Here is a 50,441-nt window from a genome sequence, read left to right on the forward strand (position 1 = left end):
CCACGGAAGCATCGACAACCGTTCCGGCACCGAGCAGCGTCTGCCGCTGGTCGTGGTCGACGTCAGGAGCAATGGCCGGAAGGTGACGGCAACGCGTTTGATGCCCGACGGCGCGCCGATCGCACCCGGCGAGAGCCGTCATTTCGCTGCGCGCCTTCCTTACGCGGGCGGGAAAATGCCGGACGTGACGGTTTCTTTCGCCGAAACCAGTGTTTCTCGGCTCTGATTGTGCTAAGCGGCGCCTGAAAGGGAAGGCGCTCCTGTCTTCCGCAATTAAGCGCTGGAGAGCCCCGCATGCCCGTCGTTCGCGGTAAGAACATCGAAGTCCTTTACAGCGCCGAGACGATCGCTGCCCGCAATCACGAACTGGCCGACGCGATCGTTCGCGGTCCGCACAAGGATCTGCTGGTCATTTCGATATTGAAAGGTTCGTTCATCTTCGCGGCCGATCTGATCCGCTCCATGCACGACGCCGGTCTTGCGCCGGAGGTCGAATTTATCACGCTGTCGAGCTACGGCGCGGGCACCGAATCCAAGGGCGTAAAGATCACCAAGGATATCGACAGCGACGTGCACGATCGCGATGTCTTGCTGATCGACGACATTCTGGAGTCCGGCCGGACATTGCGCTTCGCGAAGGATCTGCTTCTGGAGCGCGGCGCGCGCAACGTCACGGTCGCCGTTCTCCTGGACAAGCGGATGAAGCGGCGAGTCGATCTGGAGGCGGATTATGTCGGCTTCGAGTGCCCGGACCATTTCGTCGTGGGTTACGGCATGGACGTCGCCTACGCCTTCCGCGAACTGCCGTTCGTCGGCGTCGTCACCGGCGACGCTGAGTGATAGCGAGGCTCTGACGCGCAATGTCGTTGCGGTCGTTTGAACCGATCCAACGACCCAATGCCTGGCCTTTTCTGAAAATCGACGTTCCGGCGTTTACCGAAAGCAAACGAAAAGCTGTTTGTTTGAAGGAGCGTCACGGCTTCGGCCACTCTGAAGCGCGACGTCGGCATATGCTCGAAATCGGAAGCGATTTTCGGAAGGCATGATGCTCGAGTTCAAACGATGAGCGTCCTTTGCATTCCAGGGGGCGCATGGCGCTCTATGGGAGCGAAGACGGGAGGCCATGATGGCGAGAATCCTGATTACCGAGGATGAGGATGCCTTGCGCTCATTTGTGGCGCGCGCATTGCGACTCGATGGGCATGAAACTGTCGAGGCCGGGGATGGAGCCGACGGGCTCGCCTGCCTTCAAAGCCAGGCCTTTGACCTGCTCTTGTCCGACATCCGCATGCCGGTGATGGACGGCATTGAATTGGCCCATCAGGCATCTGCCGCGTTTCCCGCGCTCAAGATCCTGCTGATGACCGGCTATGCGGAACAGCGCGAACGTGCGGACGATCTCTCCGGCAAGGTTGTCGATGTGATTTCCAAGCCGTTCTCGCTGCCCGATATCCGCAAGGCGGTCGCCCTGGCACTCGTCGCCTGAGGCCATCCGCTTTCCGGCCTTCGCCGCCTCGGCGAGGGCCGACTCCTGCTTAAATCGAATCCGGTTTAAGGAAATCACGCAGTCGTCAACGCATGTCGAGCAGGCGTTCGAGGTATTGCCGCTCGGCTTCCGGAGACAGGCTGTCGCCGAGCTTGCGGCGGATCGCGTCGAGGATTTCGCGGGCGCGCTGCGTGTCGATTTCGTCCGGAACCTTGACCTGATCGCCGAAGTCGGGGCCGACGTTCTGCTGGCGACGGCCGAGCGGGTCACGACCGTTCTGGCCATATTGCGGAATGCCCTGTCCGGGACCTTGTCCCTGTCCCTGGGCCTGCATCTGGTTCATCATGTCCTGTGCGCCCTCGCGCAGCGCCTGCAGCGCCCGGCCCTGGTTGCCGACAGCCTGTTCCCCTTGGCCTTCGCCCAAAGCGTCGGCGGCGCCTTTCATTTCACGCTGTGCCTGGCCGAAGCCCTTGCCGGGTTTGATGCCAAGGTCTTCAAGGCCTTTCTGCAGCTCACCAAGTTGCTTGCCAAGCGCCTCCTGCTGCTGCCTCAACTGTTTCAAAGCTTCCTTCAACTGTTCGGCGGTCATATCGTCAAGCGGGCTGGGCTGAGCGTTGGGATCGTTCCGCTGCCCGGGATCTTGAGGCATGTCCTGACCGAAAAGTTCGTTGTCTTCGCCCTGCAGCGGGTCGCCACGTTGCATGCGGTCGCGCAACGCCTGGTCCAGTTTGAAGGTCTCGTCCATCAATTGTTGCTGCTGCTGCATCAACTGGCCAAGCTTGTCCATCTGCTGGCGCATGGCGTTGTTCTGCTCGCCCATCTGCGGCATCCGCCCGGCCTGCAGGTTGTTCATCATTCTTTGCAGTTCGGACAGGAGTTGGCGCGCCTGATCGCGCGCACCCGACCGGGCCAGATTTTCGATCTGGTCCATCATCTTCTGCAGATCCTGCTGGCGCAGCACGTTGTTCTGGTCGGGGTTGGCCGCCGTGCGCGGATTTTTCGCGGCTTCCTGGGCAAGTGCCTGCATGTATTCCTGCATCGCCTGGCGCAACTCCTGCATCAACTTGGCGATTTCCTCATCGGAAGCATTGCGTTCGAGTGCGTCCGAAAGCGCCTGCTGAGCGTCGCGCAGCCGCCGTTCGGCAAGCGACAGGTCTCCGTCCTCGATGCCGAGCGCAATTTCCCACAGATGGTCGGCCGCGTCCCGCAGCATGTCGTCATTGCGCGCGAGCGCCATGCGCGTACGTGCCGATTGGATCAGAAGGAAATGCGTGAGGTTCGGGATCGTCTCCTCCGCATAGAGCGTCAGCGCGTCATTGAGATCGATCGCGCGTGGCAGGTCATTGACATTGAGCGCGAAGACCTGGCGTTGCTCCGCAACGGCAGCAGCGAGCGGTTCGAAGAACTGGCGTGCGGGGAGGATTGTTTCCTGAGGCACGCTTCGGCCTTCCTGACCGGCGGCATCGCGGGCGACCAAGGTGATACGCACACGCTCTCCGGCGAGCGGATGCTCGCTGAGGTTCCGGCTCGTGGTTCCCTTGGCCTCACGGGCATTGCGACGCGGCAAGTCGAGGCGGTACTCAGGAGGAGGGTAGAGCGACCGGGCGCCGGCAGGCGGCTCATCGACCGGCTTGATCTCCGCCCAGGCCTGCGCGATGCCGTAGTCGTCATGCGCGAGGAAGCTTATTTCGAGCGCCGCATTCACGGTCGGGCGCGGTGCGCCATCGAAAGCGATGTCTGGGACGCTGTCGGGCGTGATCTTGAAGTCCCAGCTTTGCCCACCGACCGAAAGCGTTCCGTCCTTGGTTATTTTGTAGAGATGGTTGCGGACGCCGTTTCGCGGTGCCTGAGCTGTGTCCTGCGTTTCCTTCTTCGGCTCCGATTCCGCCTTGTCGTCGGAAGTCGGAACGACGATCGGCTCCGATCCGCCAGCTTCGGCATAGCTGACGCGTGCCTCCGGTCCGGCACCGGTTATCCTGACGGTCAAATCGCTGAACTGCGGCACGGTGATGAGAGCTTTTTCTTGAGCCGGGGGCTGCTCCTGAGCCGGCCCCGTATCCTGTCGGCCAGTCAGGAAAATCGGCGCGCGGCCCGTGTAGGCCGGCGGCGTCACCCAGGCATCGATGCGGATGTCCGCCGCGACGACCTGTTGCTGAGGAAGCCGGAAAGCGTCCGTTACCAGCCCAGCGCGGTTCGAATAGGAGTAGGCGAAGGCCAGGCAGGCAAGCAGCACGGGGACCGCCCTCAGCGCCAGGGGATCGTGACGCGCGATGTCGGGACGCGGCAGGCCGGTGTCCAGACCGCGGACCAGTCGCGCCATGCGCGCCTGGTGCTCGCGCCACAGCGCCGCCCCGAAAGCTCCATCCGTCGCCGGCGTGTCATCCTGAACGCGGATCGCCTGGTGGGGCAAATAGTTCCGCTCCTCAAGCATCCGGTCCGCATCGGCGTTTTCCGGCCAGCGGATCCGCGTCAGCGGCAGGAGCGAAAAGAACAGTCCGGCGAAGAAGGCGAGAAGCATCGCGGCATGCAGCCACAGCGGCGCTACACGGAAGAAGCCGAGCCAGCCTGCGGAAAGGAACAAGAGGACAAGCGAGGCCGGCATCAGAGTGCGAGGCAGCACCTGCTCCGCCAAAAGGACCGAACGAGCGAAAAACCTCTTGGTTGCCAGCATTCTGGCAAACGGCTTCGGTTGTGGCGTGTTATCCCGCCCGAATTGCGTCATCCGCCCAAGTTCCCTTTCGGTCGCTCATGATCACTCTCCTGCATGTTTCCTTAAACCGCAGTCGATTTAAGGATAAAAACATGCAGCAATTCCAAGTGCTACAGCGTCCTTTCCGCGTTTGATAAGACGCGCGGCCTGTAGTCGATCCTCGCACCGCAGGATAGCACCGTTTGTGGCGAAGACGAGGGCGACAACAAAAACGTGATCGCCACACGGTTTTGCGCGGTGAGGATCAGAAACCGAATGAGATTGGCTCAGTCGAGCCAGTCCGGCACGGAGTCGAGGCCTATCAGGCTGTCGTAATCCGTGCGCGGACGGACGACATGGAAGCGGTCGCCCTTGACGAGCACTTCCGGCACGAGCAGGCGGCTGTTGTAGGTCCCCGCCTGTACGGCGCCGTAGGCACCGGCCGAGCCGATCGCGAACAGATCGCCCGGTTTCGGCATCGCCATTTCGCGATCAAGCGCCAGATAGTCGCCGGTTTCGCAAACGGGGCCAACCACGTCGGCCTTGATGCGCGGCGCGTTGGCGGCGGAAATCCTTACCGGCCGGATTTCGTGGTAGGCCTCATAGAGGGTCGGGCGGATCAGGTCGTTCATCGCGCCGTCGACGATGACGAAGGTCTTGTCGCCGCCGTCCTTCACGTAGATCACTTCGGTGACGAGAATGCCGGCATTGCCCACGATCAGCCGGCCGGGTTCCGTCACGATCCGGCAGTCGAGGCCCTTGAGCTGGCTCTTGACGATCTCGGCATAGGCATCGGGCAGCGGCGGCGGATTGTTGTCGTCCTTGTAGGGAATGCCGAGACCGCCGCCGATATCGACATGATCGATCACGTGACCATCGGACCTGAGGGTATCGACGAGTTCACGCAGCAGCTTGAAGGCATCGTCGAAGGGCTGCAGCTCGGTGATCTGGCTGCCGATATGCATGTCGATGCCGGTAACCTTGATGCCGGGCAGGGTGGCGGCATGGGCATAGACGCCGCGCGCCCGCTCCCAGGAGATGCCGAACTTGTTTTCCTTCTTGCCGGTCGAAATCTTGGCATGGGTGCGCGCATCGACGTCGGGGTTGATGCGGAAGGAAACATGTGCCTGCTTGCCAGCGCGCAGCGCCCGCTGGTTCAGGATCTCCAGTTCCGGTTCGGACTCGACGTTGAAGCAATAGATGCCCACTTCGATCGCGAGATCCATTTCGCGCGCGGTCTTGCCGACGCCGGAAAACATGATCCGGTTTGCCGGAACGCCTGCGGCAAGCGCGCGACGGAGTTCGCCTTCGGAAACCACGTCGATACCCGCGCCAAGTCGGGCCAGCGTCTTCAGCACGGCCTGGTTCGAATTGGCCTTCATGGCATAGCAGACCATGGCGTCAACGTCGGCAAAGGCTTGCGCGAAAACCCGGTAATGCCGCTCCAGCGTCGCGGTTGAATAGCAATAGAAGGGTGTTCCGACGGCTCTTGCGATGTCGGTTACGGGGACGTCTTCGGCGTAGAGAATTCCGTCACGGTATTCGAAATGGTTCACGGCGTTTGCTCGGGTCAGAGGAGGGGATCAAGCAGGAAGGGTCGGTCCGCTACCGTAGCCTTCTCTTCGACGGTTCCGGCCGGCGCTTTCGTGTTGAGCGTCGTGGCGCCGGGTCTGTCGAGATCGCCCTTACGCCCACAACCGATGAGAACCAGCCCGGGGATAGCGAGCACAAGCGCAAGCCGGGCTGCCTTCGTCAATGTCATCGTCATTTTCCTTTGCCGGAACGGGAGCCGATTGAGTTGGAGCGGGCGGATTTCCCACGCCGCTCTGGTGCGATGTCTTATCGATTTTTCAGGGCCTTGTGCACCCTTTTTCTGCGCTACCCAAAGCGCGTCGCATTCAATGGGAGCCAGGCGGCGCGCTTTAAGTCTTTGCTTGCATGCATGTCGTTGTCCCGAACCGCTGCACACTTTCGGGCGACATGCATTAGTTGCGGGCGCGCCACCAGGCGATCTGCTTGCGCACCTCGGCCGGCGCGGTGCCGCCGAAGCTGGTGCGGCTTGCGACCGAGGCCTCGACGGTGAGCACGTCGAAGACCTTCTCGGTGATCGCCGGGTTGATCGACTGCAGGTCGGCGAGCGAGAGATCGGCGAGATCGCAGCCCTTCTGCTCGGCAAGCGCGACGGCGCGGCCGGTCACGTGATGGGCGTCGCGGAAGGGGAGGCCGGCTTCCCGCACCAGCCAGTCGGCAAGATCGGTCGCAGTCGAATAGCCGGAGCCGGCGGCGGCCTTCATCCGGTCGGCACGCACGGTCATGTCGCGCACCATGCCGGTCATCGCCGCGATCGCCAGTTCGAGGCTCTCGGCGGCGTCGAAGACTTGCTCCTTGTCCTCCTGCATGTCCTTCGAATAGGCGAGCGGCAGGCCCTTCATCACCGTCAGCAGCGCGACCAGCGAGCCGTTGATGCGTCCGGTCTTTGCACGCACGAGCTCGGCGGCGTCGGGGTTCTTCTTCTGCGGCATGATCGACGATCCCGTCGAAAAAGCGTCCGACAGACGGATGAAGCCGAATTGGGGCGTCGACCAGATGACGATCTCTTCCGCCAGGCGCGACAGGTGGGTCGCCGCGATCGAGGCGATCGAAAGGAACTCCAGCGCGAAGTCGCGGTCGGAGACGGTGTCGATCGAATTGCGGGTCGGCTCGCGGAAGCCGAGCGCCTTTGCGGTCATGTGCCGGTCGATCGGGAAGCCGGTGCCCGCGAGGGCGGCAGCGCCGATCGGGCTCTCATCCATGTGCTCGATCGCGTGGCGAACGCGCGAGCGATCGCGGCCGAACATTTCGACATAGGCCATGCAATGGTGGCCGAATGTGACCGGCTGCGCCGTCTGCAGATGGGTAAAACCGGGCATTACCGTATCGGCATGCTCGTCCGCGCGATCCAGGAAAGCGGCAATGAGCGCCGTCAGTGCCTTTTCGGTCTTCTGCAGTTCCTCTTTCACCCAGAGGCGAAAATCGAGGGCCACCTGGTCATTGCGCGAGCGTGCCGTGTGCAGCCGGCCGGCAGCAGGGCCGATCAGGGTTGCCAATCGCGCCTCGACGTTCATGTGGATGTCTTCGAGACGCCGCGAGAATTCGAATGCGCCGCTTTCGATCTCTGACAGGATTGTGTTGAGCCCGTGAACGATCTTGTCTTTGTCGTCCGCTGAAATGATGCCTTGATGCGCCAGCATGGTCGCATGCGCTATTGAGCCGCGGATATCCTGGGCATAGAGCTTCTTGTCGAAGCTGATCGAGGCGTTTATCTCCTCCATGATCGCATCCGGGCCCGAGGCGAAGCGCCCGCCCCACATCTGGTTGGAGGATTTCGTCTCGGAACTGCCGTCAGCCATGAGGATGCCCGCCTTTGGAGAATGAAATGCCAGACCAGAAGAAAAGTCCGCTGGCCATCAGGTTGTTCGCGCTTGCCGCCCTTTTCGGCGTGATCGTCGGCGCGGCTGCGGTATACGTGAAGGAGACGGGGTCTGGCAATGCCGTAGGGCCTGGCAATGGCGCTGCGCCGCAAACGGCTCAAGGCGGGAGCTGCCCGCAAGCCAAACAGAAGATCGCCTCGCTGACTCCCTTCATGAAAGGGCAGGTTGCGGCCATGACGCCGGCGGCCGACCCGCGCCCAATCGGCGGCCTCGAGTTCAAGGGGCCGGATGGTAAACCGCTGACGCTCGCGGCCTTCGCCGGCAAGACGATCCTCGTCAATCTTTGGGCAACCTGGTGCGTGCCCTGCAGGGAAGAGATGCCGGCCCTGAACGGGCTGCAGAAGGCGCTCGGCGGCGACCGCTTCGAGGTCGTTGCGGTCAACATCGATACTGGCGACGACGACAAGCCGAAGGCCTTCCTCGACGAGATCGGCGTTCGCGAACTCCGCTACTATCGTGACGCGTCGATGGGCGTCTTCAACGCGCTCAAGAAGGAGGGCCTCGCCTTCGGCCTTCCGGCAACAGTGCTTCTCGACGAGAAGGGGTGCTTGATCGGTTCGATGAACGGCCCCGCCGCCTGGGAGAGCGAGGATGCCAAGCGGCTCATCGAGCAAGCGCTCGGCTCGATGGCCGGGAGTTGACCGTCAGCGCGTCGGAACGGGAACGTCGCCGCGATAGTCGTAGAAGCCGCGGCCTGACTTGCGACCGAGCCAACCAGCCTCGACATATTTGACCAGCAGCGGGCAGGGGCGGTACTTCGAGTCCGCCAAGCCATCGTGCAGCACCTGCATGATCGAAAGGCAGGTATCGAGACCGATGAAGTCGGCCAATTGCAGTGGTCCCATCGGATGGTTTGCACCGAGCTTCATCGCCGTGTCGATGGCTTCGACGGTGCCGACACCCTCGTAAAGCGTATAGATCGCCTCATTGATCATCGGCAGCAGGATGCGGTTGACGATGAAGGCGGGGAAGTCTTCCGCGACGGTGACTGTCTTGTCGAGATGGGCGACGAATTCCTTCGCGGCCTTGAACGTTTCTTCCTCGGTCGCGATGCCGCGCACCAATTCGACCAGCTTCATCACCGGCACCGGATTCATGAAGTGGATGCCCATGAAGCGCTCCGGACGATCGGTCGCGGAAGCGAGCCGCGTGATCGACAGCGAAGAGGTGTTGGTCGCGAGGATCGCTTCCGCTTTCATAAGCGGACAAACCTGCCCGTAGATCTTGCGTTTGACCGTTTCGTCTTCCGTCACCGCCTCAATGACGAGATCGGCCTGCGAGAGATCGTTCATGTCGGCGGAACCCTTGATCAGGGAAAGCGCCTTCTTGCGGTCCTCGTCGGTCATCTTGCCGGAGGAAACCTGACGGGCGAGATTGCCGTTGATGGTGGCAAGCCCGGCCTCGATGCGGTCCGCAGCAAGATCATAGAGCTGTACCTTGTATCCGGCCGCTGCTGAAACATGGGCAATACCGCAGCCCATCTGCCCAGCGCCAATAATTCCGACAGTCTTGATCATCGAAGCGAACATCCATCTTCAAGAGATTTCGGCGGCTTTGCTGCCGCAGATATAAAAATACCGGGCCGATTGGGTCGGCCCGGTACGATTGTTAATGCCAAGCCCGCGCTTTTTCCAGCCTTTTTCATGCCGGAGGTAAACGCGTTTTACGCGTGGTTACAGCGCCTTTTCGAGTTCCGGCAGCGCATCGAAAAGATCGGCGACGAGGCCGTAGTCGGCGACCTGGAAAATCGGCGCCTCCTCGTCCTTGTTGATCGCGACGATCACCTTGGAATCCTTCATGCCGGCAAGATGCTGGATCGCGCCGGAAATGCCGCAGGCGATGTAGAGGTCGGGGGCGACCACCTTGCCGGTCTGGCCGACCTGCCAGTCGTTCGGGGCATAGCCGGCATCGACGGCGGCGCGGGATGCGCCGACGGCCGCACCGAGCTTGTCGGCGACCGGCAGGATCACTTCCTTGAACTTTTCCGACGAGCCGAGCGCCCGGCCGCCGGAGATGATGATCTTCGCCGAGGTCAGTTCCGGCCGGTCAGAGGACGACAGCGCATCGGAAACGTGGCTGGAAAGGCCGGGATTGGCGGCGGCCGCAACCGTCTCGATCGGCGCCGAGCCGCCTTCTGGAGCGGCGGCGAAAGAGGCGGTGCGGACGGTGATCACTTTCTTCGCTTCGGTCGTCTGCACCGTCTGGATGGCGTTGCCGGCATAGATCGGCCGCTTGAAGGTGTCACTGGAAACCACCTCGATGATTTCGGACACCTGCGAGACGTCGAGCAGCGCTGCGACGCGCGGCATGACGTTCTTGCCGACCGAGGTGGCGGCGGCAATGAGCGTGTCATAAGAGCCGGCGAGCGAAACGATCGTTGCCGCCAGCGGCTCGGCCAGATTGTTGGCAAGGCTTTGATCGTCGACAACCAGCACCTTGGCGACGCCGGCAAGCTTTGCCGCCTGTTCGGCAACAGCTTTGGCGCCAGCGCCGGCGACCAGCACATGCACGTCGCCGCCAATCTTCGTCGCTGCCGTCAGCGCCTTGGCGGTCTGGTCGGAAAGGTTCGTATTGTCGTGGTCAGCCAGAAGCAGAATGGCCATGAGTAGTGTCTCCCTTTCCTGATGTTATAGTACGCCGGCTTCGGTCTTGAGCTTCTCGACGAGCTCGGCGACCGACTTGACCTTGACGCCGGCCTTGCGGCCCGACGGCTCTTCCGTCTTCAAAACCTTCAGCCGCGCCGTCGTGTCGACGCCGAAATCGGCCGGGCTCTTCTTGTCGAGCGGCTTCTTCTTCGCCTTCATGATGTTCGGCAGCGAAGCATAGCGCGGCTCGTTGAGGCGAAGGTCGGTCGTGACGACCGCAGGCAGCTTCAGCTCCACCGTCTGCAGGCCGCCATCGACCTCGCGCGTCACCTGAACCTTGCCGTCGGCAATCTCGACCTTGGAGGCAAAGGTGCCCTGGGCCCAGCCGAGCAGCGCCGACAGCATCTGGCCGGTCTGGTTCGAATCGTCGTCGATCGCCTGCTTGCCGACGATGATCAGCCCCGGCTGTTCGGCTTCGGCCACGCCCTTGACGATCTTCGCAACGGCGAGCGGCTCGACCTGGTCTTCGGTCTCGACGAGGATCGCGCGGTCGGCGCCCATGGCGAGCGCGGTGCGGAGCGTTTCTTCGGCCTTGGCCGGGCCGATCGAGACGACGACCACTTCACTCGCCTTGCCGGATTCCTTCAGCCTGAGCGCCTCTTCGACCGAGATCTCGTCGAACGGGTTCATCGACATCTTGACGTTGGCAAGCTCGACGCCGGAACCGTCCGCCTTCACCCGGATCTTGACGTTGTAGTCGACGACCCGCTTAACCGTCACAAGTACTTTCATGGATTCATTCCCTCCAAGAGCTTTCGCAGGAAAATGCCCCTTAACAGAGCTGCCTGATTGTCGGTTGGCGACATCGATACGCGTTTTTTCTCCAATTACAATCGTCGCCCGCGAAGCTAAATCGATATAATCCTGAGATTTGGAATTACGTTTACGTACACGTAAGCCTGTCGGCTGGCAAGAGGTGAGGCGGGGAACGTCCAATGGCCCGAATGAGGCCATCCGCCACAGGGCCAACGCATTGAAATCGCGTTTTATATCGGCACCAATAGGGCACGCTGAGATCAGGCCTCAGGTAGGACGTCCCCAAGGTGTAGGCGGTTTTCGCGTGCCAGTGGCGCTGGCGTCGATCTCGTCGGTTCGCTCGGCGCGATGCTCGACGGCGCGCGGCGTGACGATCGTGCGGTCGAAAAGCGGAACGCCGCGACGTCGCAAAATGACCACCAGCAGAAGCCCCGCAACAATGCCGCCGACATGAGCGCTCCAGGAGACACCGCTGCCGGAGTCGACCACCAGCATGAAGAATTGCTGGCCGATCCAGAAAGCGAGCGGGATCGCGGCGGGGAGCGGCAATGGAATGCGGAAGAGGACGAGCACCCAGACCCGCACCTTCGGATGGAGCAGGAAGTAGGCGGCGACGACGCCCGAGATGGCGCCGGAAGCGCCGATCAGCGGCGCTTCGGAGGCGGGATCGAGCAGTCCGTGTGCAAGCGCGCCTGCTGCCGCGCACAGCAGGTAGAATACGAGGAAACGAAAATGCCCGAGCGCGTCCTCGACATTGTCGCCGAAGACCCAGAGAAACAACATGTTCATCACCAGATGCATGAAGTCGCCGTGCAGGAACGAATAGGTGACGTACGTGAATTGGTCGGGGACGATGACGAGCGACGGATCGAGGGTGGCGTAGTCGAAGATCAGTGCCGGGATGTAGCCGAGCCCGAGCACTGCCGCATTCGCGAATTCCTCGGTGGCGATCGGGCCGGTACCCAGCCAGACGGCGACGTTGGTGACGATCAGGGCGATCGTCACATACTGCATGCGTATGTGCTTCAGCGTGTTCCTGTCGTGAAGCGGTATGAACATGCGGCCCCCGAGCGCGATTCTTGACGAACGTTATCTGTTCTTGCCCGGAACCCAAAGCACATCGGCGCGTCCCTTGTCATTTGCCCAGCGGGCCGCGACGAAAAGGAAGTCCGAGAGACGATTGATATAGGCGATTGCATCGCGGCTGACGATCTCGCCGGCCGTCTGCCCAAGCGCCACCATCTGCCGTTCGGCGCGGCGCGCGACGGTACGGGCTACATGCAGGGCTGCGGAAGCCGGGCTGCCGGCCGGCAACACGAAAGAACGCAGGGGCTCGAGTTCGGCATTGAGGCGGTCTATCTCCGCTTCGAGCCTTGTGACCTGGGCGGCCGCGATCCTCAGCGGCTCATAGTCCTGCTTCTCGCCGGTGTCGGGCGTCGCAAGGTCCGCGCCGAGGTCGAAAAGGTCGTTCTGAATGCGCATCAGCATTGTGTCGAGTTCGGCCATGTCGCCGGTATGGAGGCGCGCGAGGCCGACCAGCGCGTTCGCCTCGTCGACCGTTCCGTATGCCTCGACGCGAAGGTCGGACTTCGGACGGCGCGGGCCGGAAACGAGGCTTGTGGTGCCGTTGTCGCCGGTTCTCGTGTAGATCTTGTTGAGCCTTACCATGGTGCCGCTGCCTGCGCTTAACTCGGCCGTCCGCCGCCGGTGATCCAAAGTGTCAGCATGATCAGAGCGATGGCGATCGCCTGCAGGACGATACGCGCCTGCATCAGCTTGTTCGACGTGTTGCCGCTGCCGCCCGTTGCCATGTTGAAGAGGCCACGGATCAGGACGATGACGACCAGGCCCATGACGAGCAGGGTCAGGCCGGTGAAGAAACTGGACATGATGAATATCCTCCGATTCGGTCAGCCGAGGCGGCCGATGATGCGATAGAACAGAGCGGCCGGCAGGAGTTTCTTCAGCAGCGCACCCTGCTTGGCGGGTCTTGTTACTATATAGTGCGGCCGCGGCCTGCGTGACGTCAGCGCATGTTTCAAGACGACATAGACCGCCTCGGGCCCGAGCTTGCCGGACGCCGGTTTGCTTTCGCCGCGCAGGCGTCGCATCTGCCGCTCGTACTCCGTGCGATGGACGGAATTCTTGAGATCGATGAAACGCTCGATATAGGGTATCGCATTGGCCGTGAATTTCGATGCGATCGGCCCGGGCTCGATCAGGCTGACGTCGACGCCGCTGCCGGCAAGCTCCATTCTCAGCGTCAGCGACAGTCCCTCAAGCGCAAATTTCGAGGCATTATACGCGCCGCGCCAGCGATAGGGGACGATGCCGAGGATCGAGGAGCACTGGACGATGCGACCATGGCCGCGTGCGCGCATCGCCGGTATCACGCGGCGCGTCAGGTCATGCCAGCCGACGACGTTGGTTTCGAGCTGCAGCCTGAGCGCCTCGGGCGGAAGGTCCTCGACCGCGCCCGCCTGGCCATAGGCACCGTTGTTGAAGAGCGCATCGATCCGCCCGCCGGAACGGGCCATCACCGCCTCCACAAGCGCTATGATCGTTTCCGGTCTGGTGTAGTCCATGATGAAGGTTTCGATGCCTTCGGCCTCCAGTTCCGCCTGATCTTCAGGCTGGCGAACGGTCGCGAATACGCGCCAGCCGTCCGCCTTCAAGGCGCGGGCGCAATAGGCTCCGATGCCGGAAGAACAGCCGGTGACGATGATGGCGGGGCGATCGGGCATCCGGTCGATTCCTGTAGAAATCCATCCCCCGTTTCCCATATTCATCGCTGGGATACAAATTGAATTGCGTGTGTACACTCGCGTCATTCCGAGTGGATGCCGCAAGCTCGGAGATGGAATGCCAGCCCTCGTTCGCGTCATCTGGAAGGTCATATTCGATGCGCTCTGGCACTTCAGCGAGGACGACGGCTGGGCTATGGCAAGCCACGTTGCCCTTTCCTCTCTGATGGCCGTGTTTCCGTTCCTGATTTTTGGTACGGCACTCGGCAGCTTTCTCGGCGCCGACCAATTTGCGGTGACTGCCGTCCATCTGATTTTCGATGCCTGGCCGGAATCGATCGCGAAACCCGTGGCGGACGAGATCGTGGAGGTGCTGACGGTTCAGCGCGGCGGTCTGCTCACCATTTCGGTGCTGGCGGCCGCCTATTTCGCCTCTAATGGGGTCGAAGCGCTCCGGATCGCGCTCAACAGAGCCTACAGGGTCGCCGAAAGCCGTCCCTGGTACTTCACCCGTCTCTCCAGCCTTGCTTTCGTGCTCGCGGCCGTCCTCATTCTCGCTGCCGTCAGCATCCTGCTCGTCGCCGTACCGCTCGCCGTCCGCAATGCCGACGAGTGGCTGCCTTGGCTCGATGCGGTGCTGGCGACGGTGGACAATTGGGGGCTGGCGCTGGCGCTGGTGATGGTGACTTGCGGGCTTCTGGTATCGCATCTGTGGCTACCCGCCGGGCACCGCAAGATCGTCGACGTGCTGCCCGGTATCGTTCTGACGCTGCTCCTGTGGTCGCTCGGCGCCTATGCATTCGCTTCTTACATCTCGACCTTCTCCAATTACGTCGCGACCTATGCCGGTCTCGCCTCGGTCGTGATCGTGCTGGTTTTCCTCTACATGATTGGTGCCATCTTCATCATCGGCGCGGAGATCAACGCCGCAATCATGAAGTTCAGGGTGAGGCGCATGGTCGTGCGCAGCTTCCAGGCGACGCGGGACGAGTGACCGCCGGCTTGCAATGATCGTGATCCGTATGAGCCGGTGCGGGAAGCGGGCGACCACCGTTCATGATGCACCCTCGAGAACCATGGCGCGGATGTCCGCCGGCGAACGCCCGGCGACGCGGAATGCAGCAATGCCCGTGTCCTGATTGCTCTTCGACAATTTCCGCCCGTCCGGTCCAAGCACAAGACGGTGATGGTGGTAAACCGGCTCCGGCAGATCGAGAAGCCGTTGAAGCAGACGGTGGACGGAGGTCGCATGATAGAGGTCGCGCCCGCGCACGACATGGGTGATGCCCTGCAGGGCGTCATCGACCACCACCGAGAGATGGTAACTCGAGGGCGCATCCGAGCGCGAAAGGATCACGTCGCCCCAACCGGCCGGATCGGCTGTGATCAGGCCCGTCTCACCTGCCGGGCTCGCCCCCGTTTCCCGCCATGTCAGCGGTTCGGCAATGAGCTTGATCGCCTTGGCGACGTCGAGGCGCCAGGCATAGGGCCGTTCGCCGGCCACAACGGCGGCCTGCGCGCGAGGCGAGAGCTCGCGCTCGTGGCCCGGATAGAGAGGCGATCCGTCCGGATCGCGCGGCCAGACCGCGCCCTCGGCTTCTGTCGCAGCCACGGCTGAGCGGATCTCGCCGCGGGTCATGATGGACGGATAGACGACGCCCATGGCCCGCAGGCGCTGAAGCGTCTCAGCATAAAGATCGAGATGGTCTGACTGGCGCCGGACCGGCTGTTCCCAGCCAAGCCCCAACCAGGCGAGATCCTCGAAGATCGCCGCTTCGAATTCCGGGCGGCAGCGCGTCCGGTCGATGTCTTCGATCCTCAACAGGAAGCGTCCATTCGTGGCGGCCGCCATGTCATGATTGAGGATGGCGGACAGGGCGTGGCCGAGGTGCAGCAGGCCGTTCGGGCTCGGCGCGAAGCGAAAAACGGGTTGCTCTGGCAAAATGGGCATCGTTTCCCTTTGGCATGGAAGGGGTATAAGGGTCACCCGCTTTCTACAGCGCCGTGCGTCTTTTCAGACGCACAAAGGTCGCTGTAGCACTTTGAAGTGCTGCATGTTTATCTCCCCAAATCGGTTACGATTTAAGGTGACATGCAGTGGAGGGCGTATGCGGATCATCCGGACACACGAGGACATCGAGGCCGGGCTTGCCGGTCTGGTGATGCTCGACGCCCGTCTCGAGCATGTGGTCGCCAAGGCAGGGCCGGTGCCGCTCAGGCGCACCGATCCCGGCTACCGCGGTCTTGCCAACATCATCGTTTCGCAAATGGTCTCGAAGGCGAGTGCTGCCGCGATCTGGCGGCGCATGGAGGCCTCCCTCGGCGAGATCAGTCCGGCCGCAGTTCTTTCGCTTGGCGACGAAGATTGCCGGCAGTTCGGTCTTTCCCGCGCCAAGGCCGACACCCTGCGTCGAGTCGCGGCAGCGGCACATGCAGGCGAGATCGATCTCGACGCCATCTGCGACGCGGACGCCGCTGTTGCGGTTCGCGAACTGACGGCAATCAAGGGCGTTGGCCGCTGGACGGCGGAAGTCTACCTGCTTTTCTGCGCGGGCCACCCGGACGTCTTTCCATCCGGCGACGTTGCCCTGCAGAACGCCATCGGCCACGCGCTCGACTTCGATCTGCGTCCGACGGCAAGCGAGATCGATTCGCTCGCCACCTCCTGGTCACCGTGGCGCAGCGTCGCCGCCCGGCTGTTCTGGGCCTATTATGCACAGGAAATGCGGCGCGATGCGATGCCGGTGACGCCTTGAAGAAAAAAGCGAATCCTTCGCGTCGTTTTTCTTTGTGGCTTCACAATCCTGTCGCAACGCGCCTAATATAGAAGGTGCAGATGCCGAATCGATCAGGAGAATACGCTTGACGATTGCAGTCTCACCTCAGGCCTTGCCGGCGCTCGTCTTGAACGCCGACTACCGGCCGCTGAGTTATTACCCCTTGTCGCTCTGGTCCTGGCAGGACGCGATCAAGGCCGTCTTCCTTGACCGCGTCATAATCCTTGCTGAATACGAACATTCGGTCTCGTCGCCGAGCTTTTCGATGCGGCTGCCGAGCGTCGTTTGCCTGAAGAGCTACGTGCAGCCGTCGCGTCATCCGGCCTTCACCCGGTTCAACGTTTTCCTCCGCGACAAATTCGAATGCCAGTATTGCGGATCGCCTGACGATCTGACCTTCGACCACGTGGTGCCGCGCGCCCATGGCGGCCAGACGACGTGGGAGAATGTCGTGGCGGCCTGTTCGCCCTGCAATCTGCGCAAGGGCAGCAAGTTGCCGAAACAGGCCAACATGTTCCCTCACCAGAAGCCCTATCACCCGACGGTGCAGGACCTGCACAACAACGGCCGGCTTTTCCCGCCGAACCATCTGCATGAAAGCTGGATGGACTATCTCTATTGGGATGTCGAACTGCAGCCGTAAAGGTCTGGCCTACTGCTTGTTTCCTTAGATCGTCGCCGATTCTACGATAAAAACATCCAGCAATTCAAAGCGCTACAGCGTGTTTGCGCGTCTGATAGGACGCGCAGCGCTGTAAGGCGAAAGCAGCGTCAGGCCTTGGCGGCCCCGCGCAGAGCGATCGCCGCGAGAACGAGGCTTGTGATCACGTTCCAGCCGGCGAAGGAAAGGCCGAATACCCTGAGCGCTGCATCCGTGCAGGAGGGGGCGTGCTTGGCATCGAGATCGCCGAGCAGATCGCCGACATCGGACGAAACGCCCTGGGCGGTCGTCGCGCAGGTCGACGGTCCCTCCCAGAAATGCCATTCGACACCTGAGTGATAGACGCCCAGGCCAGCGCCGACGAGCATCAGGATGCCGACGAGAAGGAGCAGCGTCCGCGTGATCCACGCCGGCAGCTTGATGGCGCTCGCGACGATTGCCAGGATGCCGAGCGGAATGCCGTAGTAATAGGGATTGCGCTGCAGCAGGCAAAGCGCACAAGGGATGTAGCCGCCGATGTGCTCGAAACCAAGCGCGCCGCCGACAGTTGCCGCCATGCCGAGCGTGACGAGAACGGCGCCAACAAGGTGTTGGCGTTGAGCGACGGAAGCTGCGGTCATGGATACCTCGCGCTTATGCGAAACGGCGGTCGGCGATGCCGGCCGTACAAATACGCCGCCTTCTTAAAAAGGATCAGCGTCGCTGTAAATTGCCCGCATAATACAGAGTTTGCACGCTTTTGTGATCGCCGGAGGCCGAAATGCAATTTCGCGGTTGACCGCCGCGAAATCGATCGTGTAAATCGCAAACCGCTGACATCACAGCCTTGGCCCCATTGGCGGAATTGGTAGACGCGCTCGACTCAAAATCGAGTTCCGAAAGGAGTGCTGGTTCGACCCCGGCATGGGGCACCATTTGCAAAAATAAGTTTTAATTTTGTGGAGTTTTTTGGCTGCCACTCCGACGTGGAAAAAAGAGCCATCGGTTGCTCCGTCACATTCCGCCCGCCGTAATCTTATTCCTGCGCCTCGGCAGGCAGGCACGCGTCAATCCGACGGCCATGCCGGGCGATGCGGTGGTGTTCAACGACTGAGTGCGGTGCACCGCGCTATCCGATCTTGAACACCTCGTCGTGGTACGAGGCCACGTATTGGAAGGGACTTGTTTGGGTTTGAGCTTTGCGGGTGATGTCTCCACCCACCTTGATGGAAACATTGTCCTTGATCAAGTTGAGGGCAAGCAGCGCGAGAGACAGTTTTGGCATAGAAGTAGCAGTTTGCACGGCGGCAGAAGTGACAAACGCGCCAACAATCTTAGCTAGATCTAGCTCGAAGCGAGGCCTTACGTTCGAGAGGCGAAACGGGATGCTTGCTTCTTTTGTCACCGCAAGAACTTCGAGGCAACCTTTTTCGATCTTCTCCAATGCAGAGATGAATACGCCCGCGTCGTCTCCTGCTCGCATCACCGCTGAAGCCAGGTTTTGAATTTCTATCCTCAAGCCTAGTAGTTGATCCCTACGCTTTTCTTTGAACTCCAGGATATCGTTAAGCGGAACGTCCTTGTCCGGCACCGGGATGGCGCCTAGGAGGTCGACATGTGAGCCGCCCGAGGCCGCAAACTTAGGAGAGTGCTTTACGACATTCACATAGGCATTTGACAGCGCCCAAAGGCCCGGCTCTTTCTCCTCCATATCTTCGAATGCACTCAACTGTAGTTCAACAAAAAGCTTGGTAGCTTCGCCGCCGCTAGTGAAGCGGTATCGAGGGCGAGTGAGAATGCCGCATTGTTCGAGAAAAGCTGCGCTCGTGCTCGATCCAATCGAAATCAGATTGTTATCCGGCCACATCATTCGATCGAAGAAGAGCAGGCTGAACCGAATCTCTTGTTCGTCGATCGCGCTGTTCTTAACAGTTAAACTGTTGCCGTAGATCTCGATAGGCGGGCTCAATATGATTCGCGGCCAGGTTTGGGTTCCCGCCCGTACAAGCCGTCGGCTTTCTTTCGTCGTGCCGCCTCTCCCATGCAACCTCCGGTTCGTTCACCAGCTTAGGTATCGCGGGTCATGCCGGTACACAAGCGTTGTGGCGGGCCGTGAACAGCTTCAATGATCAAAATAGATCACGCGACAGGGCGGGCGATTGAGGCTGTCTTGAGCGACGAGCTAACGGCTCTTATGGCGCCCGGTCACGTGGGAAATACGCGACACAACATAACAAACGACAGGACGCCTCTTTCCACAAAATCGTAAGTGGGACTGCACTCTCGTCGATCAACGGACTCCTCCAAAGCCGCACCTCCATTGAACAGATGGGGGTGAAAATGCTAGCTGCGTGGCGGAAAAATTCTGTTGCGGCGGCCCATGCTCCCGAAAATCGAAAACTACGACGAACTTTACCGCGATTTCCGCTGGCGGATTCCGAAGCGCTTCAACATCGGTGTTGCGGTCAGTGATGCCTGGGCGGAGCGCGAACCGGAGCGCGTCTGCCTTCAGCATTTCAGGCCCGACGGCGGGCATCTGTCTCTGACCTATGGTGAATTCGCGGCGCGCTCTTCCGCCTTTGCCGGTGGATTGGCGGATCATGGTGTGAAGCGCGGCGACCGTGTCGCCATCTTCCTGCCGCAGGGCTTCGAGGCCGCGATTGCGCATGCCGCGATCTACAAGCTTGGCGCGATCGCCTTGCCGCTTGCTTTGCTGTTCGGCGTCGATGCGCTCGAATATCGCCTGCTGGATGCCGGGGCGACTGCGATCGTCACCAATCGGTTCGGCTATGAGCGGCTTGCGGCGATCCGGGCGAAGTTGCCGGAACTCGGCCTCATCGTGCTTGCGGAAGAGGCGGATGAGCCCGGGACGGTTCGTTTCGACCGGCTCGCGAACAGCGGAAAGCGTTTTGCGGCGGCCGAGACGACGCCGGACGATCCGGCGCTGATGATCTATACCTCCGGGACAACGGGTCCGCCGAAGGGCGCGCTGCACGGCCATCGTGTCCTGCTCGGCCATTTGCCGGGCTTCCAGTTCCATCATCATTTCCTGCCGCGCCCGGGCGACCGGATGTGGACCCCGGCCGATTGGGCCTGGGCTGGCGGTTTGCTGAACGCACTATTGCCGTCGCTGCTGCTCGGCGTGCCGGTCGTTTCGTCGCCGGCCCAGAAGTTTGATCCGCATGTGGCTTTCCGGATCATGGAAGAGATGGACGTCCGCAACGCCTTCATCCCGCCGACGGCGCTTCGGCTCCTGAAGGCCGTCGACCGACCCCGCGACCACTACGCCCTCACGCTGGGCACGATCGGTTCTGCGGGTGAGTCGCTCGGGCGCGAGACCTTCGAATGGGCAAAGGCTGCGCTCGGGATCGAAGTCAGCGAATTCTACGGCCAGACGGAATGCAATATCGTGATCTCTTCGGCGGCAAATCTCGGCGTCTTGAAGCCCGGCTCCATGGGCAAGGCCGCGCCCGGCCATCGTGTGGCGATCATCGACGGCGAGGGTCGCGTCCTGCCGCCGGGCACGGTCGGGCAGGTGGCTGTGAGGCGCCCGGACCCGGTGATGTTCCTCGGCTATTGGCGCAACGAGCAGGCGACGGAAACGAAGTTCATCGGGGACTGGATGACGACCGGCGATCAGGGCGTGATGGATGCGGAGGGTTACTTCACCTTCTTCGGCCGTGACGACGACGTCATCACCTCGTCGGGCTACCGCATTGGTCCCGGCGAGATCGAGGATTGCCTGGCCGGCCACCCGGACGTTCAATTGGCGGCGGCCGTCGGCAAGCCCGATCCGATCCGTACGGAAATTGTCAAGGCCTATGTGGTGCTGAGACCCGGCGCTTCTGCCGATGAGGAGACCGCGGCCGGGATTCGCGACTGGGTGAAGACGAGGCTCTCCATGCATGAATACCCGCGCGAGATCGAGTTCGTCGACAGCCTGCCGTTGACCACGTCGGGGAAGGTGATCCGGCGGCTTCTGCGCGACCGGGCGGCTGCGGAAGCATCTGCTGCATGTTCCCTTGAATCGTAGCCGATTTAAGGGAACATGCAGCAATTGAAAGTGCCACAGCGTCCTTTGTGCGTCTGGCAAGATGCGTCGCTGTAGAGAGCAGTAAAGCGGGACTGCGCGTCAACGGCCGGCAAGCGCGCGTATCTTCTCGCGCAGCAATCGCGCCATGTTGCGGGTGTTGCGATAGAGGTGGAGCTGGGTGGCGACCTGGCGGACATCGCGGTCACGGTTCTGCTGCAGGCCGATGACGAGTGTTCCCATTTCCTCGCGCTCCTGCCAGAAGCGGCCTATTACCGGATGGTCGGGCACGGCGCAGGAATCGGAGCGGGCTATATTGGCATCGTCGAGGTGCCATTCCGTCAGTTCGGCGAGCAGCAGCTTGCCTGGCGAATATTTGGCATATCGCTCGTCATAGGTCGTCTTCCACGTATAGGCTTCGCCGGCCATGAGCAGAACGACCATGGCGGCGATCGCCCTGCCATCGAGATCGAGCGTGTGGATGCGGACGCTGTCCGTCTCGGCGAGATTGGTGATCGCCTCCCTGGCGAAGGCGGCGCGGAAGCGATCCATGATCATGGCGCTGCGCTCTCGCCCCTTCCAGCCGGAAGCCTCCAGCGCCAGGAATTCCTCCATGCGCAATCGGATTTCCTCCGGCCGGCGCGCGACGTTGTAGATCAGCTGTCCGTGCTTTTCGAGGTTCTTCCACTGGCGCCGCAATTCCTTGAAATGCGGGCGTTTGATCGCCTTGCGCAGATAGGTCGGGCCGTCGAGCAGGCTTTCGAGCATCGGCCGTTCGAAGGTGTCGGTCACGGTCAACGGCAGGTTTTCGCCGATCGCGACCGCGCGGGCGAGCTGTGCGAACTGGCCCTTGAGCCTCACATCCGGCAGCACGAGCACCGGCGGCAAGCCGGACGAGGGGGCGGCCAGCGCTTCATAGAGATTGCTGAGCGTTTCGGCCGCGTCTTCCGCGTCGAGCAGCGGTACGCCCAAGGGACCGAATGGGTTCGACCAGGCACGAATGATGGTCGCGCCGATCGCGAAGCCGGGCTTCTCGATCGAGAACGGCATGAGGAAGCGCATCCGGCTGCGGTGTTCGTCGCTGTCCCGGATCACGGCGAGCCGGATTACCCGGTCTTCAAGGCGCGGCATGGCCGGAGCGAGAAAGCGGCCGGTAAAGAATATGTTCGGTTCTATGGCACGGTTCGAGAGGAAATCGAGCTCTCGCTGCAGCTCGTAGCCGGCCTTTGCGGAATAGATCGAGAGATATCGGCCGGGCCGCCCGACGCTGACGGTCTGCTCGGGCTGCAACGAGTCGAAGCCAGGCTGGGCCAATCCGGCGAGCAGGCGGCTCGCCCTGCTGTTTGCGTCTCCGGGAAGGGGGGTGTTGCCGATCATGGACGGATCGCCTCGTTCTTGTCGTTGCCGCGTCCTCTGCCCGCGAAAGCGAGGAGCGGGATGTCGAAAGTGCGTCTTGCAGCGAGGTGCAGAATTGCCGCCTCGACGAACATCGCGCCGGCGGTGGCGAGCGCTGCGCCCGTCAGGCCGAAAGCCGGGATGAGAACGAGGTTCAGCGCGATGTTGACGGCGAGAGCGGTGGCGTAAAGGATCACACAGAGCTTCTGTCGGCCAGCCATGGTGAGCAGCGTTTCGACGGGGCCGACGAAAGCCTTGGCCAGAATGCCGGCAAAAAGGATCGCCATCAACGGCGCGCCGGCGGTAAAGGCCGGGCCGAACAGCGACAGCAGGAACCGGCCGGCGAGGAGCACCGCGCCGCCCATCGCGAGCGAGGGCCAGAAGGACCAGTGCGCGCTTTCGGTCGCGATTTCGGCAAGTTGGCGGTGATCGCGGGCAGCCATCGCCTCGGAAAAGCGCGGCCCGGCCGCTGCCTTTACGGCGAACATGACAAAATGCACGAGAGCCATAGTCTTGGCGGCCGCGAAGTAGATCGCTACGTCATCCGGCGGCAGGTAGAGCCCGACGATCACGACGTCGGAATTGGTCAGCAGGAAACCGAAACCGTCGACGAGAAATATCGGCACGGAGAGGCGCAGCCACGGTCCGAGTTCGATCTTCATCGGCCCGCGAACGTACCGCCTGCGGAGGCGCCGTGTCATTGCGAGAAACTGCCCGAGCGTCGTGACGTAGGTGGCAGCCAAGGCGGCGATCATTGCGGTCTTCGCCGTGTTGGGCAATCCGGCGGCGGTGGTGGCGAGCACCATGAAGGCGAGGATGAGCAGCGGCCGGATGATGAAGGTGGGGCTCATAGCGGCGAACGGCCAGCTGTGCGCGCGTGCGGTGCCGTCCATGACATCGCCAAGTGCGATCATCGGCAGGGCGACAAGGCCAAGATAGAGGGCGACGAGATAATAGCGCTCGATCATGTCGGCAAAGAACCAGAGACCAATGCCACCGAGCGTGGCCAGCGCAGTCGCCGAAAGGAGCGCAAAGACGCGCGAGACCGTGGTGAGGCCGCGGATTTCCGCCGCGGCGTCGGCCGTTTGATATTCCGGCAGAAAGCGGATTACGGCCGTGTGCAAGCCGAGGCAGGACAGGTTGCCGAACAGGATGGCCAGGACCCAGACGAAGACGAAGACGCCGTATTCGAACTCGCCCATGAGACGAGCGAGAACGATCTGCGAGACGAGGGCAATGGCTGCGCTGAAGATGCGGATCGCAAAGGCGATCAGGGCCGTGCGTTGCGCGCGGCCCTTGGGGTCGGTGCTGGAGGCGATCGATCCAAGCCTGCCCGGCAGCGGAGACAGGCGGTGCCTCAGCGCCGACGGCAGCATTCGTCCGGCCGATTGACATACCGCCATGAACACGAGGACACCCTGATTCTACGCAATACAGGGCTTCACTTCTGCCAGATCAGCGTTAACAAACGGTTCAGCGCGGCCATCTCGACGACGGCCATCACCATCCGATTCGTGAAAATCAGCGCCGGATCATGCGGTAGGAAAAGCCGAAGGCGCGCCTATGAAAATGCCGCCCGAAGGCGGCATTCGATCACGCTTCATACGTTCCATGGCAATGCTTGTATTTCTTGCCGGAGCCGCAAGGGCAGGGCTCGTTGCGCGATACCTTGCCCCAGGTCGAGGGATCGGCCGGATTGCGGTTCGTTGGCGCGACGGCCAGCAGCGACGCTCCGGACTGCGCGAAGTCGTCCTCGCCGGTCAGCGGGTCGATGTGATGACCTTCCATCGGCGGCAGCGGCTGCGGTGCTTCGGGTGCCTCGCGCACCAGTTCGACGCGCATCAACTGTGCCGTCACGGCCTGGCGGAGATTGCCCAGCAGGGCCTGGAACAGTTCGAACGCCTCGGACTTGTATTCCTGCAGCGGATCGCGCTGAGCGTAGCCGCGGAAGCCGATGACCGAACGAAGATGGTCGAGGTTGACGATGTGTTCGCGCCAGAGATGGTCGAGCGTCTGCAGCACGACAGAGCGCTCGACATATTGCATGACGTCGGGGCCGAAGCGTTCGGTCCGGTCGGCCGCTGCCTTGTCGGCGGCCTCCCTAATGCGTTCGAGAATATCGTCCTCGGCAATACCCTCTTCCGCAGCCCACTCGGTGATCGGCAGGTCGAGATTGAGATACTGCTGGACGTCCGCTTTCAGGCCTTCGACGTCCCATTGCTCGGCATAGGCGCGCTCGGGAATCCTCTTGCTGACGACATCCTCGATCACTTCGTTGCGCATGTCGGTGACCGTCTCGGTGACGCTCTCCGCATCCATCAGTTCGATGCGCTGCTCGAAGATGACCTTGCGCTGGTCGTTGAGCACGTCGTCATATTTCAAGAGGTTCTTGCGGATGTCGAAGTTGCGTGCCTCGACCTTTTTCTGGGCCCGTTCGAGTGCCTTGTTGATCCACGGATGGACGATTGCTTCGCCTTCCTTCAAGCCCAGCTTCTGCAACATGCCGTCCATGCGGTCGGAGCCGAAGATGCGCATCAGATCGTCCTGGAGCGACAGGAAGAACTTCGAGCGGCCGGGATCCCCCTGACGGCCGGAGCGGCCGCGCAGCTGGTTGTCGATGCGGCGGCTCTCGTGGCGCTCGGTGGCGAGAACATAGAGACCGCCGGCGGCGAGCGCCTTCTCCTTGAGCTTCTGCACCTCTTCGCGGATCGCCTTTTCGCGCGCTTCGCGCTCGGGGCCGGGCTCTATCTCGTCCAGTTCCTGCTGGATGCGCATGTCCGGGTTACCGCCAAGCTGGATGTCGGTACCGCGGCCGGCCATGTTGGTCGCGATCGTGATCGCGCCGGGCACGCCGGCTTGCGCGACGATATAGGCTTCCTGCTCATGGTAACGGGCGTTCAGGACCTGGAACTTCGAGAAGCCGCTCTTCTTCAGCATTTCGGCGAGAAGCTCGGATTTCTCGATGGAGGTGGTGCCGACGAGCATCGGCTGGCCACGCTCGTGCGCCGACTTGATCTCGTCGATGATCGCCTTGTACTTCTCGCCGACCGTGCGATAAACCTCGTCGTCCTCGTCGATGCGCATGATCGGCAGGTTGGTCGGCACTTCGACCACTTCGAGTCCGTAGATGTTGCCGAACTCCTCGGCTTCGGTCGATGCGGTGCCGGTCATGCCCGCAAGCTTATCGTACATGCGGAAGTAGTTCTGGAAGGTGATCGAGGCGAGCGTCTGGTTCTCGGGCTGGATCTGCACCTTTTCCTTGGCTTCCAGCGCCTGGTGCTGGCCTTCGGAATAGCGGCGGCCCGGCATCATGCGGCCGGTGAACTCGTCGATGATGACGATCTCGCCGTTGCGCACGATATAGTCCTTGTCGCGCGTGAAGAGCTTGTGGGCTTTCAAAGCATTGTTGACGTGGTGGACGATCGCGACGTTCTCGATGTCGTAAAGCGACTCGCCTTTCAAGAGGCCCGCCTGCCGCAGCATGTTCTCGAGCTTCTCGGTGCCTTCTTCGGAGAAATTGGCCGAGCGCTGCTTCTCGTCGATTTCGTAGTCTTCCGGCGAGAGCAGCGGAATGAACTCGTTGATCGTATTGTAGAGGTCGGAGCGGTCGTCGAGCGGACCGGAGATGATCAGCGGCGTGCGCGCCTCGTCGACCAGGATGGAGTCCACTTCGTCGACGATCGCGAAGAAGTGACCGCGCTGCACCATCTGCGAGCGCTCGTATTTCATGTTGTCGCGCAGATAGTCGAAGCCGAGTTCGTTGTTGGTCGCGTAGGTGACGTCGCAGGCATAGGCGTCGCGGCGCTGCTCGTCGGTGAGACCGTGAATGATGACGCCGGTCGTCATGCCGAGGAAGCCGTAAATCCGGCCCATCATGCCGGCGTCGCGCTGGGCCAGATAATCGTTGACCGTCACGACATGCACGCCCTTGCCGGCAAGCGCGTTGAGGTAGACGGGCAAGGTCGCGACGAGCGTCTTGCCTTCGCCGGTCTTCATCTCGGAAATGGCGCGCTCATGCAGGATCATGCCGCCGATGAGCTGGACGTCGAAGGGACGCAGGCCGAGAACGCGGCGCGCGGCTTCGCGCACGACCGCAAAGGCCGGCACGAGGATGTCGTCGAGCGTCTTGCCTTCGGCCAATTGCTGGCGGAATTCCGCGGTTTTTGCCGCCAGCGCTTCGTCGCTCAACGCCTTCATTTCGGCTTCGAGAGCGTTGATGGCGTCCACCCGGCCCTTGTAACCACGGACGCGGCGCTCATTGGCGGAACCAAACAACTTGCGGGCGAGGCCGCCGAGACTGACCATACGAATGGCCCTTTCTTTATTTGTCGCCTGGGGTTTCAGGTTGGGCTTGAAAAACCGCATAATGCCATGAAACGCCCGGAAACTGTTCTGGACGCGAGGTTGCGTGACAGATAAGAGGGGGGTCGGATTATGTCAACGCACTTGCACAGCCGGAAGGCTACAGAACGGCCATATTCTGGTGTTGTGCAGCCGCAAGGGCCAGAGGCAATCGAGCTGGCGGCCAAAGGTGAAAGGTTAGTGAAATGTCCAGATACAAGACTTTGGCGGCCGCGGCATTCGTCGTGGCAATCGCTGTGCACGGAGCGCGCGCCGAAGAGACCGATCCGGTGATCGCGACAGTTGGCGGGCAGGAAGTCCGTCAGTCCGAACTCAATCTCGCTCTCAGTGGTCTTGATCCGCAGCTTCAGCAGATGCCGGAAGAACAGAAACGCGCCGCGGCGCTTTCGGCCGTCATCGATGTCAAGCTTCTGGCTAAGAATGCCGAGAAGGAAGGCCTGCAGGACGACGCCGTTTTCAAGCAGCGTATCGCTTACCTTACCGAACGCGAGCTCCACAATGCGTTCTTCAAGAAACATGTCGTGGACGCGGTGACGAAGGAAGAAGTCAAGGCCCGCTACGACAAGGAAGTTGCCGCCATCCCGGCACAGGAAGAGATCAAGGCCCGCCATATCCTGGTGAAGACCGAGGATGAGGCCAAGGCCGTGATCAAGGAGCTCGAGGCAGGCAAGAGCTTCGTCGAGCTCGCCAAGACCAAGTCGTCCGATCCGAACAAGGATGAGGGCGGCGATCTGGGCTACTTCGCCAAGGGGCGGATGGTGCCCGAATTCGAAGAAGCAGCATTCGCCCTCGAAAAGGGCGCCTATACCAAGGCCCCGGTGAAAACACAGTTCGGCTTCCACGTCATCCTTGTCGAGGACAAGCGTCCGCAGGCGCCGCCGACCTTGGAACAGGTCGAGCCGCAGGTGCGTCAGCTCGTCATGCGCGACAAATACCTGGAGCTTCTGGCTTCCGCGAAAAAGGAAACCGGCGTCGAAATTTCGGATCCTGCGCTCAAGAAGGCCTACGACGAGGCCAACAAGCCGCAGGAAACGAAGTAAGTTCTCGCAGGATGTCGTTTCGCCTGCTGCATGTTTCCTTAAATCGTAGCTGACCTAAGGATAAGAACATGCAGCAATTCCAGGTGCTACAGCGTCCTTTGCGCGTCTGATGAACGCGCGGCGCTCTAGAGGGGCGGAGCGACGTCCGGTCCCGCTCATCGTCGATGCCCGACGGCGCGATGCCGCTCGGGCATCGTCGCAACATTATCCAGGCTTCTCCAAAGCAGGTTTAACCATGTCCGGCTCCGTTTCTCCGCTTGCTCCGAAAACCTTCGCCGAAATGCCGCCGCTTCGAGGCGTGCGCATGGCAACGGCCGCGGCGGGGATCAAGTACAAGAACCGCACCGACGTGCTGATGATGATCTTCGACGAGCCCGCCGCGGTTGCCGGCGTCTTCACCCGATCGAAATGCCCGTCCGCACCGGTCGATTTCTGCCGCAAGAACCTCCAGGCAGGCGTCGCGCGCGCCGTGGTCGTCAATTCGGGCAATGCCAATGCGTTCACGGGCAAGAAGGGGCGGGAGGCGACCGAACTCACCGCGCAGTCCGCAGCCAAGGCTGTCGGATGCAGCGAGAGCGAGATCTTCCTGGCCTCGACCGGCGTGATCGGCGAGCCGCTCGATGCAACCAAATTCGCCGGCGTGCTCGATGGTCTTGCTGTTTCCGCCAAGGAGGATTTCTGGTTCGAGGCGGCCAAGGCGATTATGACCACGGACACTTACCCGAAGGTCGCGACCCGTAGAGCCGAGGTCGGCGGCATCACCGTGACGATCAACGGCATCGCCAAGGGGGCCGGCATGATCGCGCCAGACATGGCGACGATGCTCTCCTTCGTCGTGACCGATGCCGACATCGCGCCGGAAGCACTTCAGGCCCTGCTTTCGGCTGGCGTCGGTCCGACGTTCAACTCTGTCACGGTCGACAGCGACACCTCCACCTCCGACACTCTGATGCTGTTTGCGACCGGCGCGGCGGCGAAGGACGGTCAGGCAAAGGTGGTCGACGCCGCCGATCCGCGCCTCGAGGCCTTCCGCACCGCCCTCAATGATGTGCTGCGCGATTTGGCTCTCCAGGTGGTGCGCGACGGCGAAGGCGCCCGCAAGATGGTCATCGTGACCGTCGAAGGTGCGGAGACCGATGCCGCCGCCAAGCGGATTGCGTTGTCGATCGCGAATTCGCCTTTGGTCAAGACGGCCGTTGCCGGAGAGGATGCGAACTGGGGCCGCGTGGTCATGGCCGTCGGCAAGTCCGGAGAGATGGCCGAGCGCGACCGGCTGGCGATCTGGTTCGGCGACGTGCGTGTCGCCGTGGAGGGCGAGCGGGATCCGCATTATTCGGAAGCGGCTGCGAGTGCCGTCATGAAAGGCGAGGACATTCCGATCCGCGTCGACATCGGCCTCGGTTCGGGCCGCGCGACCGTCTATACCTGCGATCTGACCAAGGAATATGTCGAGATCAACGGCGACTACAGAAGCTGACGATTTCGCGTGATCGGTATCCGGGACCCGGGGTTTAGGGTGAATGACATCGAACGACAGGCGGCGGCCGACGGAAGGCGCGGCGGTTGGGGAAACGATCATGGTTGATCTTCCGAGTGTGCGTCGGCTGGAAGCCGTCGGCTTCCGCGCCTGGCCGGCTGCGAACGTTCAGTACGACGGCAGTTGGCTGATCCGTCTTACGGCCGGACACGCTTCCAAACGTCTGAACTCCGTCAATCCGCTTGATCCGTCGGATTACCGCGACATTGCCATCCGGCTTGAAAAGGCAGGCAAGCGCTTCTCCGACTACGGTCGTCAGCTCACGGTTCGCCAGACGCCGCTGACGCCGCCGCAACTGATCGCCCACATGGACAGTGAAGACTGGGCCGCATTCGGACACAGCCTGGTGCTGACGGCCGATCTCGCCGAGCGCGACTTCGGCGATGGCATCGATCACCTCCCGATCAAGGATATAGGCCGCTTCGTCGATGCGCGTATCCTGATCGGCAAGGAGGAGCCGCAGACCAAGGCGGCGCTCACCGAAATCATCAATGCCATCAAACCGGAATGCGGTCTGTTCCTGTTCGAAGACCTCGAGATCGGTCCGACCGCGGTGTCGCTGGTAGTTCAGGACAATGATCTTGCCGGCATCATGCAATTCGCGGTGGCCGAGGCCGTGCGCCGAAAGGGCGTCGGTTCGGCGCTGCTCGATGCGTCGCTCCGCTGGGCACGCCTCAAGGGCGCGAAGAAGGCCTGGCTGCAGGTGGAGGCCGAAAACGAGGCGGCGGTCGAACTTTACCGTAGGGCCGGCTTCACCGAAGTCTATCGTTATCTCTATCGGACACCTACAGCGCCGAGCGTCTCTTCAGACGCACAAAGGTCGCTGTAGCACTTTGAATTGCATGTTTTTTCCTTTAATCGGCTCCGCTTTAGGGAACATGCAGAAGGGGCTGAATGGATATGCAGAGAAAGAAGATCGTGCTGGTTGCGGCCTGCGCTCTCGTCGATTCCGACGGCCGCATTCTCCTGGCACAGCGTCCGGAAGGAAAGCCGCTTGCCGGGCTCTGGGAGTTTCCGGGGGGCAAGGTGGAGCCGGGTGAAACGCCCGAGGTGACGCTGATCCGGGAGCTTGAAGAGGAACTCGGCATCCGCACCAAGGTCGCATGTCTTGCGCCGCTCACCTTCGCGAGCCACAGCTATGACGACTTCCATCTGCTGATGCCGCTTTATGTATGCCGGCGCTACGAAGGCTTCGCCGAGGGGCGCGAGGGCCAGACGATCAAGTGGGTGCGGCCGAAGGCGCTGCGCGACTATCCGATGCCTCCCGCGGATGAGCCGCTGATTCCATTTCTGATGGATTTGCTGTGACCGGTCCAACCTCGGCTGGAGCCCTTGCCTGATCGCTTTGGTCCCGTAAAAGCTCGATTTTTAGCGGAAAATCCCAAACTTTATTAATCAAAAGTTTATCACCCTCCTGCAATGATAGGGCCATCAGTTTCGGTGCCCGGCGGCTTCTGACGTGGCACCGGTTTCGAGCAGGTGTGGTCAGGTCGAGGCTTGGGAAGGATGCTTTCGCCCGCCGCTCTTTACGTGTTTGCGAGGCTGGGATGGTGGACGAAGATTTCTGGAGGACAGTTCAGGACAAGGATCTGGCGGCGAGCCAGGCCCGCCGGACGGGCGTGCTCAATCTGTCGCTGCTGTTCGGAACGGCGGTGATCGCGCTGACGCTGATCCTCACGCCGATGCTGTCGTCAAAGACGGACAAGCGCATGTTGGCGAATACGCCGATGGGCTACGACAATATTTCGACCGGCTCGATTCCCTCGAACGGTACCAGCCGGCGCTACACAGTCCGCCGCAGCGTGCTGCAGGAGACTCCGGGCGCCGTCTGCATCATCGATGCGGATGGCAGCAAAAGCGGATGCTGAGCTGATCGAAACGCCGGGGCAAGTCAAAGTGCTACAGCGTCCTTCAAGCGTCTGATGAGGCGCGCGACGCAGCGTCGTTTACTTCTCTTTCAACGGATGTTCATCGACGCCGAGCGCCTCGGAAAGCCTTTGCTTCGCGGAGCCGGGCTTCAAAGGCTTTTGCTGGCTCTCGTGCGGGGCCCAGCCAGAGACGTAGATGATCGAAAACGTTGCGCGAACGCGGCCGTCGGGGTCGGAGAAACGCTCCGCGTAGAGCTCGGCCGCCCTCAGGAAAAACCGTCGAGAGACGGGCGCGCGGCTACGCGCCGCCAGCGGGTTGGCCATGCCCATGGCCCTCAGGTCCTTGAGCAAACCGAAGAGGGAATCGTAACGGACCGTATAGATTTCGGCGTCTGCCACCGGCAGGGCAAAGCCAGCCCGCTGCAGAAGGGCGCCCATTTCGCGGACGTCGGCAAACGGAATGACCCTCGGGCTTGCTCCGCCGGTCAGTTCGGCTTCGGCCGCCAGAAGCGTGTCGCGAAGCTCCTGCAGCGTGCCGCTCCCCGGGATCGCCGCGAGGAACAGGCCATCCGGCTTCAATACCCGCCGGGCCTGAATGAAGACCCCTGGCGTATCGTTGGTCAGATGCAGCGAAAGCGGCGACACGACAAGATTGAGGGATTCCGGCGCGGCGGGAATCTGCTCCAGTGGGGCGACCGTAACAGGTTGATCGGCGGAACCGAAGCCCTCGTCCGTTTCCACCCTCTCGATGGTTCCGACCTTGCCTGTCGCCGCAAGACACTCGGCTGTGAGCCCGGTGTAACCGTGCAGTTCCATCGCGCGATCGAACTGCCGCTCGACCACACTCACGCGGTCGGCGAGCTCCCGTGCCACGATATCGAGCAGGAAGGTCGCCTTCTCGTCGGCGTGAAGCAGGGCCCTGTGGCGGCGCGCCTCAACGAGGCTCTGGTCAAAGATGATTTCCACGATACTCTCTCCGAAATCACGGATGCAAAGAAACCCTGACGTGGACAAAGTCAACCATGTGGAACCGGAAGGATGGCGAAATCGGGCCCTGCGTTGGGCGGCGCTGTTGCGCCGATTCGGGACCGACGCTGTCGGCATCGTCTTTCCGCCGGTCTGCTGCGGTTGCGGCCGGTTGACTGGACATCATCATGCCGTTTGCCCGGCTTGCTGGTCCGGCCTTCGGCTGATCGAGCGGCCCTATTGTGAGATCCTGGGGCTCCCCTTTGCTTTCGACCCCGGACCGGGTTCCGTCTCTCCCGAAGCGATCGCGGAGCCGCCCGTCTTCGACCGTCTTCGTTCTGTCGCGATCCACGAAGGTGTCGTGCGCGACCTTGTCCACGGTTTGAAATACCGCGACCGCACCGATCTGGCGCCGATGATGGGCGAATGGATGATCCGTGCGAGCGACGGAGCGGTGGCGGCGGCCGACATGATCGTGCCGGTTCCGCTGCATGCATTCCGCCTCTGGCGGCGAAAGTTCAATCAGGCCGCGGAACTCGCGCGGGTCATTGCGGCGCATGCGGAAAAACCCTACCGGCCGGACGTGCTTCGTCGCATCAAACGCACCAGCCGGCAGGTCGGCCTCGGCGCCCGGGCGCGTGAGGAGAATGTCCGCGGCGCCTTCGTCGTCCCTGAAAGCGGCAGACCGGGTCTCAGCGGGAAAAGAATTGTGCTCGTGGACGATGTATATACGACCGGTGCAACCGTCTTGGCCGCCACCCGCGCGCTGAAGCGGGCAGGGGCCGGGGACGTCACGGTTTTGACCTTTGCAAGAGCAATGTCCGGTCCTATATGACTACAGCGCAGCGCGCCTAATAAAACGCGCAAAGGTCGCTGTAGCACCTTGAAATGCTACATGCTTTCTTGACTGGGAAGCGGTTCAAGGAAGCATGTAGCGGCAGATGTCCGGCATCGATGCCGGTGAAGGAGCGGTTCAGGATCATGGCTTCGGTCGTCATTTATACGCGTCAGTTCTGCGGCTATTGCTCGGCAGCAAAGAAACTTCTCGAAACCAAAGGCGTCACCTTCGTCGAGCACGATGCAACCTTTGATCCGGGCATGCGCCAGACGATGATCGAAAAGTCCAACGGCGGCACGACGTTTCCGCAGATTTTCATCAACGACCTCCACGTCGGTGGCTGCGACGACCTGCACGCGCTCGACCGCGCCGGCAAGCTCGACGAACTGCTCGCTGCCTAAAGGTTTGATGCGCAGCCGTCGCGCATGACCAAAGCTTGGCGTGCGTGAAGATGGCTATGGAGACAAGAAAGATGAGTTTCAAAGCAGCTGCCGTCCAGATGTGTTCCGGCGTCGATCCCGCGAGAAACGTGGAGATGATGGCGAAGCTCGTGCGCGAGGCGGCCGCTCAAGGCGCGACCTATATCCAGACCCCGGAAATGACCGGTGCCATCCAGCGCGATCGGACGGGGCCTCGTTCCGTACTGAAGCACGAGGCGGACGACATCATCGTGCGCGAGGCCGCCAACCTCGCAGGAGAACTCGGCGTCTATCTCCACATCGGCTCGACGCCGATTGCCCTTGCCGACGGCAAGATCGCCAATCGTGGCTTCCTCTTCGGGCCGGACGGGGTCAAGATCTGCGACTACGACAAGATCCACATGTTCGATGTGGATCTTGAGAATGGTGAAAGCTGGCGCGAGAGCGCGGCGTACCGCCCCGGTGCTACCGCGCGTGTCGCCGATCTTTCCTTCGGCAAACTGGGCTTTTCCATCTGTTACGACGTCCGCTTCCCCGAGCTCTTCCGGCAGCAGGCGGTTGTCGGTGCCGAGATTATGTCCGTGCCTGCGGCCTTCACCAAGCAGACCGGTGAGGCGCATTGGGAGATTCTGCTGCGCGCCCGCGCCATCGAGAACGGGTTTTTCGTCATCGCCGCTGCGCAGGCCGGAAAGCATGAGGACGGCCGTGAAACCTTCGGCCATTCGATGATTGTCGACCCGTGGGGTCGCGTGCTCGCCGAGGCCGGCCCGACCGGGGAGGGGGTCATCGTAGCCGACATCGACACTGCCGCAGTGCATCGCGCGCGCGCAAAAATACCCAATCTCAAGAATGCCCGCAGTTTCGTGCTGGATGAGGTGACGCCGACCGGGAAAGGGGGCGTTGCAGCGTGATCCGTTACAATCTGTCGTGTGATAATGGTCACGACTTCGAAGGCTGGTTCGCGTCGAGCGGCGACTTCGATTCCCAGGTCGAGCGGCGTCTGGTCGCCTGTCCCACTTGCGGCTCTCACTCCGTCAGCAAGCAACTGATGGCGCCTTCGGTATCGACCGCACGCAAGAAGGAGGCGACGCGCGCGCTGGTGATGGATCGGGCCCAGAAGGAAACGATCGCCAAGATCCGCGAACTGGTCAATTCGATCCGCGAGAATGCGGAAGACGTCGGCGAGCGTTTTCCGGAAGAGGCGCGCAAGATCCATTATGGCGAGGCCGAGCAGCGCGGGCTGATCGGCAAGGCAAGCGCGGAAGAGGCGATCGCGCTTCTGGAAGAAGGCATCGAGATCGCACCCTTGCCGGCGCTGCCGGATGATGCCAACTGAGAGTGATAATCACGACGATTTGGGTCGGCCCAGAGACGAAGTGCCCGCTGCGATCGCCCGCCAATTCAAGCGGTTTGTGAGGCGTAGAAGGTCGACATGGAGGCGTAGACCGAGCGGGCCCCTCCTATCTGTGGGGAGAAGAGCGGCACCCCTTAGGTCAGACCGGCCGCTTGGCGACGATCATGTAGTTGACGTCCATGTCCCTCGACAGGTTCCATTGGTTTGCGAGCGGGTTGAAGAACACGCCGGTGCGATCGGCGATTTCCATGCCGCTGGCCTGGAGCGGTTTTTCGAGTTCCTCCGGACGAACCAGTTTCTCGTACTGGTGGGTGCCGCGCGGAAGCCAGCGCAGCAGGTTTTCCGCGGCGAAGATCGCGAGCGCCGCGGCTTTTACCGTGCGGTTGATCGTGGCTATGAACATCAGCCCGCCGGGCCGAACCATATGGGCGCAGGTGGATACGAAGAAGTCGACATCGGAGACATGCTCCACCACCTCCATATTGAGGACGATGTCGAAGCTTTCGCCGGCTTCGGCGAGCGCCTCTGCCGTGACTGCGCGATAATCGACGGAAACGCCGCTGCCGGCGGCGTGGGTCTTGGCGATGCCGATATTCTTTTCCGATGCATCCGCCCCGAGAACATCTGCGCCCATGCGCGCCATCGGTTCGGATAAGAGCCCGCCTCCGCAGCCGATATCGAGCAGCCGCAGGCCTTTGAGCGGCTGCGAGCCTTTGGGGTCACGGCCGAAATGTTCCGACGCCTTGTCGCGGATATAGGCAAGCCGCACCGGATTGAACTTGTGCAGCGGGCGAAACTTGCCGGTCGGATCCCACCATTCCGCCGCCATCGCGGAAAACCGGTCCACTTCGCTCTGGTCGATCGTGGTGCGCGCCGTCTCGGTCATCGGGATGCCTCCGTATTGTTCAGAGCGGACGAGGAAATTGTGACACCGCTTTCGCCGCATCCCGCTCCAATTGCCCTAGGTGAAGTCGGCTGATCCGGGAGCGATGTCAAGGGGATCGTTCAGCCGTCGCGTTGGCCGTCAAGGCTCCACGCGCCCCGGAATCGCTTGTCCATCTTTTCTCCTCCCTTCCGATTCCTCAGATCAAGCGGACTGCGGCAGGTAACGACGCCGGACTTGAGCGGGCGCGGACGGCATCGCGTTTCCCCGAAGCCGATCGCTGCCGACGCGATGAATGGAAGCGGTTGCGCTGGTTTCGGCCGAGCTTTGCAGCGTCCCGCCAGCGGGCGGGACGCTGCACGGTGCTCACGCCTGACCTGTTGTCGCGGAGGCAAAGAAATCCTCCGGCCCCTCGACCTCGACGACCCGCCGGTTCTCGATCAGCCAGAATCGATTGCTGACGGCGCGCACGAAGCTGCGGTCGTGCGAGACGAGAAGGCAGGTCGCTTGGTTGGCCATCAACTCCGATTCCAACGCTTCCTGTCCTTCGATATCCAGGTGGTTGGTCGGCTCGTCGAGCAGATAGAAGTTCGGCTCGGTAAGCCTCAGCACGAGCATTGCGAGCCTTGACTTTTGGCCACCCGAAAGAACACCGACCGGGCGCGTTTGCAGGTCGATGCCAAGGCCGGCACCCGCCAGCAGGGCGCGCGCCCTTTGATCGCCGATCTCGAAACGGCGACCGAGAGCGGCAAGCGGCGTGTCGTCATCCGGCAGGCCGGCAAGCGCCTGGTCGCTGTAGCCGAGCACGAGCGACGGGGTTGTCTTGATCCTTTCGGATGCGCCATCCGGTCCGGATATTGCTGTCTTGATCAGGTTGACGAGACGCGATTTTCCGGCGCCGTTGTGCCCGAGCAGGACGATGCGGTCGCCTTGGCAGATCCAGCGCTTGCCTGTCTTGAAGAGCAGGCGCCCCTCCGGAGTCTCCACGGATGCGTCGTCGAGCGTTACCAGGATCTTGGCGTGCGTGCCCCGGTTGGCGAGCCGAATGGCGCCGGATGACCGTTCTTGGAAGCCCGGCCGTGCTGAATCTTCCAGACGCTCCGCCCGCTGCCGCAACTGTTTCGTCTTGACGGTCAGGAGATCGCTGCCGGAGTTGATGCCGATATTGTTGAGCTTGGCCGCCTGCCGGCGCAGCTGCTGGGCGGTCTTCATCTCCTTTTGGTAGCGCCGCTCGTCTGAGGCATCGATCTCGTCCAGGGCATCGCGGGCGCGAGAATAGGGAAGCGAGAAGACATGGGACTGCTCCGGCCGCAGAAACAGCGTCCGGTTGGTCGTTGCGTCGAGAAAGGCGCGGTCATGGCTGGAGATCAGCACGGGAACATCACGGGGCAGGCTATTGAGCCACGTCTCCAGCTGCATGATCTTGGCGAGGTCGAGGTGGTTGGTAGGCTCGTCGAGCAGAAGCGCGTCCGGATCCGTAACCGCCGCGCGGGCAAGCAGGGCAAGCCTCTGCCATCCACCGCTCAGTGCCGCGACCGGGCGGTCGCGAAGCTCCGGCGGAACTTCGAGCGAGTCCAGCATGACGTCGACCCGCCAGCTCTCGGTTTCCGCCTGTTCCTCCGGCAGTACCTGGCGGACAGCATCGTAAAATGACTTGGTGAAGATGGCGGTCGGCACAGCTTGTTCCACATAGCCGATGGTGAGACCGCGCGAGCGTGTGATTTCACCGGCGGTCGGATCGAACCCGCCCGCGATGCATTTCAAGAGCGTGGATTTTCCTCGGCCGTTGGCAGCGACGATGCCGATACGGTCACCGGCTGCGACCGCAAGGTTGAGGTTCGAAAAAAGCGGCGCACCCAAGGTGACGCCGAGATTCCTGACATTGATCAAGGCCATTGTCGTTCTCTGGACTGCCCGAGCTGAGGCTTCGCATTTCCGACGTCAATTGCGGAAGAAGCGAAGCGGGTGGCCGATGCGAACGTTAGCGTCGCTCGGGCCACTCGGCTCGGTTTGATGACGATAGGCGGCGCCAGTGAACTTATCGTTCGGCGCTGCACGACGACTGGGCAGACCAGGAGGTGATGAGAATGAGCTTCAGTCTCTGGTCAGCCCTGCAAACGCATCTGCAGGGCGGAGACGGGGCCACGCTGGCGGTGGTGCCGGAAGTATGTGATCACGCGCAGCCCTCCTTCATCAATCGAGTTGCGGTGCGTTGATAACATTGCAGGCAAGGACTTGCAACCTGGGGGCGGCGAGAGGCCCGGGACCGGTTCCAGACACCGGCCGGAACCTCGGGCATTCCGTCGCCTTGCCATTGCACGTCGCCCGTCGATCCGCTAAGAGACGCCGCGACTTTCCGCTCCCCGAAGCGGTGACTGGCCGATGTCCGAGAAGTCCCAAGCTTTTTTGATCGTCAGCCGTCGGCGGGGACGCTTTCTCTGTCGCGCGCTCGCGCGCAAACATCGGTACCGGTAGAGGCGAAATGGCACGCATCGTTATGAAATTCGGCGGAACGTCCGTCGCAAATTTGGAACGCATCTACAATGTCGCCCGCCATGTGAAACGTGAAGTCGAGGCAGGCCACGAGGTTGCCGTCGTCGTTTCCGCCATGTCCGGCAAGACCAACGAACTGGTCGGCTGGGTGGAAAACATGCCGAAGGTCGCCGGTTCGAACGCCCCGTTCTACGATGCGCGTGAATACGACGCCGTTGTCGCCTCCGGTGAGCAGGTCACCTCCGGGCTGCTCGCGATCGCGCTGCAATCCATGAACATCAATGCGCGTTCCTGGCAGGGTTGGCAGATCCCGATCAAGACCGACAATGCCCACGGTGCCGCCCGCATTCTCGACATTGATGGCGCCGATATCATTCGCCGGATGGGTGAGGGCCAGGTTGCGGTCATCGCCGGGTTTCAGGGTCTCGGTCCGGACAATCGCATGGCGACGCTCGGCCGCGGCGGCTCGGACACCTCGGCCGTCGCGATCGCTGCTGCCGTTAAGGCCGACCGCTGCGACATCTACACCGACGTCGATGGCGTCTACACGACCGACCCGCGGATCGAGCCCAAGGCGCGGCGGCTGAAGAAAATCGCCTTCGAGGAAATGCTGGAAATGGCCTCGCTCGGTGCGAAAGTGCTGCAGGTGCGCTCGGTCGAGCTTGCCATGGTGCACAAGGTCCGCACTTTCGTGCGCTCTTCTTTCGAGGATCCCGATGCGCCGGGCATGGGTGACCTTCTGAACCCGCCCGGAACGCTGATTTGTGATGAGGATGAAATCGTGGAACAGGAAGTCGTAACCGGCATTGCCTATGCCAAGGATGAAGCTCAGATTTCGCTGCGCCGTCTGGCAGACCGGCCGGGCGTTTCCGCCGCGATCTTCGGGCCCTTGGCGGAAGCGCATATCAACGTCGACATGATCGTGCAGAATATCTCGGAAGACGGTTCGAAGACGGACATGACCTTCACCGTTCCCTCCGGTGATGTCGACAAGGCGCTGAAGGTGCTTTCCGACAACAAGGAAAAGGTCGGCTACGACGTCGTGCAGTCGGAATCCGGCCTCGTCAAGGTCTCGGTGATCGGTATCGGCATGCGCAGCCATGCGGGCGTCGCCGCATCGGCCTTCCGTGCGCTTGCCGAGAAGGGCATCAACATCAAGGCGATCACAACCTCCGAGATCAAGATTTCCATCCTGATCGACGGTCCATATGCGGAATTGGCGGTTCGCACTTTGCATTCCGTCTACGGTCTGGATAAGAGTTAAACAGCAGGCAGTTGATTTGGGATTCGCGACCGATCGCTCGTGAGGTCCGGATGCGTGCCGTCAGTAATTCTTATTCGGGAGACCTTACGCGATGAGAGACCTTTCCGCAGGTCCGCGCGTTCTCCTCAAGCGGTTGCGCGAGCTCATGGCGGAACCGCTCGAGCCGCAGGAGCGCCTGGACCGGATCGTGCGCCAGATCGCACAGAACATGGTCGCGGAAGTGTGCTCCGTCTATGTGCTGCGTTCCGACGGCGTGCTCGAACTCTATGCCACCGAAGGTCTGAACAAGACCGCCGTCCACCTGGCGCAGTTGAAGATGGGGCAGGGCCTCGTCGGCACGATTGCGGCCTCGGCACGACCGCTCAATCTTTCCGACGCGCAGTCGCATCCGGCCTTCACCTATCTGCCTGAGACGGGCGAAGAGATCTACCACTCCTTCCTTGGCGTGCCGATCCTCCGCACAGGGCGCGCGCTCGGCGTTCTCGTGGTGCAGAACAAGGCGATGCGCAATTACCGCGAGGACGAGGTCGAGGCTCTCGAGACGACGGCGATGGTTCTCGCCGAGATGGTCGCGACCGGCGAGTTGAAGAAGATCACCAAGCCCGGCCTCGAACTCGACCTTTCGCGTCCTGTCACGATCGACGGCAACAGCTTCGGCGAAGGCATCGGCCTCGGCTATGTCGTGCTGCACGAGCCGCGAATTGTCGTCACGAACCTGCTCAACGAGGATACGGACCAGGAATTGCAGCGCCTTGCCGAGGCGCTCGGTTCCTTGCGCATCTCGATAGACGACATGCTGTCGCGCCGTGACGTCTCCATGGAGGGCGAGCACCGGGCGGTGCTCGAAACCTATCGCATGTTCGCCCATGACCGCGGCTGGGTGAGGAAACTCGAGGAGGCGATCCGCAACGGCCTGACGGCGGAAGCGGCGGTCGAGCGCGTGCAGAGCGAGACCAAGGCGCGGATGATCCGGCTGACGGACCCTTATCTCCGCGAGCGGATGCATGATTTCGACGATCTCGCCAACCGCCTGCTGCGCCAGCTATCCGGCTATGGCGCCAAGCTGTCGGCAGCCGATTTTCCGAATGACGCGATTATCGTCGCCCGTGCCATGGGGGCGGCCGAACTGCTGGACTATCCGCGCGAAAACGTCCGTGGCCTTGTCCTCGAAGAGGGTGCCGTGACGAGCCATGTGGTGATCGTCGCCCGCGCCATGGGTATTCCGGTCGTGGGCCAAGCGGCGGGTGCCGTGGCGCTTGCCGAAAACCGCGACGCCATAATCGTCGACGGCGACGACGCGAAGGTGCATTTGCGACCGCTCGCCGATCTGCAGCGTGCTTACGAGGAGAAAGTGCGGTTCCGCGCCCGCCGGCAAGCGCAGTTTCGTGCACTGAAAGAGGTCGAGCCGCTTACAAAGGACGGCAAACGCATTACATTGCAGATGAACGCCGGCTTGCTGGTCGATTTGCCGCATCTGAATGAGGCGGGGGCCGAAGGCATCGGTCTTTTCCGCACCGAACTGCAATTCATGATCGCCTCGACCATGCCGAAGGCCGAGGAGCAAGAAGCCTTCTATCGCAGCGTGCTGAAGCAAACGGGCGGCAAGCCGGTGACGTTCCGCACGCTCGACATCGGCGGCGACAAGGTCGTTCCATATTTCCGTGCGGCGGAAGAGGAGAACCCGGCGCTCGGCTGGCGGGCGATCCGGCTTTCGCTCGACCGACCGGGACTTCTGCGCACGCAGTTGAGGGCGATGCTGAGAGCGGCCGCCGGCGCTGAACTCAAGCTGATGCTGCCGATGGTGACGGAAGTCTCCGAGCTCAAGATCGCGCGCGAACTTTTGCAGAAGGAGATCGAGCGCCAGTCGAAGCTTGGCGAGCAATTGCCGCGCAAGCTGCAGTTCGGCGCAATGCTGGAAGTTCCGGCGCTGATGTGGCAGCTCGACGAACTGATGGCCGAGGTGGATTTCGTCTCCGTCGGTTCGAATGATCTCTTCCAGTTCGCTATGGCGGTCGACCGCGGCAATGCCCGTGTATCGGATCGTTTCGATATTCTCGGCCGGCCTTTCTTGCGCATCCTGCGGGAGATTGTGCGGGCCGGCGAACGCAACGACACGCCGGTGACGCTCTGCGGCGAAATGGCGAGCAAGCCGCTGTCGGCGATGGCGCTGCTTGGTCTCGGCTTCCGCTCCGTGTCGATGTCGCCGACGGCGGTCGGGCCGGTCAAGGCGATGCTGCTGGCGCTCGATGCCGGCAAGCTGGCTGAGCTTCTGGAGACTGCGCTCGACGACGTGAAATCCGATACGTCGGTTCGGCAGCTTCTCGTTGATTTCGCAGGGGCCAACGGCATACCGGTTTAGACAGCATTGGAGCGTCTTTACAGCGCCGCGCGTCTAATCAGACGCGCAAAGGTCGCTGTAGAGCTTTGATTTGTTGCATGATTCCTTAAATCGGAACCGTTTTAAGGAATCATGCAGTGGCCACGCCCGAATGATCTCGGGCGGGGCGAACGCATTTGGAGTTACATTTGGCAAAGCTTCCCGTTGAAAAGATGCGCGAACTGGAGCGTCGGTTCGGTGAGATCGAGGCTCGCATGTCGGCCGGGCCGTCGGCTGACGTCTACGTCAAGCTGGCCTCGGAATATTCCGAGCTGCAGCCGGTCGTGACTAAGATCCGTGCCTACGAGAAAGCTACGACTGAACTCGCCGACATCAACGCCATGCTCTCCGACCGGGCGACGGATAAGGAGATGCGCGACCTAGCCGAGATGGAAAAACCCGACGTCGAAGAGCGGATCGACGCGCTCGAGCAGGACATCCAAATCCTGCTCTTGCCAAAGGATGCGGCCGATGAAAAGAGCGCGATCCTCGAGATCCGTGCCGGCACAGGCGGCTCGGAGGCAGCACTCTTTGCCGGCGATCTCTTCCGCATGTACGAGCGCTATGCCTCGACCAAGGGCTGGCGTGTCGAGGTTCTTTCGTCAAGCGAGGGCGAGGCCGGCGGCTACAAGGAAATCATCGCGACGGTATCGGGCCGCGGCGTGTTCTCGCGGCTGAAATTCGAATCCGGCGTCCACCGGGTGCAGCGCGTGCCGGAAACGGAGGCGAGCGGGCGCATCCATACCTCCGCGGCGACGGTGGCGGTCCTGCCCGAGGCCGAGGAGATCGATATCGATATTCGTCCCGAGGACATCCGCATCGACACGATGCGGTCTTCGGGTGCCGGCGGTCAGCACGTCAATACGACCGACTCTGCGGTCCGCATCACCCATATTCCGACCGGTCTCGTCGTCACGAGCTCGGAGAAGTCGCAGCATCAGAACCGCGCCAAGGCGATGCAGGTGCTGCGCTCGCGGCTTTTCGATATGGAGCGCCAGCGCGCCGACAGTGAACGGTCGGCGGATCGCAGGAGCCAGGTTGGCTCCGGCGATCGTTCGGAGCGTATTCGCACCTACAATTTTCCGCAGGGCCGCATCACCGACCATCGCATCAACCTGACGCTCTACAAGCTCGACCGGATGATGATGGGCGAGATCGACGAGGTCGTGGATGCGCTGCTGGCGGATTATCAGGCAAGCCAGCTCGCGCTTCTCGGCGAGCAGCAGGGCTGAGCCGCAATGGCCGAGACGCTCGACCACCTCCTTGCCGAAAGCCGTGACAGGCTGAAGGCCGCCGGTATCGAGACGGCGGCGGTCGATGCCCGGCACCTGATTTCCGGGCTGCTCGGGCTTTCGTTAGCGGCAATGATGGCGCGGGGAGGGGAGGCGGTTGACGACGCCGTCGCGGCGCGCATCCGAGCTGCCGTCGAGCGTCGCGCAGCGCGCGAGCCGGTCTACCGCATCCTCGGCGAAAGGGAGTTCTACGGACTCACGCTCAAGCTCTCCAAGGACACGCTGGAGCCGCGGCCGGATACTGAGACGCTGGTCGACTGCATGATCCCGCATGTGCGGCGGATTGTCGCCAACAAGGGAACCTGCCGGATCATCGATCTCGGCATCGGAACAGGAGCAATTTGTCTTGCTCTTCTCGATGAGGTACTTGAAGCTCGCGGCCTTGGTACCGATATATCCGAGGACGCCTTGGCGACGGCGCGCGAAAACGCAGAGCGCAACGGTCTTGCCGGGCGGTTCCAGACGCTTCGGAGCAACTGGTTCGAGGAGGTCGGGGGGCGGTTCGATATAATCGTCTCAAATCCGCCTTATATCCAGTCCAAAGTCGTCGAAGAGCTTGAGCCGGAAGTGAAATTCCATGATCCGGCCGCTGCTCTTGATGGCGGAGACGACGGGCTGAATGCCTATCGTGCCATTGCCCTTCACGCTGCTCGTCATCTTGAAGCAGACGGCGTAATAGGCTTGGAAATCGGTTTCGATCAAAAGCAGGCGGTGATGGCGCTGTTCGCAGCGCAAGGGTTCCGTTTGCATGACAGCGCGAAGGACCTCGGCGGCAACGACCGGGCCCTTGTATTCAAGCGCGACCGGGAATGCGGCAGCAACTGTTGAAAAAACGCTGCATCGGCACATCTCTTTTCTTGAAGGGCAAAGAAAGGGCTTGGAATCCTAAAGGAAGCGGGCTAGTTTGCCCCCGCGCACTGGGCAGTAAGGTCATCGACCAAAGATTCGCTCCGGTATGACCTGGCCACGGGGATTGCTCTCAAGAAAGAGTTGCTAGGGTTCGACAGTGCCTTGTGCGGGTACCTGTTAATTTGACGTCAGCCGGCGCCGAGATCGCGATGCGGTCTTTCGTGGCGCGTGTTTTCTCGGGCGCGGACAGGTCCGGCCGGGATGCGGAATCACATGATCATCATTATCAAGAGAATTCGGGTGAATATACTATGAGGCCAGGACAGCAAAACAAGCGCGGCCGTGGGCGAAATAACAACAATAACAACGGAAACAACCATAACCGCAAGGGATCCAATCCGCTTACGCGGACTTACGATAGCTCCGGCCCCGATGTGAAGATTCGCGGTACCGCTCAGCACATCGCTGAGAAATACGCTGCCCTTGCGCGCGACGCGCAGAGTTCCGGTGACCGCGTCATGGCGGAAAACTACCTGCAGCATGCCGAGCACTACAACCGCATCATCGCCGCGGCGCAGGCGCAGATGCAGGATCGTTTCCAGCGCGACGAGCGCCAGGACTATCAGGACCGGGACGGGATCGATCGCGATCAGGACGATCTGGATCAGGGCTATTCAGAGGATGCACCCGCAGCCTCGAATGCTGCCGCACCCTCCGTGAGCGCACCTCAGCCGGTTATCGATGGTTCCGGTCCGCAGCCGGTGATCGAAGGCACGCCTGCCGAAGTGGCAATGGAAGAGGAAACGCCTGCGGCGACCTCCGGCCGTCCGGCCTCTCGCCGTCGCAGTGCCAGCCGTCCGCGCCGCCAGCCGCGCCGCGGCGCGCAGGACGAAGCATCGGGCGACGCCCAGCCGTCCGGCGAAGCTGCTGGCGATGCGCCGGCGCTAGCCGCCTCGGAATAAGCGCTCCCGGAATAAGCGCTCTCGGGCGCTTCGCCTTACGCAACCGATTGACCAGAACCCGGCCGCCCAGCGGTCGGGTTTTCTTATGTCAGCTACTCGGCGATCCGGGCGCTCTTTCTGGTTGAGCCCGGCCCCACCTGTCCGTGGAGATTTCGCCAAGCGCCTTCCGCCACCGCCCTTTAATTTCTGAAAACACTGCCCCATATTCCGCTTCGAAGACTTGATCCCGCGCAACGCGAGGACGAGTCATCAATGACAGGCTTGCCGAATGCGGGAGCCTGATCCTGAAACACCGGCCAGTGCCACGATGATGGGCTCGCCGGGCTATGGAGGTAGAGAATGAATATCGAGAAATATTCCGAGCGCGTGCGCGGTTTCCTGCAATCGGCGCAGACCTATGCGTTGGCCGAGGGACACCAGCAGTTCACGCCCGAGCACGTCCTCAAGGTATTGCTCGACGATGATCAGGGCATGGCGGCGTCTCTCATAGAACGCGCCGGCGGTGATGCGCGCGAGGCAAGAGCCGGCACGGCTCAGGCTCTGGCGAAGCTCCCGAAAGTCTCCGGCGGCAATGGTTCCGTCTACCTGTCACAGCCGCTTGCCAAGATTTTCACTACGGCCGAGGAGGCCGCCAAGAAAGCCGGCGACAGCTTCGTGACCGTCGAGCGCCTGCTCCTGGCCCTGGCTATCGAAAGCTCGGCTGCCACCGCATCGATCCTGTCGAAGGCGGGCGTCACGCCGACCAAGCTCAACCAGGTCATCAATGAAATCCGTAAAGGGCGCACGGCCGACAGCGCCAATGCCGAGCAGGGCTTCGATTCGCTCAAGAAATACGCGCGCGATCTGACGGCGGAAGCGCGGGAGGGCAAGCTCGACCCGGTGATCGGCCGCGACGACGAAATCCGTCGCACGATCCAGGTGCTTTCGCGGCGGACCAAGAACAACCCGGTGCTGATCGGTGAGCCGGGCGTCGGCAAGACGGCGATCGCCGAGGGCCTTGCGCTCCGGATCGTCAACGGCGACGTGCCGGAAAGCCTCAAGGACAAGCGCCTGATGGCGCTCGACATGGGCGCGTTGATTGCCGGCGCGAAATTCCGCGGCGAATTCGAGGAGCGGCTGAAGGCCGTGCTCAACGAGGTTCAATCGGAAAGCGGCGAGATCATTCTGTTCATCGACGAGATGCATACGCTCGTCGGCGCCGGCAAGGCGGATGGGGCCATGGATGCCTCGAACCTTCTGAAGCCCGCGCTCGCTCGTGGCGAACTGCATTGCGTCGGCGCGACGACGCTCGACGAGTATCGCAAGCATGTCGAGAAGGACGCCGCCCTTGCCCGGCGGTTCCAGCCGGTGATGATCGACGAGCCGACGGTCGAGGACACGATCTCCATCCTGCGCGGCCTCAAGGAGAAGTACGAGCAGCACCACAAGGTGCGGATTTCGGATTCCGCGCTGGTGGCCGCCGCGACGCTTTCCAACCGCTACATTACCGACCGCTTCCTGCCGGACAAGGCGATCGACCTGATGGACGAGGCCGCGTCTCGCCTGAGGATGCAGGTCGACTCCAAACCGGAGGAACTCGACGAACTCGACCGGCGCGTCATTCAACTGAAGATCGAGCGCGAAGCCTTGAAAAAGGAGACCGATGCCTCCTCCAAGGATCGTCTCGCAAAACTGGAACTCGACCTGTCCTCTCTCGAAGAGGAAGCTGCCGCACTGACGGCGCGCTGGCAGGCAGAAAAGCAGAAACTCGGGCAAGCCGCCGATCTCAAGAAGCAGCTCGACGAAGCACGCAACGAGCTTCAGATCGTCCAGCGCAAGGGCGAATTCCAGCGCGCGGGTGAACTTGCCTACGGCGTGATCCCGAAACTCGAGAAGGAGCTTGCCGAAGCGGAAAGCCAGGACGGTTCGGAAGCGAATGCCATGGTGCAGGAGGTTGTCACCCCGGACAACATTGCCCATATCGTTTCGCGCTGGACCGGCATCCCCGTCGACAAGATGCTCGAAGGCGAGCGCGAGAAGCTGCTCAGGATGGAAGACGAACTCGCAAAATGGGTCGTCGGCCAGGGCGATGCGGTCCAGGCCGTCTCGCGTGCCGTTCGGCGTTCACGCGCCGGGCTTCAGGATCCGAACCGACCGATCGGTTCGTTCATCTTCCTTGGGCCTACCGGCGTCGGCAAGACGGAGTTGACCAAGGCACTTGCCCGGTTCCTCTTCGATGACGAAACCGCGCTGATGCGGGTCGACATGTCGGAATACATGGAGAAGCACTCCGTGGCCCGGCTGATCGGTGCGCCTCCCGGCTATGTCGGCTATGAAGAGGGCGGGGCGTTGACCGAATCCGTTCGCCGCCGGCCTTACCAGGTCGTGCTCTTCGACGAGATCGAGAAGGCCCATCCCGATGTCTTCAACGTGCTCTTGCAGGTGCTTGACGACGGCCGGCTGACCGATGGCCAGGGGCGCACCGTCGACTTCAAGAACACGATGATCATCATGACCTCGAATCTCGGTGCGGAATACCTGACCGCTCTCGGCGAGAACGAGGACAGCGATGCGGTTCGGGATCAGGTGATGGAGGTGGTCAGGGCCGCGTTCCGTCCGGAATTCCTGAACCGCGTGGACGAGATCATTCTGTTTCACCGGCTGCGTCGCTCGGAAATGGGCGCGATTGTCGATATCCAGCTCGAAAGGCTGCGCAAGCTGCTTGCCGATCGCAAGATCACGATCGAACTGGAGGACGAGGCGCGCGCCTTCCTGGCCGACAAGGGCTATGATCCCGCCTATGGTGCACGGCCTTTGAAGCGGGCGATTCAGAAATATGTTCAGGATCCGCTGGCCGAGAAGATGCTGCAGGGCGAGTTCCCGGACGGCTCCGCGGTGAAGGTTATCGCCGGATCCGACCGGCTGAACTTCAAGCGCGGGACCCCCGCCGAGAAGGAAGCCGCGTAAGGCGGAAAGATCGAGACAGAAAAGGCCGCCGAGAGGCGGCCTTTTGCATGGCTCACGCGATGGATATTATTGTTTGCTCGCAACCTCGTTGCCGCCCTCGTCCTTGCCGAGGAGTTCGTCGATACGCATGCGTTCCTTCTCGAAGGTCGCCAGCGCCTCGCCTTTGAGCGATTTGCCGCCGGGCAGGCGGATGCGCAGGGGATCCACCTTGTTGCCGTTGACGATCAGCTCGTAGTGGAGATGAGGGCCGGTGGAAAGCCCGGTCGTGCCGACCCAACCGATCACCTGGCCCTGGACGACCTTGGCGCCCGGCCTGACGTTCTTGGCGATCGCGCTCTGGTGATTGTAGGACGAAACGTAGCCGTTGGCATGGCGGATCAGAGTCTGGTTGCCATAGCCGCCGGAGTCCCAGCCGGCTTTCTCGACCGTGCCGTTTCCGGCGGCGATGATCGGGGTGCCACGCGGCGCCGACCAGTCCACGCCGGTATGCATGCGGGAGAAGCCGAGGATCGGGTGGCGGCGCATGCCGAAACCGGAACGGAAGTGGCCGTTCGGAAGAGGATTGCGCAAGAGGAACTGGCGGATGCTCTTGCCGTCCTTGTCGAAGTAATCGATCGAATTGTCGTCCGGATCCTGAAAACGGTAGAACCGGGTCTCGGCGTCACCGAACTTGGCATTCACGTAAAGAAGCTCGGATTCGTCCGTCGCGCGCCCGCTTTCGTCGGTGACCGAGAAGAAAGCCTCGAGCGAATCCGCAGGCTTCAACTGCGCTTGGAAATCGACATTGCTTGCCAGCAGCTTGACCACCAGGGCCACCATGTCGGAATTCATGCCGTAGGAAAGGGCGGCTCGATAGATACCGTCATAGACGCGCGGCAGGTCATGACCGCTGGCGACCACAGGCATTCCGTTGTCGTCGAAGGCGGTCGCGACCGCATCGAGCCTCGGCGGCTCGGCGCCGGGAACGAAACGGCCCTTGTCGTCGACGGCCATGGTGAGCACGTGACGATTGCGCGAGTAAATGGTGGCGCGCACGATCCGCGCCTCCTCACCTTTCTGGATGATCCCGATGCGCAGGACGTCGCCGGCGGCCAGCTCCTTGGCGCCGAGTGCCTCCTCGATGTAGCCTCCGGCATCCTCGGCCTGCGCCTTGGAATAACCGGCATTCACCATCGCCGTCGCGATCGGCGTCGGGCGGCGAACCGGGATTACGTCGTCCGCATATTCGGTGCTCTGCTTGGTGATGTTCTCATAGGCCGAAACGCTCATGTTTTCCTCGACGATCCGGGCCGACAGCCCCTGGATCAGATCGAGCTCGCCTGCGTCCGAAGCGAAGCGTTGCGGGTCGACATAGAAAAGCGAAGCAACCTGCGTGTTGCCTTCAGTCAGGACCGAGCCGTTGGTACGGACGTTTTCCTCCACCTCGTCGAGCGACATGGATGGTCCAAAAGTGAGGCTGGATCCCTTCAGCGGAAAGTCGATGGTTTTCAGTGCAACCTCGGATTCGACGTCCGAACCGTAGATGGTGCCCGTCCGTGCTACCGGAGCTTCCGCGTCCGCGTCGTCCGTCGCGAAGATCGCCAGCGGATCGAATGCGGGATAGTTTTCGGACGTCTGGTGATTGGCCGCGAGCGCCATCTTGACATGGACGAAGGGCTGCCGGCGGACGACCTCCTTCTCGCCGTCATGGATCATCGTCGAGACTTCCATGACCGTCTTGTCGGCGGGCTTGGCGACGATGTTCGGCGAAAGGATGCGGTCGCCGCGCTTGGCAGCACTGATCGGTGCAGCGCCGGGAGCGGAAGGGTCGAGTGCTGCAAAGGCCTCCGCCGGAATCGCTAGTTGCTGCCGGCCGTCGAGAGCGGCAAAGAGGGCGACGCCCATTAGCAGGCTCGATGTGATACCGGTGAGGAACGTGCCCGACAGCCAGCGCATCGAGATCTCGCGCCGGTCCGGCGCGCGGCGGCCATCCGCAAGGATCGGCGGCTGGTCGCCGAGCGACCGGACCATGTTCTTGTCGGTGATCATGCCAAGCTTAAGCGCCCCTGATTACTCGTATCCGTATTCTTGACGTCGATACGTTACGCGAAGGTGTGCATCCTCCGCGCGCCGGAGTCAAATCGGCGAGGGGGAGGGCCCCCGCCTGTGTCCCCCGAAGCGAAGCATCGATGATGTCGCTTAGATCGGTTGATTGTGAAGAAGTGAGGGCGAAATTGTGAATCCACAGGGCGGCCGATCCGGCGAGAAAAGAATCTCCAACCCGCAAAGCCTTGCGTCGCCGAGGTTTGTCAGAAAACTGTCATTTTTTTTGAAAATGGCTGTTGACTGGGGAAAGGGTGCGGGTCTATAAGCCCGATCA

At 61.8% G+C, this 50,441-nt stretch carries 45 protein-coding genes and 1 tRNA gene (1 of these 46 only partly in view); 25 read left to right on the forward strand and 21 right to left on the reverse strand.

Going from position 1 to position 50,441, the window contains the following annotated elements; translation table 11 throughout:
* The 3 genes from ILFOPFJJ_RS04040 to ILFOPFJJ_RS04050 all read left to right on the forward strand — a co-directional run.
* On the forward strand, positions 1 to 226 hold the end of the coding sequence (locus ILFOPFJJ_RS04040; RefSeq protein ID WP_312032679.1) for a hypothetical protein. Its footprint begins 338 nt before the window's first position; 226 of the gene's 564 nt are visible here — the last part of the coding sequence; the start codon falls outside the window, past its left edge; its stop codon occupies positions 224 to 226.
* A gap of 68 nt (positions 227 to 294) precedes the next feature.
* A complete protein-coding gene (hpt, locus tag ILFOPFJJ_RS04045; protein WP_173509265.1) occupies positions 295 to 840 on the forward strand; it encodes a hypoxanthine phosphoribosyltransferase in 546 nt (181 codons plus the stop codon).
* 286 nt (positions 841 to 1,126) lie between these two features.
* Positions 1,127 to 1,486: a response regulator gene (locus tag ILFOPFJJ_RS04050; protein WP_136508849.1), complete on the forward strand. Its 360-nt coding sequence runs from the start codon at positions 1,127 to 1,129 to the stop codon at positions 1,484 to 1,486.
* A gap of 85 nt (positions 1,487 to 1,571) precedes the next feature.
* On the opposite strand, the gene ILFOPFJJ_RS04055 is transcribed toward ILFOPFJJ_RS04050, so the two are convergent.
* The 4 genes from ILFOPFJJ_RS04055 to argH form a co-directional block, all read right to left on the reverse strand.
* Entirely contained in the window at positions 1,572 to 4,208 is a 2,637-nt protein-coding gene (locus tag ILFOPFJJ_RS04055) for a TIGR02302 family protein (protein WP_173509266.1), read from the reverse strand.
* Between the two features lie 254 nt (positions 4,209 to 4,462).
* Positions 4,463 to 5,731 (reverse strand): diaminopimelate decarboxylase, encoded by a 1,269-nt coding sequence (gene lysA, locus ILFOPFJJ_RS04060; RefSeq protein ID WP_173509267.1) that lies wholly within the window; start codon positions 5,729 to 5,731, stop codon positions 4,463 to 4,465.
* 14 nt (positions 5,732 to 5,745) lie between these two features.
* Positions 5,746 to 5,943 carry an LPS translocon maturation chaperone LptM gene (gene lptM / locus ILFOPFJJ_RS04065; RefSeq protein WP_173509268.1) on the reverse strand — a complete coding sequence of 66 codons (198 nt, stop codon included), beginning with the start codon at positions 5,941 to 5,943 and terminating at the stop codon, positions 5,746 to 5,748.
* Positions 5,944 to 6,160: 217 nt separating this feature from the next.
* The gene (gene argH / locus ILFOPFJJ_RS04070; RefSeq protein ID WP_173509269.1) at positions 6,161 to 7,564 is read right to left on the reverse strand and encodes an argininosuccinate lyase; all 1,404 of its coding nucleotides are present in this window, start codon (positions 7,562 to 7,564) and stop codon (positions 6,161 to 6,163) included.
* A gap of 26 nt (positions 7,565 to 7,590) precedes the next feature.
* Here argH and tlpA point away from each other — a divergent pair, with 26 nt between their 5' ends.
* Positions 7,591 to 8,286, forward strand: coding sequence for a thiol:disulfide interchange protein TlpA (gene tlpA / locus ILFOPFJJ_RS04075; protein ID WP_173509270.1), 696 nt, complete (start codon positions 7,591 to 7,593; stop codon positions 8,284 to 8,286).
* 3 nt (positions 8,287 to 8,289) lie between these two features.
* On the opposite strand, the gene ILFOPFJJ_RS04080 is transcribed toward tlpA, so the two are convergent.
* From ILFOPFJJ_RS04080 to ILFOPFJJ_RS04110, 7 genes are all read right to left on the reverse strand, one after another.
* Positions 8,290 to 9,162 carry a 3-hydroxybutyryl-CoA dehydrogenase gene (locus ILFOPFJJ_RS04080; protein ID WP_173509271.1) on the reverse strand — a complete coding sequence of 291 codons (873 nt, stop codon included), beginning with the start codon at positions 9,160 to 9,162 and terminating at the stop codon, positions 8,290 to 8,292.
* Between the two features lie 156 nt (positions 9,163 to 9,318).
* Positions 9,319 to 10,248: an electron transfer flavoprotein subunit alpha/FixB family protein gene (locus ILFOPFJJ_RS04085; RefSeq protein WP_173509272.1), complete on the reverse strand. Its 930-nt coding sequence runs from the start codon at positions 10,246 to 10,248 to the stop codon at positions 9,319 to 9,321.
* 24 nt (positions 10,249 to 10,272) lie between these two features.
* Positions 10,273 to 11,022 carry an electron transfer flavoprotein subunit beta/FixA family protein gene (locus tag ILFOPFJJ_RS04090; protein WP_173509273.1) on the reverse strand — a complete coding sequence of 250 codons (750 nt, stop codon included), beginning with the start codon at positions 11,020 to 11,022 and terminating at the stop codon, positions 10,273 to 10,275.
* 291 nt (positions 11,023 to 11,313) lie between these two features.
* Entirely contained in the window at positions 11,314 to 12,105 is a 792-nt protein-coding gene (locus ILFOPFJJ_RS04095) for a rhomboid family intramembrane serine protease (protein ID WP_173509274.1), read from the reverse strand.
* Positions 12,106 to 12,135: 30 nt separating this feature from the next.
* Positions 12,136 to 12,714 (reverse strand): cob(I)yrinic acid a,c-diamide adenosyltransferase, encoded by a 579-nt coding sequence (locus ILFOPFJJ_RS04100; protein WP_173509275.1) that lies wholly within the window; start codon positions 12,712 to 12,714, stop codon positions 12,136 to 12,138.
* 17 nt (positions 12,715 to 12,731) lie between these two features.
* On the reverse strand, positions 12,732 to 12,935 hold the full coding sequence (locus tag ILFOPFJJ_RS04105; RefSeq protein ID WP_173509276.1) for a twin transmembrane helix small protein: 204 nt from the start codon (positions 12,933 to 12,935) through the stop codon (positions 12,732 to 12,734).
* Positions 12,936 to 12,956: 21 nt separating this feature from the next.
* Positions 12,957 to 13,790, reverse strand: coding sequence for an SDR family oxidoreductase (locus tag ILFOPFJJ_RS04110; protein WP_173509277.1), 834 nt, complete (start codon positions 13,788 to 13,790; stop codon positions 12,957 to 12,959).
* A gap of 118 nt (positions 13,791 to 13,908) precedes the next feature.
* Between ILFOPFJJ_RS04110 and ILFOPFJJ_RS04115 the strand changes: the two genes are divergently transcribed.
* The gene (locus tag ILFOPFJJ_RS04115; RefSeq protein ID WP_173509278.1) at positions 13,909 to 14,784 is read left to right on the forward strand and encodes a YihY/virulence factor BrkB family protein; all 876 of its coding nucleotides are present in this window, start codon (positions 13,909 to 13,911) and stop codon (positions 14,782 to 14,784) included.
* A 60-nt stretch (positions 14,785 to 14,844) separates the two neighbouring features.
* Here the strand turns inward: ILFOPFJJ_RS04115 and gluQRS are convergent, their stop codons facing one another.
* The gene (gluQRS, locus tag ILFOPFJJ_RS04120) at positions 14,845 to 15,741 is read right to left on the reverse strand and encodes a tRNA glutamyl-Q(34) synthetase GluQRS (RefSeq protein ID WP_173509279.1); all 897 of its coding nucleotides are present in this window, start codon (positions 15,739 to 15,741) and stop codon (positions 14,845 to 14,847) included.
* 157 nt (positions 15,742 to 15,898) lie between these two features.
* On the opposite strand from gluQRS, the gene ILFOPFJJ_RS04125 reads away from it, so the two are divergent.
* Complete coding sequence (locus ILFOPFJJ_RS04125) at positions 15,899 to 16,546, forward strand: DNA-3-methyladenine glycosylase family protein (RefSeq protein ID WP_173509280.1); 648 nt, start codon at positions 15,899 to 15,901, stop codon at positions 16,544 to 16,546.
* Positions 16,547 to 16,652: 106 nt separating this feature from the next.
* Positions 16,653 to 17,210 carry an HNH endonuclease gene (locus ILFOPFJJ_RS04130; protein ID WP_173509281.1) on the forward strand — a complete coding sequence of 186 codons (558 nt, stop codon included), beginning with the start codon at positions 16,653 to 16,655 and terminating at the stop codon, positions 17,208 to 17,210.
* 128 nt (positions 17,211 to 17,338) lie between these two features.
* On the opposite strand, the gene ILFOPFJJ_RS04135 is transcribed toward ILFOPFJJ_RS04130, so the two are convergent.
* Positions 17,339 to 17,848: a disulfide bond formation protein B gene (locus ILFOPFJJ_RS04135; protein ID WP_173509282.1), complete on the reverse strand. Its 510-nt coding sequence runs from the start codon at positions 17,846 to 17,848 to the stop codon at positions 17,339 to 17,341.
* Between the two features lie 209 nt (positions 17,849 to 18,057).
* On the opposite strand from ILFOPFJJ_RS04135, the gene ILFOPFJJ_RS04140 reads away from it, so the two are divergent.
* Positions 18,058 to 18,142 (forward strand) — tRNA-Leu (locus tag ILFOPFJJ_RS04140).
* A gap of 194 nt (positions 18,143 to 18,336) precedes the next feature.
* Here ILFOPFJJ_RS04140 and ILFOPFJJ_RS04145 read toward each other — a convergent pair.
* Positions 18,337 to 19,176 carry a DUF6236 family protein gene (locus ILFOPFJJ_RS04145; RefSeq protein WP_173509283.1) on the reverse strand — a complete coding sequence of 280 codons (840 nt, stop codon included), beginning with the start codon at positions 19,174 to 19,176 and terminating at the stop codon, positions 18,337 to 18,339.
* A 411-nt stretch (positions 19,177 to 19,587) separates the two neighbouring features.
* Between ILFOPFJJ_RS04145 and ILFOPFJJ_RS04150 the strand changes: the two genes are divergently transcribed.
* Positions 19,588 to 21,240 carry an AMP-binding protein gene (locus ILFOPFJJ_RS04150; RefSeq protein ID WP_173509284.1) on the forward strand — a complete coding sequence of 551 codons (1,653 nt, stop codon included), beginning with the start codon at positions 19,588 to 19,590 and terminating at the stop codon, positions 21,238 to 21,240.
* Between the two features lie 99 nt (positions 21,241 to 21,339).
* Here ILFOPFJJ_RS04150 and ILFOPFJJ_RS04155 read toward each other — a convergent pair whose 3' ends face one another.
* The 3 genes from ILFOPFJJ_RS04155 to secA form a co-directional block, all read right to left on the reverse strand.
* A complete protein-coding gene (locus ILFOPFJJ_RS04155) occupies positions 21,340 to 22,614 on the reverse strand; it encodes a GNAT family N-acetyltransferase (RefSeq protein WP_173509285.1) in 1,275 nt (424 codons plus the stop codon).
* A complete protein-coding gene (locus ILFOPFJJ_RS04160; protein ID WP_173510149.1) occupies positions 22,611 to 24,008 on the reverse strand; it encodes a lipopolysaccharide biosynthesis protein in 1,398 nt (465 codons plus the stop codon). Before ILFOPFJJ_RS04160 ends, ILFOPFJJ_RS04155 begins: the two co-directional genes overlap by 4 nt.
* Positions 24,009 to 24,225: 217 nt before the next feature.
* Positions 24,226 to 26,937, reverse strand: coding sequence for a preprotein translocase subunit SecA (secA, locus tag ILFOPFJJ_RS04165; RefSeq protein ID WP_173509286.1), 2,712 nt, complete (start codon positions 26,935 to 26,937; stop codon positions 24,226 to 24,228).
* A 242-nt stretch (positions 26,938 to 27,179) separates the two neighbouring features.
* On the opposite strand from secA, the gene ILFOPFJJ_RS04170 reads away from it, so the two are divergent.
* The 5 genes from ILFOPFJJ_RS04170 to ILFOPFJJ_RS04190 all read left to right on the forward strand — a co-directional run bounded on the left by ILFOPFJJ_RS04170 (position 27,180) and on the right by ILFOPFJJ_RS04190 (position 31,439).
* Positions 27,180 to 28,034, forward strand: coding sequence for a peptidylprolyl isomerase (locus ILFOPFJJ_RS04170; RefSeq protein ID WP_173509287.1), 855 nt, complete (start codon positions 27,180 to 27,182; stop codon positions 28,032 to 28,034).
* Between the two features lie 235 nt (positions 28,035 to 28,269).
* On the forward strand, positions 28,270 to 29,511 hold the full coding sequence (gene argJ, locus ILFOPFJJ_RS04175; RefSeq protein WP_173509288.1) for a bifunctional glutamate N-acetyltransferase/amino-acid acetyltransferase ArgJ: 1,242 nt from the start codon (positions 28,270 to 28,272) through the stop codon (positions 29,509 to 29,511).
* A gap of 43 nt (positions 29,512 to 29,554) precedes the next feature.
* Entirely contained in the window at positions 29,555 to 30,400 is an 846-nt protein-coding gene (locus ILFOPFJJ_RS04180; RefSeq protein ID WP_173509289.1) for a GNAT family N-acetyltransferase, read from the forward strand.
* A gap of 71 nt (positions 30,401 to 30,471) precedes the next feature.
* Positions 30,472 to 30,879: an 8-oxo-dGTP diphosphatase MutT gene (gene mutT, locus ILFOPFJJ_RS04185; protein ID WP_173510150.1), complete on the forward strand. Its 408-nt coding sequence runs from the start codon at positions 30,472 to 30,474 to the stop codon at positions 30,877 to 30,879.
* Positions 30,880 to 31,118: 239 nt separating this feature from the next.
* Positions 31,119 to 31,439: a hypothetical protein gene (locus tag ILFOPFJJ_RS04190; RefSeq protein WP_173509290.1), complete on the forward strand. Its 321-nt coding sequence runs from the start codon at positions 31,119 to 31,121 to the stop codon at positions 31,437 to 31,439.
* A gap of 78 nt (positions 31,440 to 31,517) precedes the next feature.
* Here the strand turns inward: ILFOPFJJ_RS04190 and ILFOPFJJ_RS04195 are convergent, their stop codons facing one another.
* Positions 31,518 to 32,405 carry a methyltransferase domain-containing protein gene (locus ILFOPFJJ_RS04195; protein WP_173509291.1) on the reverse strand — a complete coding sequence of 296 codons (888 nt, stop codon included), beginning with the start codon at positions 32,403 to 32,405 and terminating at the stop codon, positions 31,518 to 31,520.
* A gap of 88 nt (positions 32,406 to 32,493) precedes the next feature.
* Here ILFOPFJJ_RS04195 and ILFOPFJJ_RS04200 point away from each other — a divergent pair, with 88 nt between their 5' ends.
* From ILFOPFJJ_RS04200 to ILFOPFJJ_RS04215, 4 genes are all read left to right on the forward strand, one after another.
* Positions 32,494 to 33,240, forward strand: a complete 747-nt coding sequence (locus tag ILFOPFJJ_RS04200) for a ComF family protein (RefSeq protein ID WP_173510151.1) — start codon at positions 32,494 to 32,496, stop codon at positions 33,238 to 33,240.
* Positions 33,241 to 33,386: 146 nt separating this feature from the next.
* Positions 33,387 to 33,644 carry a glutaredoxin 3 gene (grxC, locus tag ILFOPFJJ_RS04205; protein WP_173509292.1) on the forward strand — a complete coding sequence of 86 codons (258 nt, stop codon included), beginning with the start codon at positions 33,387 to 33,389 and terminating at the stop codon, positions 33,642 to 33,644.
* A gap of 71 nt (positions 33,645 to 33,715) precedes the next feature.
* Positions 33,716 to 34,573: a carbon-nitrogen hydrolase family protein gene (locus ILFOPFJJ_RS04210; RefSeq protein WP_173509293.1), complete on the forward strand. Its 858-nt coding sequence runs from the start codon at positions 33,716 to 33,718 to the stop codon at positions 34,571 to 34,573.
* Positions 34,570 to 34,998: a DUF1178 family protein gene (locus ILFOPFJJ_RS04215; protein WP_173509294.1), complete on the forward strand. Its 429-nt coding sequence runs from the start codon at positions 34,570 to 34,572 to the stop codon at positions 34,996 to 34,998. The genes ILFOPFJJ_RS04210 and ILFOPFJJ_RS04215 overlap by 4 nt, the downstream gene beginning before the upstream one ends.
* A 157-nt stretch (positions 34,999 to 35,155) precedes the next feature.
* Here the strand turns inward: ILFOPFJJ_RS04215 and ubiG are convergent, their stop codons facing one another.
* Both ubiG and ILFOPFJJ_RS04225 read right to left on the reverse strand, forming a co-directional pair.
* Positions 35,156 to 35,902 (reverse strand): bifunctional 2-polyprenyl-6-hydroxyphenol methylase/3-demethylubiquinol 3-O-methyltransferase UbiG, encoded by a 747-nt coding sequence (gene ubiG / locus ILFOPFJJ_RS04220; protein ID WP_173509295.1) that lies wholly within the window; start codon positions 35,900 to 35,902, stop codon positions 35,156 to 35,158.
* A 363-nt stretch (positions 35,903 to 36,265) separates the two neighbouring features.
* A complete protein-coding gene (locus ILFOPFJJ_RS04225; protein ID WP_173509296.1) occupies positions 36,266 to 37,795 on the reverse strand; it encodes an ABC-F family ATP-binding cassette domain-containing protein in 1,530 nt (509 codons plus the stop codon).
* A 191-nt stretch (positions 37,796 to 37,986) separates the two neighbouring features.
* Here ILFOPFJJ_RS04225 and ILFOPFJJ_RS35935 point away from each other — a divergent pair, with 191 nt between their 5' ends.
* From ILFOPFJJ_RS35935 to clpB, 7 genes are all read left to right on the forward strand, one after another.
* The gene (locus tag ILFOPFJJ_RS35935; protein ID WP_269281869.1) at positions 37,987 to 38,115 is read left to right on the forward strand and encodes a hypothetical protein; all 129 of its coding nucleotides are present in this window, start codon (positions 37,987 to 37,989) and stop codon (positions 38,113 to 38,115) included.
* 266 nt (positions 38,116 to 38,381) lie between these two features.
* The gene (locus ILFOPFJJ_RS04230) at positions 38,382 to 39,656 is read left to right on the forward strand and encodes an aspartate kinase (protein WP_173509297.1); all 1,275 of its coding nucleotides are present in this window, start codon (positions 38,382 to 38,384) and stop codon (positions 39,654 to 39,656) included.
* A 91-nt stretch (positions 39,657 to 39,747) separates the two neighbouring features.
* Positions 39,748 to 42,015, forward strand: a complete 2,268-nt coding sequence (gene ptsP / locus ILFOPFJJ_RS04235) for a phosphoenolpyruvate--protein phosphotransferase (protein WP_173509298.1) — start codon at positions 39,748 to 39,750, stop codon at positions 42,013 to 42,015.
* 167 nt (positions 42,016 to 42,182) lie between these two features.
* Entirely contained in the window at positions 42,183 to 43,265 is a 1,083-nt protein-coding gene (gene prfA / locus ILFOPFJJ_RS04240) for a peptide chain release factor 1 (protein WP_173509299.1), read from the forward strand.
* A gap of 6 nt (positions 43,266 to 43,271) precedes the next feature.
* Positions 43,272 to 44,153 carry a peptide chain release factor N(5)-glutamine methyltransferase gene (gene prmC, locus ILFOPFJJ_RS04245; protein ID WP_173509300.1) on the forward strand — a complete coding sequence of 294 codons (882 nt, stop codon included), beginning with the start codon at positions 43,272 to 43,274 and terminating at the stop codon, positions 44,151 to 44,153.
* A gap of 332 nt (positions 44,154 to 44,485) precedes the next feature.
* Entirely contained in the window at positions 44,486 to 45,136 is a 651-nt protein-coding gene (locus ILFOPFJJ_RS04250; protein ID WP_173509301.1) for a DUF4167 domain-containing protein, read from the forward strand.
* Between the two features lie 339 nt (positions 45,137 to 45,475).
* Positions 45,476 to 48,082, forward strand: a complete 2,607-nt coding sequence (clpB, locus tag ILFOPFJJ_RS04255) for an ATP-dependent chaperone ClpB (RefSeq protein WP_173509302.1) — start codon at positions 45,476 to 45,478, stop codon at positions 48,080 to 48,082.
* A 66-nt stretch (positions 48,083 to 48,148) separates the two neighbouring features.
* On the opposite strand, the gene ILFOPFJJ_RS04260 is transcribed toward clpB, so the two are convergent.
* Positions 48,149 to 50,110, reverse strand: a complete 1,962-nt coding sequence (locus tag ILFOPFJJ_RS04260) for a M23 family metallopeptidase (RefSeq protein WP_173509303.1) — start codon at positions 50,108 to 50,110, stop codon at positions 48,149 to 48,151.
* Positions 50,111 to 50,441: the final 331 nt, after the last annotated feature.

It is taken from the genome of Sinorhizobium psoraleae, from assembly GCF_013283645.1.
Classification (GTDB): Bacteria; Pseudomonadota; Alphaproteobacteria; order Rhizobiales; family Rhizobiaceae; genus Sinorhizobium; species Sinorhizobium psoraleae.

Excerpts from the sequence above, each read along its gene's own strand:
- ILFOPFJJ_RS04100 (WP_173509275.1), bottom strand. The coding sequence starts at position 12,714 with ATGGTAAGGCTCAACAAGATCTACACGAGAACCGGCGACAACGGCACC.
- ILFOPFJJ_RS04160 (WP_173510149.1), bottom strand. The coding sequence starts at position 24,008 with ATGCTGCCGTCGGCGCTGAGGCACCGCCTGTCTCCGCTGCCGGGCAGG.
- hpt (WP_173509265.1), top strand. The coding sequence starts at position 295 with ATGCCCGTCGTTCGCGGTAAGAACATCGAAGTCCTTTACAGCGCCGAG.
- grxC (WP_173509292.1), top strand. The coding sequence starts at position 33,387 with ATGGCTTCGGTCGTCATTTATACGCGTCAGTTCTGCGGCTATTGCTCG.
- ptsP (WP_173509298.1), top strand. The coding sequence starts at position 39,748 with ATGAGAGACCTTTCCGCAGGTCCGCGCGTTCTCCTCAAGCGGTTGCGC.
- ILFOPFJJ_RS04155 (WP_173509285.1), bottom strand. The coding sequence starts at position 22,614 with ATGATCGGCAACACCCCCCTTCCCGGAGACGCAAACAGCAGGGCGAGC.
- ILFOPFJJ_RS04135 (WP_173509282.1), bottom strand. The coding sequence starts at position 17,848 with ATGACCGCAGCTTCCGTCGCTCAACGCCAACACCTTGTTGGCGCCGTT.
- argJ (WP_173509288.1), top strand. The coding sequence starts at position 28,270 with ATGTCCGGCTCCGTTTCTCCGCTTGCTCCGAAAACCTTCGCCGAAATG.
- ILFOPFJJ_RS04230 (WP_173509297.1), top strand. The coding sequence starts at position 38,382 with ATGGCACGCATCGTTATGAAATTCGGCGGAACGTCCGTCGCAAATTTG.
- gluQRS (WP_173509279.1), bottom strand. The coding sequence starts at position 15,741 with ATGCCCATTTTGCCAGAGCAACCCGTTTTTCGCTTCGCGCCGAGCCCG.
- clpB (WP_173509302.1), top strand. The coding sequence starts at position 45,476 with ATGAATATCGAGAAATATTCCGAGCGCGTGCGCGGTTTCCTGCAATCG.
- ILFOPFJJ_RS04115 (WP_173509278.1), top strand. The coding sequence starts at position 13,909 with ATGCCAGCCCTCGTTCGCGTCATCTGGAAGGTCATATTCGATGCGCTC.
- ILFOPFJJ_RS04050 (WP_136508849.1), top strand. The coding sequence starts at position 1,127 with ATGGCGAGAATCCTGATTACCGAGGATGAGGATGCCTTGCGCTCATTT.
- ILFOPFJJ_RS04090 (WP_173509273.1), bottom strand. The coding sequence starts at position 11,022 with ATGAAAGTACTTGTGACGGTTAAGCGGGTCGTCGACTACAACGTCAAG.
- secA (WP_173509286.1), bottom strand. The coding sequence starts at position 26,937 with ATGGTCAGTCTCGGCGGCCTCGCCCGCAAGTTGTTTGGTTCCGCCAAT.
- ILFOPFJJ_RS04055 (WP_173509266.1), bottom strand. The coding sequence starts at position 4,208 with ATGACGCAATTCGGGCGGGATAACACGCCACAACCGAAGCCGTTTGCC.
- ILFOPFJJ_RS04190 (WP_173509290.1), top strand. The coding sequence starts at position 31,119 with ATGGTGGACGAAGATTTCTGGAGGACAGTTCAGGACAAGGATCTGGCG.
- ILFOPFJJ_RS04260 (WP_173509303.1), bottom strand. The coding sequence starts at position 50,110 with ATGATCACCGACAAGAACATGGTCCGGTCGCTCGGCGACCAGCCGCCG.
- argH (WP_173509269.1), bottom strand. The coding sequence starts at position 7,564 with ATGGCTGACGGCAGTTCCGAGACGAAATCCTCCAACCAGATGTGGGGC.
- ILFOPFJJ_RS04225 (WP_173509296.1), bottom strand. The coding sequence starts at position 37,795 with ATGGCCTTGATCAATGTCAGGAATCTCGGCGTCACCTTGGGTGCGCCG.
- lptM (WP_173509268.1), bottom strand. The coding sequence starts at position 5,943 with ATGACGATGACATTGACGAAGGCAGCCCGGCTTGCGCTTGTGCTCGCT.
- ILFOPFJJ_RS04110 (WP_173509277.1), bottom strand. The coding sequence starts at position 13,790 with ATGCCCGATCGCCCCGCCATCATCGTCACCGGCTGTTCTTCCGGCATC.
- ILFOPFJJ_RS04080 (WP_173509271.1), bottom strand. The coding sequence starts at position 9,162 with ATGATCAAGACTGTCGGAATTATTGGCGCTGGGCAGATGGGCTGCGGT.
- ILFOPFJJ_RS04085 (WP_173509272.1), bottom strand. The coding sequence starts at position 10,248 with ATGGCCATTCTGCTTCTGGCTGACCACGACAATACGAACCTTTCCGAC.
- ILFOPFJJ_RS04105 (WP_173509276.1), bottom strand. The coding sequence starts at position 12,935 with ATGTCCAGTTTCTTCACCGGCCTGACCCTGCTCGTCATGGGCCTGGTC.
- ubiG (WP_173509295.1), bottom strand. The coding sequence starts at position 35,902 with ATGACCGAGACGGCGCGCACCACGATCGACCAGAGCGAAGTGGACCGG.
- ILFOPFJJ_RS04095 (WP_173509274.1), bottom strand. The coding sequence starts at position 12,105 with ATGTTCATACCGCTTCACGACAGGAACACGCTGAAGCACATACGCATG.
- ILFOPFJJ_RS04125 (WP_173509280.1), top strand. The coding sequence starts at position 15,899 with ATGCGGATCATCCGGACACACGAGGACATCGAGGCCGGGCTTGCCGGT.
- ILFOPFJJ_RS35935 (WP_269281869.1), top strand. The coding sequence starts at position 37,987 with ATGAGCTTCAGTCTCTGGTCAGCCCTGCAAACGCATCTGCAGGGCGGA.
- ILFOPFJJ_RS04150 (WP_173509284.1), top strand. The coding sequence starts at position 19,588 with ATGCTCCCGAAAATCGAAAACTACGACGAACTTTACCGCGATTTCCGC.
- mutT (WP_173510150.1), top strand. The coding sequence starts at position 30,472 with ATGCAGAGAAAGAAGATCGTGCTGGTTGCGGCCTGCGCTCTCGTCGAT.
- ILFOPFJJ_RS04250 (WP_173509301.1), top strand. The coding sequence starts at position 44,486 with ATGAGGCCAGGACAGCAAAACAAGCGCGGCCGTGGGCGAAATAACAAC.
- prmC (WP_173509300.1), top strand. The coding sequence starts at position 43,272 with ATGGCCGAGACGCTCGACCACCTCCTTGCCGAAAGCCGTGACAGGCTG.
- tlpA (WP_173509270.1), top strand. The coding sequence starts at position 7,591 with ATGCCAGACCAGAAGAAAAGTCCGCTGGCCATCAGGTTGTTCGCGCTT.
- ILFOPFJJ_RS04180 (WP_173509289.1), top strand. The coding sequence starts at position 29,555 with ATGACATCGAACGACAGGCGGCGGCCGACGGAAGGCGCGGCGGTTGGG.
- ILFOPFJJ_RS04170 (WP_173509287.1), top strand. The coding sequence starts at position 27,180 with ATGTCCAGATACAAGACTTTGGCGGCCGCGGCATTCGTCGTGGCAATC.
- ILFOPFJJ_RS04210 (WP_173509293.1), top strand. The coding sequence starts at position 33,716 with ATGAGTTTCAAAGCAGCTGCCGTCCAGATGTGTTCCGGCGTCGATCCC.